The sequence below is a fragment of the Caulobacter zeae genome (assembly GCF_002858925.1).
Taxonomy (GTDB): Bacteria; Pseudomonadota; Alphaproteobacteria; order Caulobacterales; family Caulobacteraceae; genus Caulobacter; species Caulobacter zeae.
On sequence record NZ_PJRS01000019.1, the window covers coordinates 56,571 to 101,390 of the forward strand.

The 44,820-nt window shown below is 68.2% G+C and carries 30 protein-coding genes (1 of these 30 cut by a window edge); 9 read left to right on the plus strand and 21 right to left on the minus strand.

The features are described 5' to 3' along the window. The 6 genes in view from mnhG to SGCZBJ_RS10635 are tightly spaced (each overlapping or abutting the next) and all read right to left on the minus strand, a layout consistent with a single transcriptional unit that may run on beyond the window. Positions 1-192, minus strand: the 5' portion of a protein-coding gene (mnhG, locus tag SGCZBJ_RS10610; protein ID WP_101717973.1) for a monovalent cation/H(+) antiporter subunit G. Its footprint begins 153 nt before the window's first position; only the first 192 of its 345 coding nucleotides appear in the window; it begins with the start codon at positions 190-192; the stop codon falls past the left edge of the window. Next, the gene (locus SGCZBJ_RS10615; protein WP_101717974.1) at positions 189-470 is read right to left on the minus strand and encodes a K+/H+ antiporter subunit F; all 282 of its coding nucleotides are present in this window, start codon (positions 468-470) and stop codon (positions 189-191) included. Before SGCZBJ_RS10615 ends, mnhG begins: the two co-directional genes overlap by 4 nt. Then, positions 467-958 carry a Na+/H+ antiporter subunit E gene (locus tag SGCZBJ_RS10620; protein WP_101717975.1) on the minus strand — a complete coding sequence of 164 codons (492 nt, stop codon included), beginning with the start codon at positions 956-958 and terminating at the stop codon, positions 467-469. The genes SGCZBJ_RS10615 and SGCZBJ_RS10620 overlap by 4 nt, the downstream gene beginning before the upstream one ends. Then, entirely contained in the window at positions 955-2,547 is a 1,593-nt protein-coding gene (locus SGCZBJ_RS10625; protein ID WP_101717976.1) for a monovalent cation/H+ antiporter subunit D, read from the minus strand. The genes SGCZBJ_RS10620 and SGCZBJ_RS10625 overlap by 4 nt, the downstream gene beginning before the upstream one ends. Then, the gene (locus SGCZBJ_RS10630; protein ID WP_101717977.1) at positions 2,544-2,888 is read right to left on the minus strand and encodes a Na+/H+ antiporter subunit C; all 345 of its coding nucleotides are present in this window, start codon (positions 2,886-2,888) and stop codon (positions 2,544-2,546) included. The genes SGCZBJ_RS10625 and SGCZBJ_RS10630 overlap by 4 nt, the downstream gene beginning before the upstream one ends. After that, positions 2,885-5,812 (minus strand): monovalent cation/H+ antiporter subunit A, encoded by a 2,928-nt coding sequence (locus SGCZBJ_RS10635; RefSeq protein ID WP_101717978.1) that lies wholly within the window; start codon positions 5,810-5,812, stop codon positions 2,885-2,887. The genes SGCZBJ_RS10630 and SGCZBJ_RS10635 overlap by 4 nt, the downstream gene beginning before the upstream one ends. Positions 5,813-6,007: 195 nt before the next feature. Between SGCZBJ_RS10635 and SGCZBJ_RS10640 the strand changes: the two genes are divergently transcribed. After that, positions 6,008-7,486 (plus strand): glycosyl hydrolase family 28 protein, encoded by a 1,479-nt coding sequence (locus SGCZBJ_RS10640; protein ID WP_101717979.1) that lies wholly within the window; start codon positions 6,008-6,010, stop codon positions 7,484-7,486. 61 nt (positions 7,487-7,547) lie between these two features. Here the strand turns inward: SGCZBJ_RS10640 and SGCZBJ_RS10645 are convergent, their stop codons facing one another. The 7 genes from SGCZBJ_RS10645 to SGCZBJ_RS10675 form a co-directional block, all read right to left on the minus strand. Continuing rightward, positions 7,548-10,445, minus strand: coding sequence for a TonB-dependent receptor (locus SGCZBJ_RS10645; RefSeq protein ID WP_101717980.1), 2,898 nt, complete (start codon positions 10,443-10,445; stop codon positions 7,548-7,550). Between the two features lie 225 nt (positions 10,446-10,670). Continuing rightward, on the minus strand, positions 10,671-12,983 hold the full coding sequence (locus tag SGCZBJ_RS10650; protein ID WP_133149229.1) for a heparinase II/III domain-containing protein: 2,313 nt from the start codon (positions 12,981-12,983) through the stop codon (positions 10,671-10,673). A gap of 85 nt (positions 12,984-13,068) precedes the next feature. Then, positions 13,069-13,731 (minus strand): putative 2OG-Fe(II) oxygenase, encoded by a 663-nt coding sequence (locus SGCZBJ_RS10655; protein ID WP_101717982.1) that lies wholly within the window; start codon positions 13,729-13,731, stop codon positions 13,069-13,071. 89 nt (positions 13,732-13,820) lie between these two features. Then, positions 13,821-16,163, minus strand: coding sequence for a hypothetical protein (locus SGCZBJ_RS10660; RefSeq protein WP_101717983.1), 2,343 nt, complete (start codon positions 16,161-16,163; stop codon positions 13,821-13,823). Between the two features lie 88 nt (positions 16,164-16,251). After that, positions 16,252-19,110 carry a TonB-dependent receptor plug domain-containing protein gene (locus SGCZBJ_RS10665; RefSeq protein WP_101717984.1) on the minus strand — a complete coding sequence of 953 codons (2,859 nt, stop codon included), beginning with the start codon at positions 19,108-19,110 and terminating at the stop codon, positions 16,252-16,254. A 340-nt stretch (positions 19,111-19,450) separates the two neighbouring features. Next, entirely contained in the window at positions 19,451-19,741 is a 291-nt protein-coding gene (locus tag SGCZBJ_RS10670) for a winged helix-turn-helix domain-containing protein (RefSeq protein WP_101717985.1), read from the minus strand. An 18-nt stretch (positions 19,742-19,759) separates the two neighbouring features. Then, on the minus strand, positions 19,760-21,163 hold the full coding sequence (locus SGCZBJ_RS10675; RefSeq protein WP_165799298.1) for a glycosyl hydrolase family 28 protein: 1,404 nt from the start codon (positions 21,161-21,163) through the stop codon (positions 19,760-19,762). A 293-nt stretch (positions 21,164-21,456) separates the two neighbouring features. Between SGCZBJ_RS10675 and SGCZBJ_RS10680 the strand changes: the two genes are divergently transcribed. From SGCZBJ_RS10680 to SGCZBJ_RS10690, 3 genes are read left to right on the plus strand one after another with little or no spacing between them, the layout of a single operon-like run. Then, entirely contained in the window at positions 21,457-22,734 is a 1,278-nt protein-coding gene (locus SGCZBJ_RS10680) for an oligosaccharide MFS transporter (protein WP_101717987.1), read from the plus strand. Between the two features lie 2 nt (positions 22,735-22,736). Then, positions 22,737-23,924, plus strand: coding sequence for a glycoside hydrolase family 88 protein (locus SGCZBJ_RS10685; RefSeq protein ID WP_101717988.1), 1,188 nt, complete (start codon positions 22,737-22,739; stop codon positions 23,922-23,924). Further along, the gene (locus tag SGCZBJ_RS10690) at positions 23,921-24,853 is read left to right on the plus strand and encodes an ROK family protein (RefSeq protein WP_101717989.1); all 933 of its coding nucleotides are present in this window, start codon (positions 23,921-23,923) and stop codon (positions 24,851-24,853) included. The genes SGCZBJ_RS10685 and SGCZBJ_RS10690 overlap by 4 nt, the downstream gene beginning before the upstream one ends. On the opposite strand, the gene SGCZBJ_RS10695 is transcribed toward SGCZBJ_RS10690, so the two are convergent. After that, the gene (locus SGCZBJ_RS10695; protein WP_240621473.1) at positions 24,850-25,950 is read right to left on the minus strand and encodes a LacI family DNA-binding transcriptional regulator; all 1,101 of its coding nucleotides are present in this window, start codon (positions 25,948-25,950) and stop codon (positions 24,850-24,852) included. The genes SGCZBJ_RS10690 and SGCZBJ_RS10695 overlap by 4 nt on opposite strands. A gap of 188 nt (positions 25,951-26,138) precedes the next feature. On the opposite strand from SGCZBJ_RS10695, the gene SGCZBJ_RS10700 reads away from it, so the two are divergent. Together SGCZBJ_RS10700 and SGCZBJ_RS10705 are read left to right on the plus strand one after the other, a co-directional pair. Continuing rightward, positions 26,139-27,161, plus strand: a complete 1,023-nt coding sequence (locus SGCZBJ_RS10700; protein WP_240621474.1) for a LacI family DNA-binding transcriptional regulator — start codon at positions 26,139-26,141, stop codon at positions 27,159-27,161. 102 nt (positions 27,162-27,263) lie between these two features. Then, positions 27,264-28,967 (plus strand): glycoside hydrolase family 43 protein, encoded by a 1,704-nt coding sequence (locus SGCZBJ_RS10705; RefSeq protein WP_240621475.1) that lies wholly within the window; start codon positions 27,264-27,266, stop codon positions 28,965-28,967. Between the two features lie 166 nt (positions 28,968-29,133). Here the strand turns inward: SGCZBJ_RS10705 and SGCZBJ_RS10710 are convergent, their stop codons facing one another. The 4 genes from SGCZBJ_RS10710 to SGCZBJ_RS10725 all read right to left on the minus strand — a co-directional run bounded on the left by SGCZBJ_RS10710 (position 29,134) and on the right by SGCZBJ_RS10725 (position 35,888). Further along, positions 29,134-31,083 (minus strand): glycoside hydrolase family 97 protein, encoded by a 1,950-nt coding sequence (locus SGCZBJ_RS10710; protein ID WP_101717991.1) that lies wholly within the window; start codon positions 31,081-31,083, stop codon positions 29,134-29,136. Positions 31,084-31,234: 151 nt separating this feature from the next. Then, on the minus strand, positions 31,235-34,174 hold the full coding sequence (locus SGCZBJ_RS10715; RefSeq protein WP_240621476.1) for a TonB-dependent receptor: 2,940 nt from the start codon (positions 34,172-34,174) through the stop codon (positions 31,235-31,237). A gap of 151 nt (positions 34,175-34,325) precedes the next feature. Continuing rightward, positions 34,326-35,318, minus strand: a complete 993-nt coding sequence (locus SGCZBJ_RS10720; RefSeq protein ID WP_101717993.1) for a FecR family protein — start codon at positions 35,316-35,318, stop codon at positions 34,326-34,328. Positions 35,319-35,393: 75 nt separating this feature from the next. Further along, on the minus strand, positions 35,394-35,888 hold the full coding sequence (locus tag SGCZBJ_RS10725; RefSeq protein WP_101717994.1) for a sigma-70 family RNA polymerase sigma factor: 495 nt from the start codon (positions 35,886-35,888) through the stop codon (positions 35,394-35,396). A gap of 296 nt (positions 35,889-36,184) precedes the next feature. Between SGCZBJ_RS10725 and SGCZBJ_RS10730 the strand changes: the two genes are divergently transcribed. Genes SGCZBJ_RS10730 through SGCZBJ_RS10740 form a run of 3 tightly spaced genes read left to right on the plus strand, consistent with a single transcriptional unit; the run spans position 36,185 to position 37,933 of the window. Then, the gene (locus tag SGCZBJ_RS10730; protein WP_101717995.1) at positions 36,185-36,781 is read left to right on the plus strand and encodes a biliverdin-producing heme oxygenase; all 597 of its coding nucleotides are present in this window, start codon (positions 36,185-36,187) and stop codon (positions 36,779-36,781) included. Beyond that, positions 36,765-37,175, plus strand: a complete 411-nt coding sequence (locus SGCZBJ_RS10735; protein WP_101717996.1) for a YbaN family protein — start codon at positions 36,765-36,767, stop codon at positions 37,173-37,175. The genes SGCZBJ_RS10730 and SGCZBJ_RS10735 overlap by 17 nt, the downstream gene beginning before the upstream one ends. Continuing rightward, entirely contained in the window at positions 37,172-37,933 is a 762-nt protein-coding gene (locus SGCZBJ_RS10740) for a TonB family protein (protein ID WP_205685365.1), read from the plus strand. Before SGCZBJ_RS10735 ends, SGCZBJ_RS10740 begins: the two co-directional genes overlap by 4 nt. Positions 37,934-37,945: 12 nt before the next feature. On the opposite strand, the gene SGCZBJ_RS10745 is transcribed toward SGCZBJ_RS10740, so the two are convergent. The 3 genes from SGCZBJ_RS10745 to SGCZBJ_RS10755 all read right to left on the minus strand — a co-directional run bounded on the left by SGCZBJ_RS10745 (position 37,946) and on the right by SGCZBJ_RS10755 (position 44,170). Further along, complete coding sequence (locus tag SGCZBJ_RS10745) at positions 37,946-39,061, minus strand: acyltransferase family protein (protein ID WP_101717997.1); 1,116 nt, start codon at positions 39,059-39,061, stop codon at positions 37,946-37,948. Positions 39,062-39,070: 9 nt separating this feature from the next. Continuing rightward, positions 39,071-41,380 carry an alpha-N-acetylglucosaminidase gene (locus tag SGCZBJ_RS10750; protein ID WP_101717998.1) on the minus strand — a complete coding sequence of 770 codons (2,310 nt, stop codon included), beginning with the start codon at positions 41,378-41,380 and terminating at the stop codon, positions 39,071-39,073. Between the two features lie 108 nt (positions 41,381-41,488). Beyond that, positions 41,489-44,170, minus strand: a complete 2,682-nt coding sequence (locus tag SGCZBJ_RS10755) for a TonB-dependent receptor (protein ID WP_101717999.1) — start codon at positions 44,168-44,170, stop codon at positions 41,489-41,491. Positions 44,171-44,820: the final 650 nt, after the last annotated feature.

Consider the following 44,820-nt stretch of genomic DNA (forward strand, 5'->3'; position numbering starts at 1 on the left):
GAAGAACAGGATCGAGGCGGCGACGATCAGCGCCATCCCCAGCGTCGCGCCCAGGGTCGGGGCGTGCACGCGCTCGTAGAAGGTCTTGAAGCGGCACAGGCCGACGGCGCCGAGGAAGGACAGCGCCGCCCCGGCGATCGCCAGCAGGCCCACGGTCACGCAGGCCCAGGCGGGGAGGTCCGCGACGCTCATTCGATCACCTCGCCGCGCATCAGGAACTTGGCCAGGGCGACCGTGGCGGCGAAGCCGAGCATGCCGATGATCAGCGCCGCGTAGAAATAGATCGCGCCACCGGTGCGCACCCCGAACACCAGCAGCAGGAGCATGCCGTTCAGATAGAAGGTGTCGAGGCCCAGCACCCGGTCCTGGGCGCGGGGTCCGCGGGCGGCGCGCCAGGCGGCCATCGCCATGGCCGCGACCAGCAGCGCCTGGGCCAGCGTCAGGCACCAGAACAGGATCGCCTGGCTCATTCGAAGATCTCCATCAGGCGGCGCTCGTAGCGGTCCTTGATAAGGCGGATCCACTCGTCCTCCTCGACCAGGTCCAGAACGTGCAGCAGCAGGCGGCCGGTGGCGCTGTCATACTCGACCCACAGCGTGCCGGGCGTGGCGGTCAGGATCACGGCCAGCACCGCCAGGGCGTAGCGGTCCTTCAGGTCGAGCGGCACGTGGATGAAGCCCGACCGGCGCTCATGCCGCCGCCGGCCCAGGATGATCGCCGACACCGCCCAGTTCGAGCGCAGCACGTCGATCACGACGCAGCCGGCCAGGGCGAGGATGGCCCGGGGCGAACGGATGCGGATGGTCTGGGCGTCCAGCGCCCGCATCACCTGGGGCGTGGCCAGCGCCAGCACCGCGGCAAGCGCGATCGCCGGCGGCTCGACCGAACCGCTCATCAGCAGCGAGGTCACGAACAGGCCCAGCGCCAGGAGCGGATGGGGAAGAAGCGCGCGGATCATGGCGTGGTCCCCAGCACCGCGCGGATGTAGGCGTCGGGACGGCCCAGCCACTCGGCGGTGTGCTCGGCGAACCCAAGTCCCGCGCCACCGAAGATCGCCAGCAGCACGCAGGCCGCCAGCAGACCGCCCATGCCGGCCAGCTCGGCCGCGCCGACCACCAGTTCGGGCGCGTCCTCGTCACGCGCCCAGAGCGCGCCGACGCCCAGGCGGGTCAGGCCGATCAAGCCGCCTAGGCTGGACAGCGACAGGCCGACGATCACCGCGATGCTGGCCGGTCCGACCGAGCGCGCCAGGGCGTCCAGCATGGCCAGCTTGCCGACGAAACCCGACAGCGGCGGCAGGCCGGCGATCATCAGGGTGCAGATCAGGAAGGCCCCGCCCAGCGCCGCGACGGCGGCGGGGATCACGAGGCCGGGCTCGTTGCGCTCGTCGTCGTCGAACGGGTCGCGGTACTCGTCGTCGAACACCGCCCGCTCGCGCTGGGCGCCGGAATCGACGCCGCGTTGCAGCACCTCGGCCAGCAGGAACATCGCCCCGCAGGCCAGGGTCGAGCCGATCAGGTAGAACAACGCCCCGCCCAGAACGGCCTGATCGCCCACGCCCGCCACAGCCAGGATCGTCCCGGACGAGACCATCACGGCATAGGCCCCGGCGCGCGACAGGTCGCGGGCGGCGATCAGGCCCAGGGTTCCGAAGGCCAGGGTCGCAAGGCCCATGACCAGCAGCCACGACTGGCCGAAATGGGCGGAAGCCCCCGCCTCGTCGCCGAAGGCCAGCAGGCTGAGGCGCAGCACCACATAGACGCCGACCTTGGACAGGATGGCGAAGGCCGCCGCCGAAGGCGCGCTGGCGGCGGTGTAGGTCGGGGCCAGCCAGAAGCCTAGCGGCCAGGCCGCGCACTTGATCAGGAAGGCCGTGCCCAGGATCGCCGCGCCGACGTGCAGCAGGCCGCGGTCGTCCGGCGCGATGGTCCGCACCTTCAGCGCGAACTCGGCCATGTTCAGCGTGCCGGTCACGCCATAGAGCAGCGACACGCCGATCAGGAACAGCAGCGAGGCCGTCAGGTTGATGGCGATGTAGGTCAGGCCCGCCCGGATCCGCGCGTCGCCCGAACCGTGCAGGGCCAGGCCGTACGAGGCCGCCAGCATGATCTCGAAGAAGACGAACAGGTTGAACAGGTCGCCGGTCAGGAAGGCCCCGTTGACGCCCATGATCAGGAACAGGAACAGGGCGTGGAAGCGCGGTCCTGCCCGGTCCCAGCGCGCCAGGGCGAAGGCCAGGACGCCGGCGCCGAGCACGCTGGTCAGCGCCACCATCATCGCCGACAGCCGGTCGGCCACCAGCACGATGCCGAACGGCGCGTGCCAGCCGCCCAGGCGATAGACGCGGGCGGTGTCGCCGCCGTCGGCCGCGCCGGTCATGCTCTCTTGCAGCAGGGCCAGGGCGACCAGCAGGATCGCGGCCATGGCGGTCAGGCTGATGACGCTCTTGAGCCGCCGGCGACGCTCGTCGAACAGCAGCATGGCCGAGGCCATGACCATCGGCAACAGGATCGGCAGCAGGATGAGGTGATGGTCCCAGAGGCTCATTCGGCCGGCTCCCGTCCATCGACGTGGTCGCTGCCGGTCGCGCCGCGCGAGGCCAGCAGCACCACCAGGAACAGGGCCGTCAAAGCAAAGCTGATGACGATCGCCGTCAGCACCAAGGCCTGGGGCGTCGGGTCGGCGTAGAGCTCCAGACGCTCGGCGCCCTTGGCCGTGATCGGCGGCATGCCCGAACGCAGGCGGCCCATGGAGAAGATGAAGAGGTTTACCGCGTAGGACAGCAGCGACAGACCCATGATCACCTGGAAGGTGCGGGGCCGCAGCAGCAGCCAGGTCCCGGCAGCGGACAGGACGCCGATGGCGGCCGCGAGCACGAACTCGGTCATGCGCCCTCCTCCGCTTGCTCGGTTTCGGCGTCGTCCTTGGCGCGGCGCAGGGACTGGTGGGCCAGGGCCACCAGCATCAGCACCGTGGCGCCGACCACCAACAGCACGACGCCCAGGTCGAAGATCACGGCGCTGGCCAGGGGCACGCGACCCAGCAGCGGCAGCTCGACATACTTGAAGGCCGAGGTCAGGAACGGCCGGTTGAAGCCGATCGCCACCAGGCCGCAGCCGGCGGCGATGGTCAGGCCCCAGCCGATCCAAAGGATGGGGCGTAGCAGCAGCCGCTCCTCCACCCAGCGCGCGCCGTTGGCCATGTATTGCAGCAGGACCGCGATCGACAGCGCCACCCCCGCCGCGAAGCCGCCGCCCGGCAGGTCGTGGCCGCGCAGGAAGAGGTGCACGGCCAGCACGATGACGAACGGGAACATCCAGCGCATGACGACGCGCGGGATCAGCATGGTGTCGCGCAGCGCGTCGACCGCCTTGCGGCCTTCGGCGACGGGGCCGGTGCGCTCGCGCGCCTGCTTCTGGTTGGGCGCGGGCAGGCTGTCGCTGGCAGGACGGAAGCGGCGCAGCAGGGCAAGGACGGTCAGGCCGACGATGCCCAGCACCGTGATCTCGCCGAAGGTGTCGAAAGCGCGGAAGTCGACCAGGATGACATTGACGACGTTGCGCCCGCCGCCCTCGCTGTAGGCCCGCTCGACGAAGAAGCGCGATATGCCCTCGACCATCGGCCGGGTCATGACCGCGTAGGAGACGAAGGCCAGGGCCAGGCCGACGACGGCGGCGACGACCAGGTCCACCCGACGGCGGCGGCGCGAACGCGTGAGCTCGGCCTGCGAGGCCTGGATATCCTCTCGCCGCTTGGGCAGCCAGCGCAGGCCCAGCAGCAGCAGAACGGTGGTGACCACCTCGACCAGCAGCTGGGTCAAGGCCAAGTCCGGCGCCGACAACCAGACGAAGGTGATGCAACTGACGAGGCCCGCCCCGCCCATCAGCACCACCGCGGCCAGGCGGTGATACTTGGCCTGCCAGGCGGCCGCGATGGCGCACGCGCCGCCGGTCAGCCAGAGGCCCGCGAACACGACCTCGGCGGCGCCGGGCGCCGACCACGACGGCCGGATCGCCACCCCGCCCGCGAAGCCCGCCGCCGCGCCGGCCGCCAGCGCGGCCAGGACGACGAGGCGCAGTTGCGGCTGCATCCGCTCGGTTCCCAGGCGGCTTTCGACCCAGCGCGCGCCCTTGACGATGCCCGTCATCGCCTTCTCGAAGAGATAGCCGCCGTTGAGGCGCTTGAGCCCCCAGGGGCCGCCGCGCGGATTGTTGTTCAGCTTCTGGCCGAAGACCGCGTAGGCGGCCACGCCGCCGGCCAGGGCCAGCACGCTGAGCAGCAAGGGCATGTTGAACCCGTGCCAGAGCGCCAGGCTGTAATAGGGCAGATCATCGAAGCCCAGCACGGCGACGGCGGCGCTGCGCAGGAACGGTCCGACGGTCAGGGCCGGCAGCACGCCGACCAGCAGGCACAGCGCCACCAGGATCTCGACCGGACGGCGCATCCAGGCCGGCGGCTCGTGCGGAACCTTGTCCAGGGCCGTGGGCGGCGGGCCGAAGAAGGTCGCCAGGATGAAGCGCAGCGAATAGAGCACGCCGAACGCGCTGGCCAAGGTCGCCAGCAAAGGCAGAGCCTTGTTCAGGGCGTGGCCGTCGCTGCCGGCCACCACCTCGGCCAGGAACATCTCCTTGGAGAGGAAGCCGTTCAGCAGCGGCACGCCCGCCATGGCGGCCGCCGCGACGATGGCCAGCGTGCCGGTAATGGGCATGAACCTGTACAGGCCGCTCAGCTTGCGCATGTCGCGCGTGCCGGCCTCGTGGTCGATGATGCCGGCGGCCATGAACAGCGACGCCTTGAAGGTGGCGTGGTTGACCGTGTGGAAGATCGCCGCGATCGCCCCCAGCGGCGAGCCCAGGCCCAGCAGCAGTACGATCAGACCCAGGTGGCTGATGGTCGAGTAGGCCAGCAAGCCCTTGAGGTCGTGCTGGAAGATGGCGCACCAGGCGCCGATCAGCAGCGTGGCCACCCCCGCCCCGGCCACCACGAAATACCAGAGCTCGGTCTGGCCGAAGATCGGCCACATGCGCAGCAGCAGGAAGATCCCGGCCTTCACCATCGTCGCCGAGTGAAGATAGGCGCTGACCGGCGTCGGCGCGGCCATGGCGCGCGGCAGCCAGAAGTGGAACGGGAACTGGGCGCTCTTGGTCAGGGCCCCCATCAGCACCAGCGCGAGGGCCACCACGGACCGAGGATCGGCCAGGATGACGCTCTTGGCCGCCAGCACGTCGTCGAGATCGTAACTGCCCGCGATTGACCCGATCAGGATCATGCCGACCAGCAGGCACAGCCCGCCCAGCGCCGTGACCGTCAGGGCCATGCGCGAGCCTTCGCGAGCCGAGGGGTTCTGGTGCCAATAGCCGATCAACAGGAAGGAGAAGAGGCTGGTCAGCTCCCAGAAGACCGCCAGCTGGATCAGGTTGCCCGACAGAACCACGCCCTGCATCGCGCCCATGAAGGCCAGCAGGAACGAGAAGAACCGCGGCACCGGATCCTTCGGCGACATGTAGTAGCGGGCGTAGAGCACGACGAGCGCGCCGATCCCGAGGATCAGGGCGGCGAAGATCCACGACAGCCCGTCCAGCCGCAGGATCAGGCTGACGCCCAGCGACGGCAGCCAGGGAATCGCCAGCCGCAGCACCTCTCCATCCGCGAACCTCGGCCAGAGCGCGGCCAGGCTCACCAGGGAGACCAGCGACACCAGCCAGGAGAGAATCGCCGCCGCCGTACGCGCATGTCGCGGAAGGCCGGCCGCCACGGCCGCGCCGAGGAACGGCGCCGCCAGGATAACGAGAAGGAGCAGGTTGGAAGACAAAACGGTTGGGGGCCTCCTGCCACGGAACGGGTCTAGCCGGGGTCCGACGCCTAACAGGCCTCGATGACCACCATAGGAAGACCGTTCCCATGCGTCAAAGCGACGGTTCCCTCCCGTCACGCTTCGTCACATATGCCGGCGTTATTGATATCGATATCATAATGACCGAGGCTGCTGCGATCCTAGGGAGGAAACATGAGCCGACAGAAGAACCCGGCCCGCCGCGCCGCCACGGCCCTCGTCGCCATGCTGCTGGGAGGCACGGCCGGCCCAGCCCTGGCCGACACGCTGCTGACCTATCCGGTCCCGCCGCAGCTGATGTACGTGGCGCACAATGACGACTTCACCGTGCGGGTGCGCACGCCCGGCGGCGAATGGCGCGACCTCTATGAGTACCGGGTGCAGGTCGACACCGACACCAAGCAGAACGCCTCGCTGGTCTATTTCGACTTCGACGGAACGGTCGAGCTGGAGGTGATGAAGAACAACGGCCGCTTTTCCGAGGTCTCGGTCGCGCCGCTGTCGAGCGTAGTGAAGCCCCAGCGCCAGGGCTCGATCCTGCACATGACCCTGACCAGGCCCGAGCGCTTCTCGCTGCAGTTCGACGACGACCGCCTGCGCAACCTGCACATCGTGGCCGGCGCCCCGCCCCCTGCCCGCCCGACCGGCGCCGACGTCGTCTACTTCGGGCCCGGCTTCCACACGCCGCCGGCGGGTCTCGACCACTTTCCGGTAAAGTCGGGCCAACGGGTCTACATGGACGGCGGCGCGGTGCTGAAGGGCGCCTTCGACCTGAATGGGATCAGCGACGTGAAGATCTCGGGACGCGGCCTGCTGTGGGACCCCGGCCGCGCCATCGACCTGGAGAAGGCCCGCGATGTCGAGGTCTCGGACCTGATCATCGTCAACAGCGACCGCAAGGACGCGGCCCGGGTGATGAACATCCGCAATTCGGAGAACGTCACGTTCAGCCAGCTAACGGGCTTCACTTCGGGCAAGTGGTCGGACGGCATCAACATCTCGACCTCGCGCCACGTGAAGGTGCGCGACGGCTACCTGCGGGTCTCGGACGACGCCGTGGTGGTCTACGCCGTGGCCGACTGCCCGATCTGCCGCCAGAAGGCCGCCCAGACCGGGATCCCCGATCCGAACCCGCCGGGCGACACCTTCGACATCCAGGTCTCGAACATGCGCCTGTGGGTCGACGTCGCCCACGCCCTCTATATCGGCCACTTCGGCGACAACGCCGATCCGCGCACCATCCGCGACGTGACCTTCGACAACATCGACGTCGCCAATCTGGACGAGGACGATCCGGACTGGGAGGGCGTGATCGCCGCCTATTCCGGCGACAGCACGCTGATCCGCGACATCACCTTCAGCAACGTGCGGGTCGACCGCATCGAGGAGGGCAAGCTGATCAACATCGTGGCCGGGAACAACCCGCGCTACAACAAGGCGCCCGGGCGCGGGATCGACGGCCTGAGGATCCGCAATGTCGCCTATACCGGCCAGGGCATGCCCAGCCTGTCGATCATCCGGGGCCTGTCGCCGCAGACGGCGGTCAAGAACGTGACGATCGAGAACCTCAGCATCGGCGGCAAGCCGGTGAAGTCGGCCAAGGACGGCGACATCGCCGTCAGCGGCGAGGTTTCGGGCCTCTCCTTCCGCTGAACGAAAAAAAGAAGGGCGCCGTCGTCGACGGCGCCCCAAGGCGGGACTTATGCGGCGACGGTCAGCCGCCGAACTTGTAGCGCAGGCTGATCCCGTAGACCCGGCCGTTCATGAAATACTGACGCAGGATGTCGGTGTCGTAGCCGCCGTCCGGCTCGCCGACGTAGCGGATCGGCGCCTTGTTGGTCAGGTTCGAGGCCGTCAGCGACAGGGTCAGGTCGTCGCGCAGGTTCAGGTTCACCGAGGCGTCGAGCAGGCCGTAGCCCTTCAGGTAGCGGCCATCGATCGGATTGGGCGAGATCCCGAACAGCACGTAGTCCGAGCGGTAGGTGTAGACGAGGCGCGCCGAGACCTTCTTGTTCTCGTAGAGGCCCGCCAGGCTCCAGTTCTGGTCGGACTGGAACGGCTGGCGCACCTTCATCGCCCCGAGCGGCAACTCGGTCTTGACCCAGGTGTACGAGCCCTGGACGCCGAAATCGTGCAGAACCTCAGGCAGGAAATCGTAGTCGAAGAAGGTCTGGGCCGCGAGTTCGACGCCCTTGGCGAAGCCGGGGTCGGCGTTCTGGGTCTGGGTGATGCGGAACTGGCCGGTGGGGCAGTTGTTGGGCGTCACGCCGCTGTAGGGCTGCGAGGTGGCCACCGTCTGGCAGCTCTCGATCCCGATCGGGAAGCCGTCGACCTTCTTGTAGAAGGCCGCGGCCGAGACGTAGCTGGTCGGGCCAAAATACTTTTCCAGCGACAGGTCGTAGCTGTAGGCCCGCAGCGGCTGAAGATTGGCGTTGCCCTGGCTGCCCGTGCCGCTGGTCAGGTTGACCGTCACGGTCGGGTTGATGTCGCCGACGCTGGGCCGAGTCATGCCCTTGCCGAAGCCGAAGCGCAGCAGCAGGTCGTCCTGGATGTAGCCGGTCAGGTTCAGGGTCGGCAGCACGTCGGTGTAGCTGTTGCCCTGGCTGTTGGGGACGATCACCGAGGTTCCACCGCTGGTGTCGGTGACCCGGGCCTCGGCGTCGAGATTGGTGCGCACCACCCGCACGCCGGCGTTGCCGCGGATGCGGTCGTTCAGGAAGGCGAAGTCGACCACCCCATAGCCGGCCAGCGTCTCTTCCACCGCCTTGCGGCGCGACAGCAGCACTTCGGGCAGCGAGTCCTCGGCGGGAATGCCGGCCAGGGCGAAGCGGTTGCGGACATTGTCGCCCAGCAGCGCATCGGGCGAAAAGGTCAGGAAGCCCCCTGAATAGCCCGCCTCGCCGTCGAACCAGTTGGTGTGCGAGCCGGCGACCAGATCCTGCACGGTCGAGGCGAGGATCCCGTTCGACTGGCTGGCCGTCAGGGCCAGGCCGTCGGTCGTCAGGTTCTTGCCGCTGAAGGAGTAGTTGTAGAACTTCGACTTCTTTCGGTAGTAGCGCGCCCCGAACTTCACGGCCTTGATGAAGCTGTCGTTGATGCGCAGCTTTCCATCGAACTGGGCGGCGAGCCCTGCGTCGTCATAGACGTTGTTCGTGCCGTTGGCGTAGTTCAGCAGCACCCAGTTGGCGGGGTTCGACAGGTCCGGCCCGCTGATCGACAGGGTCTGGGGCGTTCCGACCTGGCGCGTCACGTTCCAGCCCAGGCCCGCGCGCGGGGTCATGGTCACCGAGCGGTTGTCCTGGTGCTGGTCAGCCTTGACGTAGGAAAGGTCGGCCTTGAGGTCGAGGTCGTCGGTCGGCGACCACTTGGCGCCGCCGGCCAGGATCCAGGTCTTGTAGAGGCGATGCTCGTCGCCGCCGATCGACGAGAAGCTCGAGCCCAGGAACGTGCCGCTGTTGAATCGCTGGCCGGCCAGCACCGCGTCCTCGCCGCCATTGGCGTTGCGGTTGGCCAGGCCCTCGGTGGTGCTGAACGGCGTGGTCGCCAAGCCCTGGACATAGCGGCTGTCGGACCCGTTCAGGAAGCGATAGCCCTGGTGGTAGAGGTAGGCGTTGTAGTTGCCGTCGACATAGAACTCGAGGCCCGGGCGGACCTTCCACTGGAAGGCGCCGGCGAAGCCCTTGCGGGTGCGCTGGATGTCCTCCTCGTTCACGTTGATCTGCACGCCGGCCATGTTGACCAGGTTGGCGCGCTCGGCCGAGGTCAGGGCCAGCGGGTTGGCCACGTCGGCCAGGAAGGCGACGTCGCTGCGGCCGGCATAGGCCTGATTGTAGGCGCTGTTGCCGACGTACTCGGCGCTGTCGGCGCGCACCACGCGGCGCAGGTTGGTCCCGCCGGGACCGGGCGCGTTGTCGGACCGGTTCCAGCTCTTCTGGTAGTTGGCGCCCAGCAGCAGGCCCATCTCGCCGTCGCCGACATCCCACTTGTGCGAGACCAGGCCGAAGTATTCGGGCTGCATCTGCTTGACCATGTCGTTGTAGCGACCGGAGATCGCCACGCTGCCCGACATCTTCGGCAGGTCGAGCGGACGGCGGGTCTTGATGTCGACGAGGCCGCCGATGCCGCCCTCGATGTGCTCGGCCGAAGGGTTCTTGTAGACGTCCAGGCCCGCGATCATGCCGGGGATAGCGGCCTCGATATTGAACTCGCTGCCGCCGGCGGTGAAGTACGAACGGCCGTCGACCTGCGAGGCGGTCTGGCCCGACAGGCCCCGGATCGTCAGGCCCGAGCCGGCCCCGACCGGCGAGGCGCCCTCCCCGCCATAGCGATAGCCCTGCACGCCCGGGATGCGGGTCAGGGTCTCGGCGACGTTGGGATCCGGCAGCTTGCCGATGTCCTCGGCGCGGATGGAGTCGACGACCTCCATGGTGTTCTTCTTGACCTGCACGGCCGATTGCAGGCTCTGGCGGATGCCGGTGACGACCACCTCCTCGACGGCTTCTTCGGCGGCCGGCGCCGGCGCGGTCTGGGCGTGGGCGGCGCCGAACGCCCCCAGCGCGACGGCCAGCGTCGAGGCGGTCAGGAACAGACGCGATTGAACTTCGGACTTCATGGCTTCCCCTCCTGCGGAGCCTACGCCCGATAAGCCGGCGCGGCCCGTCAGATCCCGCGCGAGGCGGGCTTTCCCTGTTGGCTCGGGCGCTTGGCGCGCCCTCTCTGTTTCACTCCCGGATTGGGGCGTCGCCTGAGCGGCGATCTTCTCCAACCACATATACTTGTTATCGATATCATATATCGCTGACAAGAGCTTTTGTCAGACAAATGCGATGATTGCGTTTCAGTTGGACGGCGGAGACCGACGCGCCAGCGCCACGTCGCCTGAACAGGCCCTGGCGACGCCGTCGACCTTGATCGCCCGCGCGCCGTCGCAGGCCAGACGGATGGCGTAGGTCGGCTGTCCCTGGATGCTGGCCTCGACGCCCTGCCCCGCCTTGCTCTTGACCACGAAGGCCTTCGACAGGCTGTCCAGCTCCACCCGCCCCTCGCGCCGCAGATAGCTGCCGTCGGCGACGAACCAGCGACGCGGCTTGGCCGCGCTGCCGCCCTCCGGATAGGTCAGCGCCAGGATGTAGGCGTCGGTCTGCCAGCCGCCGAGATCGGCGTTGGCGTTGCGGTGGCGGATCCGGCCGTCGGCCAGCAGGTTGAAATAGACCTCGGTGACCTCGCCCTTCTGGTGCACGCGCACCATCAGCCAGTCCTTGGTCTCGACCTTCTCGATCCTGGGCGCGGGATTAGGCCCGTTGGGCGTCAGGGCCACCACGAACTTGGTCCGGTCGGTCACGCCCGGCGCCTGCAGGCGCAGATAGGGCTGGGCCTCGTCGGGCGCATGATCCTTCAGGCCCTTTCCCTCGGCCATCCGCATCAGCTCGGGATAGTCGGTGAACAGGCCCGCGTCCGGCAGGGCCTCAGGGAACAGCGGCCGCACCGCCACCTCGGCTTCGCCGTTCCGGACGGTAATCACCTGCCCCTGGCGCTTGGCCTCGCCCTCGTAGTGCATCAGCCACTCGAATTGGCCCGGCGCCCAGCCCTTGAGGTCGTCGATGACCAGGATCACGTCGCCGATCCACATGAAGCTGCGGTACTTGCGCTCGAAAGTCCGGGCGTTTGGACCCGTGGCGTCGGCCCAGACGAAGCGCAGGTCGCCGGCGTCGACCAGGTGGTCGACCCGCCCCACGAAGTGCGAGCCGTTGTAGGTGTTGCTCTCCGGCTCGGCCTTGCCGTCCAGGGTGACGACGTTGTGGGCCACGCTCTGTCGATAGTAGCCGTCGTATTCGGGCCGGGCGTAGCTGCTGTTGCCGGAGTCGATCAGCAGCTGCTTGCCCTTGTGCCAGAGGATGAAGCTGCCGGCGTCGGCGTGGTTGTGGTTCCAGGTGAAGCCCGAGCGCAGAGCCAGGAAGGTGGCGTCCGGCGCCCAGGACGAGCGCAGCGTCGCCGCGCCCAGGTCGCTGTCAATCCAGCTGGTCGGCAGGCCCGGCCCCTTGCCTACCGAAGCGCGAGCCTTGGCCGAGGGCCATTGCACCATATTCTCGGGCTCGGCGAACACGTCCTGCTTGGGGTCGGGCCGCACGGTGTTCAGGTACCAGAGATAGCGCGATTGCTGGTCGCCGCTGGCCCACAGATTGGCGATGGCGCTGGCCCCGCTGGAGGTCGGGTTGCCGTCGCCGAAGTTGGTCGACAGAAAGCCGCCGGTGGTCGGGTAGAGGTTCTGGATGAAGTAGTCGCCCAGGCCCGCCAGGCGCGGCGTCGCCGCGGGCTTTTCCTTGAAGGCGTCGAGCCACGCGCGCTTGAAGCGCAGATAGCCCTCGGCGGCGAAGTCAGCGTAGTTGATGCTCTCGACGAAGGCCCCGTTGGACGCGAAGTGCGCCGGCTTGGTCTCGATGGCGCTGCCGTCGTAGTTGGCCCACTCCTCGGCGGCCTCGTCGATGCGGCGGATCCAGGCGTCGGCCTGGGGCTCTTCGGTCTTGATGGCGATCGCCGCCACGCCGACGCCGAAGACGATATGGCTGAACCAGTTGTGCCCCATGGTGTCGAGGCTGTGGATCCGCTCCTTGCCGTCGATCCAGTCGTTCAGGGTCGGGCGGATCGCGCCCTTGACCAGGGCCTTGGCCAGGCGGTCGCGCTCGGCGGGACTGAGGGCATCGTGGATGGCGTCGAACGTAAGCCCGTAGGTGTAGGCGCTGGTCCCCATGCCGAGGTCGGAGTTCCAGACCGGATTGCGGGCCAGGAGCGGCTTGTCGGTCACCCAGTTGGCGCGACCGGCATAGATGTAGAGCAGGGCCTTGGCGCGATCCGCGTACTTGCGCTCGCCGGTCATGCGGTAGGTCAGCGACAGGCCCATCAGCGCCGCGTTCAGCTCGCGGTCGTTGGCCGGCTTGCGGGTGAGGGCCGCATCGGCTTCGGCGCGGGCCTTGGTCCAGGCGGCCTTGGCGTCGGGATCCTCGGCTACGCGGGCTTTGAACTGCGAGACGTGGGCGTCGCTGAAGGTCAGGTAGGGATGGGCCGCCTTCAGGGTCTGGGCCGAAGCCGTCCCGGCCAGGAGACAGGTCGCCAGGGCCAGGCCCGAAACCATCCGCTTTGCTCGGCTCTTCACGCGCTGCTCCCCATACGCTTTTTCTGACTTCAGATTATGATATCGATATCATTCTTGGGTGCAAGCGGCTCTGCGCTGGCCCCGCTCAGGCCAGGGCGAGATTGATCGCCATGGACCGCCGCACACCCGGACTGCGGAACGGGTAGACGCAGTGCAGCATCCACGAGGGCCACAGGTAGAAGTCGCCGACCACCGGCTTGACGGTGAAGAGGTTCTTGACGCCCACGGCGCTGCGGCTGTCGATGAACTGGAGGCACCCGGCGGTGTTCTGCCTTGCCTTGTCGGACGCGAACTCGGCTTCGTAACCGGGCGGAACGCGCAGGAAGCCGACGCTGGAATAGAGGCAGCCCTGGTGGAAATGGGCGGGATTGTAGTCGCCGGCGACCATGTCGTTGATCCAGCCTTCCTTGATCTCGATCCGCAGCTTTTTCGCCTCGAGCTCCTCGGTGCGCTCGTAGTCGGAGAAATGCATCAGGGCGTTCTCGCACCGGTAGGTGTAGGTGCGGGCCACGTCGAACAGGAAATCGCTCAGCTCGACCGTCTCGCGGATCACGTCGGTGAAGCGGATCTCGGTGCTGACCGCGCCCGCCAGATGGGCCGACCAGTCGCGGGCGGCGACCTCGTCCTGGCGCGCGACGATCTCGTCGATACGGGCGTTCAGGCGCTCGACCACGCCCGGCGGCATGGTCGCCTTGATGATCGTCGGGCTGAACGGCGCGACCAGCCGCAGGTCGTGATCGCGGGTCATGGCCGCTCCCCCCGAAATCCGACCCGATCCCTTTTCTCGTCGTCCTGGGCGAAGGAACGCGCGCTCTTGGTCTTCATCACGCCCAAGCCCTAGCGCCCCGGCGACCAGATCACCGCCGTCGCGCCCGGCGCCAGGGTCAGGCTGGTCGCGTCCGGCGCCAACTTGCGGCGAGTGACCAGATCGGTCCGCTCGCTCGCCGCCTTGGGCAGGTCGACGAGCACCGCCTTGCTCCCGGCGTTCATGGCGATCAGGTACGGGCCGTAGGTCGCTTCGTAGTAGTAGCCGCGGCCAGCATAGGGGTTGTCCTGGTCCTTGTAGCGGGCCTCGGGCGGTCCCTTGGCCACCGGCAGGACCTCGCCCTCCAGCGCCGCCGGCGCCTCGCCCGGATAGCGGACGATCGGGATCGAGCCGGCCGAGATGTGCGGCGTCGCCCGCCGCACACAGGTCTTGCCGCTGGGTTCGAAGTCGACCCGAGCAGCAATAGTGGCGATGCGATCGACGGTCGGGGTCTGGTAGTGGAAGCGCGCCAGACGGTTCACCCCGCAGTTGGCCCGCCAGTAGAGCGAGGCGTAGAGCACGTCGTCGCCGTTCTTGATCGCCACCACCCCGCCCTCGGGATCGGCGAAGACGAAGTCGGGCTGCCCCGCCGTCATCGGCAGCTTCACTTCCGATTTCGGCCAGGCCTTGACCGCCAGCCACTCGTCATAGGCGTCGAGCAGGCCGATCGTCGTGCGCTGGTTCTTGTCCTTCAGGCGATCGCGCAGCACGGCGTAGTACTGGCCGTCATCCAGGGCCTGGCGGGCGATCGCCATCAGCTGCGGGTCGCGCGTGGCGACGGCCACGTTGAAGGGCGTGTTGTCCCAGCCGGACTTCTGCACGTAGGTCGTCGCACCCGGATAGACAGGGTCGCGCCAGCCGATCGGCGCCTCCAGCAGCATGGTGCGCGCGCCCTCGGCGTCGATCCCCGGATAGCGGAAGGCCATCCGCGCCCTGGCCATCTTCAAGAGCTGGTCGCGCAGGAGCGGATCGCCCTGCCCGCCCGACGTCGCGGCCGTGGCCTGGTAGATGCTGGTCGCCCAGTCGAGGATCTCGCCGTAGCTGCCGACGAAGCCCAGCTCCTTTGAAAGCCCGGCCTGGGTGAAGAGCCTGTAGTCGTCGGCCGAGCGGAAGCTGCCGGTGTCGGCGGCGGCGCTGGAATAGGTCGGCTTGCCGGCCTCGTCGAGGCTGCCGGTCCAGGGCGCAAGACCCATGGACTCGTAGAAGAACCGCCGCATCGCCGGTTCGGGCCGGGCCAGCGGGCTGTCCAGCGACCGCAGGCCCTCGTTGCTCCAGTAGATGCCCAGGTCCACGATCATCGACTGGTTGGTGTAGAGCCGGCGATGGGTCTGGATGTAGCCGAGCCCTGCGTCGAGCATCCGGGCATAGGCCTCGCGACGCGTCGAAGCGCCCTCCACGCCCGTGACCGGCGTATCCAGATAGGGCGCGACATCGGCTTGCAGCAGGCGCAGCGCCTTGCCGAACGGCCCCATGGCGTCCCAGTCGGCGTTGGTGCGGCTGGCGTCGACATAGACGCTCTTCGGATCGGCCAGGAAGCGGGCGTAGAAGGCGTCGCCGCTCTCGATCACCTTGCGGGCCACGGCCGGATTGGCGTGGGCCTTGGTCCAGGACAGGGCGGCGGCGCGCGCCAGGAATTGCACCTCCAGCAGGTTCAGCGGGCCGGTCTGGGCCAGCTTGCGGTCGATCTCGCGGTTCACCCGGACCTTGAGGTCGTCGAGCACCTCGGGACCGGCCGAAGGCGCGGCCGCCAGCGGCGGTGCGACGCCGGCCTGATCGCCGCTGTCCAGGAACGGGTCGGCGTGAACATAGAGCGCATAGACCGGCCGCGAGGCCTGGCTCATGGGCTTCTGGAAGCTCTCGAACTGCTGGGTGTAGACGGCGTAGGGCCCGCTGGCGCGGATCGCGCAGTCCAGCGCCTTCTTCCCCCAGGTCAGGGTGATCGGCAGCGGGAAGGTGCGGTAGGTGAAGCGACCGGCGAAGGGCGGCTCCTGGGTTCCGATGTCGAGGATCTCGACGTCGCCCAGGTGGCGATAACCGACCTGCCTGCCCTCGCAGAACAGGGTCAGCTTGCCGTCATTGACGTCGCCGCCCCATAGGCGGATCGAGGCGTAGTTCTGGATCGCCGGATCGACGGCCAGGCGGAACTTCAGGTCGCCGCTGAACCGCGCGCCGGCCTCGCTTGGAGGCAAGCGCCGCGCGGCGAGACCCAGGCCGCCTTCGACACGCTCTGACGCCGAAGCGTCCACCGCGTGCGCGGCCTCGGAAACCGCGTCGCCGAACACCACCTTGTCGATGAGCGGCGTGGCCGCGCTGGCCTGCGTCGCCAGAAGGCCGAGCAGAGCGCTCGCGCCGAGGATCAGCCGATGGCGGGTCATGCGCCCCTCGTTCGTGATGCTTGGGATAGGCCCGGCGAGCGAGGGCGCGACACCCTCGCCCGCCGGGCATTTGGGTTCCGGCCGCGGCCTAGAACTCCTTGCGCACGGTCAGCCACACCGACCGCGGCGCGTTGCGCTTCACCAGGTAACCGGACTCCGGCAGTTGCTCGACAACGTCGTAGACCTGCACGCCGGTGGGAAGGTTGGTGCTGATCATCGGGTCGTAGGCCGAGATGTAGGCCTTATCGAGCACGTTGCGGACATCCAGCGTGACCATCGTCTTCTTCAGGCCGCTGTACTGGACCGAGACATCCAGGTTGTCCTGCGCCGGCAGGAACCGGTGGTCGAGCGAATTGGTGTTCAGCTTGCGCTCATCCATCCAACGATGGCGGACGTTGAGGCGGAAGTCCTTGTAGCGATAGGACACCGTGTTGCTCAGCGTCCATTTCGGCGAGCGCGCCAGCAGACCTGCGTCAATGCGCAGCACGTCGTCGTCCGCGCCGTTGCCGTTCGCTCCGGTGTTCAGCCAGACATAGGCCTCGGTGGTCTTGCCATTCAGGAAGGTCACCGACGGATTCCACTCAAGGTTCTTGGTGACCCGCCACTTGGCCCAGGTCTCGATGCCTCGAGTGAAATACTTGTTGAAGTTGTCCGGCAGCAGATAGGTCGAGACGTTGTCCTTGTCGATGCCGGTCGGATAATCGTTCACTGCGAAGTTCTGGTAGAAATAGGTGACCTGGCCGTTGAAGCGACGATCGCCGAACGTATAGGCGAACTCGTGGCCCTTGATGTAGGCCGTGGGCCCTAGCGGGCGCACCAGGGTGGCGGCGGTCGAATAGCGATTGATCACGCCCGACGACGGCTGCTTGGCGTCGGTATAGCGATAATAGATCTTGTGCTTGTCGTTGAAGTTGTAGCCCAGCGCCACGCTGTAATCGACCAGGCCGAGATCCTTGTCGGCGCCGATCACCTTGGCCGGCGTCTTGGTCATGTAGACGTTGTCGTAGACGGTCAGCGGATCGCCATCGAGGCCGCCGTTGGTCAGCGACGCCGCGCCGGAGTTGCGGGTGTCCCACGTCTCCGAATAGGTCCGGGCGTGGAAATACTGGTACTTGATGCTGGCGTTGAAGTCCCAGTGCCTGGTCGGCGACCAGGCGAAGCCCGCATAGGGCGACAGCTCCATGATCCGCGCGCGCTGCGAGACTGTAGTGAACAGGCCGCTGCCGTATGAGCCCCAGCCGCCGGCGTCGGTCAGCTGATAGTTCGTACCGTTCTGGGTGACGTACTTGACGTTCAGGTTCTGCACCTGGCCGTCGGCCCAGGCCGAAACGCCCAGGCCGTTGGCCCAGTTGTCGTTCACCTGCTCGGAGCGCGACAGGTAGAGGCCGCCGTTCACGCTCCAGGTCTCGCCGCGGTAGGTGGCCGTGAAGTTGCCCATGTAGTCGACGGATTCACGGTAGTTGTCCTCGGCGCGGGTGAGCAGCACGAGGTCCTGCGTGGCGCTTTCCGCCGGCAGGTTGACGCCATTGACCACGCCGCCTCGCATGTCGATGTTGCGGTTGGGCAAGGTGTTGCCGACGATGCAGAGGCTGTTGCTCTGCCAGGTGGCCAAGGTCACCCGCGGACAGGCCGCGCCGGTGCGGTAGTTGGTCCCCAGCTGCGAGCCGGCGACGTTGTTGGCGACGCGGGCCACTTCCTGGCCGGCGGCGTTGGTGAAAACGTAGTAGCCCGGCGTGCGGTCCAGGTTGTTGATGTTGAGGCCGAAGCGCTCGCGCGTCGCCGCCGCCGAGGCCAGAGAGGCCAGTTGCTGGGGCTTGTAGGACTGGCCGCGATAGGTCGACTTCTGGATCCGCGCCGCGCCGGTGAAGGTCAGGCGCTCGCCGATGTCGTGGTTCCAGCGCAGCGACAGGGCGTCCTGCTTGTAGCGGTAGCCGTCCGACGGATCGAGCGTGTGGCTGCCCGGCTTGAAGTAGTTCGGGACGGTCTGCTTGCCGCCGTTCATGAACAGGTTCACGTCGCGGCCGAAGCCCGGGATCTCCTCGGGGTTCTGGTAGCCGTAGGTCGGCTGCTGGAACGTCGTCAGTTCGGCGTTGGTGTCGTCCAGGTGCTTGTAGACGAGGTTGAGCGAGCCGCCGCCGTTGTCGGTGTTGTAGTCCTTGTAGAGGTTCACCCGGAACTGGCCGCCGTGGTTCAGGTCGAAGCCCGGATCCACCTGGCCGCTGGAGCGGCGATAGAAGCCGCTGACGCCCACGCCCAGGTCGCCGGCCTCGTTGACCCAGCCATAGGCGCCGTCGACCTGCTTCCACGACAGGTGCAGGTCCTCGCCCTCGAAACCGACCCGGGTCTGGATCACCGCGCCCGGCTTCACCTTGCCGGTGATGTAGTTGAAGGTGGCGCCCACCGAGGTGGTGACGCCGGTGGCCGACGAGCCGCCGCGCACCGACTCCACCCGGCTGGTCGAGATGTCGGCGCGGTAGAAATAGCCGTCCTGGAAGCCGCTGAACTTGAACGGCACGACCGGCAGGCCGTCCTCCAGGATCGTGGTCCAGAAATAGCCCGAGGTGTTGGCCCCGGTGCCGATGGTCATGCCGCGCGTGAAGACCTCGTTGCGGGCCACGCCGTCATTGGACTCGACCACCACGCCGGGCATGTCGCGCAGCATGTCGTCGGCGCTGATCGGCGTGAACTTGCTCATGTCGTCCTCGTTCAGCACCGAGAACGAGACATTGGCCTTCTTGGCGGCGGTGCCGACCATCACGCCGGTGACGATCACTTCGTCGACGGCCGTGCTCTCGACGGTGACCGGCTTGTCGGCGGCCGGCGTCGTGGTCGCCTGGGCGTACGCGGCGTTCGCCGACAGCGCGCCGGCGCCCGCGGCCAGAGCCAGCACCATGTGAGAAACTTGCAGGGCGCGGCCACGGCCGCGCTGAGGGTTGAGACCACCCATCCTATCCTCCCCTTTCGGACTTTGGTCCGATCTCGTTCTGCGCCGAAACCTCGTCCCGGCTGGCCGATCGCATTGTCGTTCTCGAGCGCGCTGCGCAGCGCCCCCGACCGGCTTGTTGTTATCGATACCAGTGCATTTCGAAGCCTGTCAACGAGATTCGCGACATTGATTTTTGAAGCATTCGATCCGGCCTTTACTGGCAATGCGCCGCCTCGCATCGCGTAGAGCAGCTCCAAGCCTGAACAGCGGAGATTTGAGATCACCCCAAAGCACGAACCATAGACACGACTACCCATGGATGCATTTCACGATGACGGCGCAGCTGGATTCTCAGAACCGATTACACGGGCAAGACGGACTTCACACCCACTTCGACCACGCCATCCCGCACGACCGTGCCATGTCGTCGGCGACGGGAGATCAGCTCTTCGGCAGCCAGCAGATCCAGGGCCGCCCTGACGGTGATCCGCGCCACCGCGAAGCCGCTGGCCAGCTCGCGCTCGGTCGGCAGGCGACGCTCGCCGTCGAGGATCGCCGCCCGCAGCCGGTCGGCGAGTTGGCGGTAGAGCGCCACGCGCCCGGTGCGCTTCAGCGGCGCCCAGCAGACGCCCGAGACGGAGGGGTGAACCATGCCGCGTCGCCCTCCCCGCTATTTGAAGCTCACGCCTTCGACATTGGGCCCGATCTCGATCACCGCAGGATCGGCCGCTTTGAGGCGCTTGCCCCCGACAATCACGCTCTCGAAGCTGATATTGCGGACCGGCCGATCAGGGCCGAAGCCCGAGATCGTCGACGGGCTGGGCCAGCCGGCGCCGGAAAAGCGGATGTTCCTGAACCGCACGCCGTCGACCAGCAGGCCCGGGCTCGTGCCGTACTTGGCGTTGAACACCGTGCGCACATTGAACAGCTTGCCCTCCTCGATCTGCTCGACGCGGATGTCATCGAACAGGACGTCGCGGACGGTGTTGTCGTCGCCGGCGCTGATCGCCAGCGCGCCCTGGTACTCTGGGTCATCCTCGTCAAGGCCGAGGATGTCGATGTTCTCGAAGCGCAGGTCCTCCAGCACGTTGCGAGCCTTGGTGTCGCCGTGCAGGCCGATGAACACCGCGTGCGCCACGTCCGGCCAGAAGATCGAGTCGCGCACCCTCACCCGCCGGGTGTCGCCGACGCCCGACTTTCGGGTGGCGTAGACCGCGACGCTGTCGTCGGAGGTGCGGATGAAGGCCCGCTCTACGGTCACGTCGCTGCAGGCGAAGACGTTGACGCCGTCCGACCATGAACCATTGCTCAAGGTCTTGATATCCTTGAAGGTCACGCTGCTGGACGAGGCGCAGGCGATGGTGCCGTGCTTGGGCGTCAGGAACGTCAAGCCTTCGACGGTGACGTTCCTGGAGTCCTGAACGACCAGCTGGTCAGCGGGCCGGTCAATGATCCCCCGACCGATGATGCGGACGTTTTCGACCTTCTCGGGCTTGAACACGCCCTGCAGAATGGCCCCGCCGGCGACATAGATCGTCTGACCCGACTTCACCGGAAATACCCCGCCAGGCGGCGCGTGCAGCCCCGGCTCATAGAAGACGACGTCGGGCCCCGGCGCGGGCCTGGCGATCGGCGCGCCGGCGAAGATGTGCAGGTTGTGCAGCCGGTCGCCGTCGAACTCGACCGACAGGTTCTGCGGCCGGTCGATGGTGAACAGCACGACGCCGTTCTCGACCTTTTGCTTGATCGCCTTGCTGGCGGGCCGCACCTCGACCCGCTGGAAGTCGCCGTTGTTCTTGCGCACCCCGATCTCGACGGCGCCCTCGAAGTCGAATTGCACGACCGAGACGTCGCTGGGCCCATCGGAATCGACCTTGGCGGTGTATTCGTAGAGATCGCGCCAGGCCCCGCCCGGCTTGCGCACCCGCACGGTGAAGGTGTCGTTGTGCATGCTGTAGAACAGGCCGCCCGGCGGCAGCGGGTAGATATGCAGGCCCGAGGCGTCAGCCTGGTCGGCCGCATGGGCCGACCCTGCCAGCCCAGCCAGCGCCGCGGCGCCGGCAAGTCCTGCCAAGGACGCTTTTCGCACTGTGAACCCCATCGTGAACTCCTCCCCAGGCGACGCTCTGCCCGAACGGCGGCGTCGTTGTTTTCGGCATCGAGCGCCGGATCGACGCCGGGGCGTCGAAAAGCCTTGCGGATCGCTCGAACACGAATATTGATATCGATATCATATCACTCGCACAAGCCCCGGCCCAGCGAGCGAGAACGACGCCGAAAGAACTTGGTATCGTTATCAGATCAGTCTATGACCGAAGGGTCGGACCAGTCGCGCCACGCAGCGCGGCCGGCGCGGGAGGGTGTCGCATGGCCATCAGGAAGAACTACGCGCTGCTGAGCGCCTTCCTCTTCTTCTATTTCTTCGCCCAGGCCATGAGCATCTCGCTGCTGGCCCTGTGGCTGAAGCGGACCCTGGGCCTTTCCGGCGCCGAGACCGGCGTGGTGTTCGCCGCCAACTTCATCTTCGCAATGATCTCCCAGCCCCTGTACGGCTTCGTTTCCGACAAGGTGGGGCTGCGCAAGACCATCCTGTGGCTGATCAGCGGGCTGGTCGTGCTGTCGGGCGCCTTCTTCGCCTTCGTCTACGGCCCGCTGCTGAAGACCAACCTGCTGCTGGGCGCGATCGCCGGCGGGGCCTATCTGGGCGTCACCTTCATCGCCGGCAGCTACGCCCTGGAGTCGTTCGTCGACCGCGTGGGACGCAAGTACGGCTTCGAATATAGCCGCGCCCGGCTGTGGGGCTCGCTGGGCTTCGCCGCGGCCGCCTTCTTCTCGGGCCGGCTGTTCAACCTCGACCCGCTCTACAACTTCGCCCTGGCCTCGTGCGCGGGTCTGATCCTGCTGCCGCTGCTGGCCTTCGCCAGGATCGAGCCCAGCGCCGACGAGCGCGAAAGCTCCAGCGCCCTCAAGCCCGCCGACGCCATGGCGATCTTCAAGCTGCCGAAGTTCTGGGGCTTCATGGTGCTGATCCTGGGCGTGACGAACCTCTATCTGGTCTACGACCAGCAGTTCCCGGCCTTCTACGCCTCGCATTTCGCAGACCCGAAGCAGGGCGCGGCGATGTTCGGCTACCTGAACTCGGCCCAGATCTTCCTCGAGGCCGGGATGCTGTTCGTGGCGCCGTTCGTCGTGAACAAGATCGGGGCCAAGAACGGCCTGCTGCTGGCCGCGGCGATCATGATCGTGCGTATCGCCGGCTCTGGCCTGGTGCACGGCCCTGTGCCGATCTCGGCGATGAAGATGCTGCACTCGCTGGAGCTGCCGATCCTGGTGGTGTCGATCTTCCGCTACATCGCCTTCCACTTCGAAAGCCGCCTGGCCTCGACGCTCTATCTGGTCGGCGTCAGTTTCGGCCACTCGCTGGGCCTTGCGGTCCTGTCGCCGATCGTCGGCAAGAGCTACGACCTGATCGGCTTCCCCAGCACCTACCTGCTGATCGCCCTGTTCGCCGCCGCCTTCTGGGTCGCGTCGGTGTTCGCCCTCTCCCCCACCCCGCGTGAAATCCCGCCCGCCAAGGACGCCGAGCCCGATCCGGCCCTGGCGCAAGCCGACCTGGGCGGCGCCGACGTGGCCAAGGTCAACTGACGATGTCCCAATCTGCTTCCCCGCGTGAGCCGCTGCTTCGCGCCGACGAGATCCTGGCGCGCCCGCGCCCTGACCGAACCAAGCTCGACGCCATACTGGCGGCCGTCCTGGCCCGCATCGACGCCGGCCTGGACCTCTTCACCGACGCCTTCCCCAAGCCCTCCAGCGAGGGCGGGGTCTATGCGCCGATGGACAACACCGAGTGGACCAACGGCTTCTGGACCGGGATGCTGTGGCTGGCCTTCGAGGCCAGTGGCGAGACCCGCTACCGCCGCGCCGCCGAGCGCCAGGTCGAAAGCTTCCGCGACCGGATCGAGCGCGAGGTCAATGTCGACCACCACGACCTGGGCTTCCTCTATTCGCTGTCGTGCGCGGCGGCCTGGAAGCTGACGGGCAGCATGAGCGGCCGCGAGGCGGCCCTGGCCGCCGCCCGGCGGCTGATGACCCGCTACCTGCCGACCGCCGGCATCATCCAGGCCTGGGGCGATCTTTCCGATCCCGAGCAGGCCGGGCGGATGATCATCGACTGCAACCTCAACCTCCCCCTGCTCTACTGGGCCAGCGAAGAGACTGGGGACCCGACCTTCAGGATCGCGGCCGACAGCCACATCGCCCAGGCCGCCAGGCACATCGTGCGGCCCGACGCCTCGACCTTCCACACCTTCTACATGGACCCCAGTACGGGCGAGCCGGTCGGCGGCAAGACCCACCAGGGCTTCAGCGACACCTCCTGCTGGGCGCGGGGCCAGGCCTGGGGTGTTTCGGGCTTCCCGCTGGTGCACCGCTACAAGGCCGATCCCGGCCTGATCGACCTGTCGGCAAGGCTGGCCAACTACTTCCTCAACCGGCTGCCGGACGATCTGGTCTGCTGCTGGGACCTGGTGTTCACCGACGCCGAGCGCGACAGCTCGGCCGCGGCCATCGCCGCCTGCGGCCTGCTGGAACTGGCGCGCGCCCTGCCGCTGGCCGACCCCGATCGCGAAACCTACGAAGCCGCAGCCCTGGCCATGGTCGAGACCCTGGGTGAGCGCTACCTGCTGCCGCTGGGCCAGCCGGGGACCGGGATCCTCGCCCACGGCGTCTATCACATGCCCAACCGCGTCGGCGTCGATGAGGCCTGCATCTGGGGCGACTACTTCTTCCTTGAGGCGCTGGTCCGCCTCACCCGGGTTTGGGAGCCCTACTGGTGATTCAGATCGGCGTGGATTTCGGCGGCACCAAGGTGGAGGCCGCCGCCCTGGACGCCAGCGGCAAGCTGCTGGCCAAGGCCCGGGTTCCCAACCCGGGCGATTACGAAAAGGCGCTGATCACCGTCCGTGAGCTGGTGACGGGTCTGGAACAGCAGGTGGGGGCGCGCGGCACCCTGGGCGTCGGCGCGCCGGGTTCGATCTCGCCGGCTGCCGGCGTGATGCGCAACGCCAACTCGCTGTACCTGAACGGCCGGCGCTTTCGCGAAGACCTGTCCGAGGCCCTGCAGCGGCCGGTGCGGCTGGCCAACGACGCCAACTGCCTGGCCCTGTCCGAAGCTGTCGACGGCGCCGGCGCTGGAGCCAGAGTGGTGTTCGCCATCATCCTGGGCACGGGCTGCGGCGGCGGTCTCGTCGTCGACGGCAGGCTGATCGAGGGCGAGAACGGCATCGCCGGCGAATGGGGCCACATGCCCCTGCCCTGGCCGACGGCCGAGGAGCGCGAGGGTCCGCGCTGCTGGTGCGGCCAGAACGGCTGCCTGGAGATGTGGGTCTCGGGCACAGGCCTGCGGCGCGACTTCGAGGCGACGACGGGCAAGGCCCTGAGCGGCGAAGAGATCATCGCCGCCTGGCGGGCCGGCGATCCGGCGGCGACCATCGCCTTCGACCAGCTGATGGACCGCCTGGGCCGCTCGGTGGCGGTGCTGTGCAACATCCTCGACCCGGACGCCATCGTCGTCGGCGGCGGCCTGTCGAACGTGCCCGAGGTCTGCCAGCGCCTGCCCGGCCTTGTTTCGCGCCATGTCTTCGCCGACCGCTGGAGCACGCGCATCAAGCCGGCCGTCTGGGGCGACGCCTCGGGCGTGCGCGGCGCCGCGCGGCTATGGAGCCTGGACGAGGCCCGCCAGCTCCTGGCCGAACCGGCCGCCTAAGGCGGCGCGGGACCCGACGAGTCCCGGTCCATCAGCGTGAACGGCAGCAGATGGTGGACCGGGGCCGGATCGCTTCCGCTCTTCCTGGCGCGGATCTCCTCGACAATCAGCCGCACGGCGGCGCGGCCCATCTCGGCGATGGGTTGATGGATCGTCGTCACCTCGGGCCAGACCGTGGTGGCGACGGCGGTGTCGTCGAAGCCGCAGATCGTCAGGTCGCGCGGCACGGCGATCTGGCGGCCGTGGGCCACGGCCAGGGCGGCGGCGGCCATGTCGTCGTTGCTGGCGAAGATGGCGCTGGGCCGCAGCCGCGCCTCGAACAGCTTCTCCGCCGCCGCCAGGCCCGAGCGGTAGGTGAAGAGGCCCTGCGCCACCCACTCCGGCCGCACCGTCAGCCCGGCCTCGGACATGCCCGCCAGGAAGCCCTCGTAGCGCAGCTCGGTCGGGGTGTGCTGGGGGTCGCCCTTGATGAAGGCGATGTCGCGATGGCCCAGGGCGATCAAGTGGCGGGTCATGGCCAGCGCGCCCTCGAAGTCGTCGATGCGCACGCTGGAGACGTCGATCATTGGCCGAGCCGTGGCCAGGGCCAGCACGGTAACGCCCTCGGCCCGCAGCATGTTGATGGTCTGGCGGGAGTCGCACAGCGGCGGCGGCAGGATCACCCCGTCGACGCCGGCCGCCAGCAGCCGCTTGACCGCCTGCTTCTGCCCGGCCAGGCCCTCGCAGCGCTCCAGGATCAGGTGGCTGGCCAGCCGCGAGCTCTGCTCCAGCCCGCCGACCATGATCTCGCTGAGATAGGAGGCGCTGGGGTTGCTGTAGAGGATCCCGACCCGCGCGGCGGCCGAGCGCGAGCGCGTGGCGCGGGCGGCGACATTGACCTGGTAGTTCAGCGCGCGGACCGAAGCCTCGACCTTCTCGCGCATGCCAACGCTGACATTGCCCGCCCCTCGGATTACCCGCGACACGGTCATCGAGCCGACGCCGGCGTGGCGGGCCACGTCATGGATGGTGATCGTCTTGGGGCCAGGCCTTGCGGCCGGCACCGGGCCACGCGCGGAAGACGGCTCGGCCGCCTTGGCTTTGCGGGGACTTTTCAACGACGCACCACCATTGTTTACGATACCAACACATCCTAGCGGCGCTCACGCTCCACGCCAGCGCAAAAACAGATGTTTGGCCTGCAACCGCATATCGAGCGCCGGCGCGCTCTCGCTTGGACTTATCCGGCCGGTCTTCGCTAGACTGCGCGCCGACCCGTAGAGAGTCGTATTGAGGCGAGGACTCCTTGAGCACGCAGAGGCGACAGGCGCCGACCATCCATGACGTGGCGCAGCACGCCGGCGTGTCCTCGATGACCGCCTCTCGCGTGGTCAACGGCTATCCGCACGTGCGTCCCGCCGTGCGCGAAAAGGTCGAGGAAGCCATCAAGGCGCTGGGCTATCGGCCCAACTCGCTGGCCCGGGCCACCCGCACCGGCGTCTCGCAGATCGGCATGCTCTATTCGAACGCCAGCTCGTCGAACCTGTCGAACTACCTGATGGGCGCTTTCCGGCAAGCGAGCCTCAGCGGCTGCCAACTGCTGATCGAGCCCAGCCAGGCCCATCCGACGCCCGCCCAAGCGGTGCAGAAGCTGGTCGACGCCGGCGTCGGCGCGGTGATCCTGCCGCCGCCCCTGTGCGACGACGTCGCGATCCTGGAGTCGCTCGAAAAGGCCGGCGTCGGCGCGGTCAGCTTCGCCACGGCGCGTCCCCGTGAAGGCGCGCCGGCCGTATTCATCGACGACTTCGAGGGCGCCCGGATGATGACCCAGCACCTGCTGGACCTGGGCCACGTGGACATCGCCTTCGTACGCGGCGATCCGGCCCACTCCACGGCCCAGCTGCGCGAGAAGGGTTTCCGGGAAACCATGGCGGCCGCCGGCCTGGTCGTGGACGAGACCTATGTGGCCGACGGCGGCTTCAGCTATCGCGGCGGCCTGGACGCGGCTCGCCACCTGCTGGGCCTGCGCCGCCGCCCGTCGGCGATCTTCGCGGCCAATGACGACATGGCCGCCGCCATCAGCGCTGTCGCTCACGGCCTTGGCCTGTCGATCCCGGCCGACCTCAGCATCGCCGGCTTCGACGACACCTCGGTGGCGACGACGGTCTGGCCCGAGCTGACCACCATCCGCCAGCCGATCGCCGACATGGCCGCCTCGGCCGTGCTGCTGGCCATGGACCTGGCCCGTCCGAGCGCCGAGCCCGGCGGGCATGTGCAGGCGCAGCTGCAACTGATCGAGCGCGCCTCGACCGCCCCTCCCCCGGCCTGAGCGCCCTTGCCAAAGCCCCGCCCCATGTTACTGGTAACGATATCATAACAAGGGACGGAAACGCGGATGGCTGGCTTTGGGCGTGGACCTCTGGGGCTTGGATTGGTCGCGGCCGCGGCCTTGCTGGCGGCGTCCGCCTCGGCGGCTGACGCTCCGAAAACCGAGCGGGCCTGGCTGCCCGACCTAGGCGACGGAACCTACAGGAACCCCGTCCTGGCCGGCGACTATTCCGACCCCGACGCCATCCGGGTGGGCGACGCCTATTACCTGGTCTCGTCCTCGTTCACCAACGTTCCGGGTCTGCCGATCCTGAAATCGACCGACCTGGTCAACTGGACGATCATCGGCCACGCCCTGACCGCGATCACGCCGCAGGCCCACCACGCCACGCCCCGTCGCGGCGGCGGCGTCTGGGCGCCGGCCATCCGGCATCGCAACGGCGAGTTCCTGATCTACTACCCCGACCCCGACTTCGGCGTATTCCTGGTCAAGGCCAAGGATCCGGCGGGCCCATGGTCCAAGCCCGTGCTGGTCGACGACCGCCGCGGCGTCATCGACCCCGCGCCCTTCTGGGACGACGACGGCCGGGGCTGGCTGGTCACCGCCTTCGCCCGCAGCCGGGCCGGCTTCGCCAACGTCATCACCGCCCGCCGCCTGAACAAGGCCGGCGATCAGGCGATCGGCGAGGCGATCACCCTGGTCGAGGGCGACAAGCAGCCCAAGGTCGCCACCTCGCGCGGGCCGTTCCCATGGATGACCACCGAGGGCCCCAAGCTCTACAAGCGCGACGGCTGGTACTACCTCTTCGTGCCCAGCGGCAGCGTGAAGGGCGGCTGGCAGGGTGTGTTCCGCTCGCGCAGGCTGGAAGGCCCCTATGAGGGCCGCAACGTGCTCGACCAGGGGGCCACCGAGGTCAACGGCCCCCACCAGGGCGCCTGGGTGACCACCCCGACCGGCGAGGACTGGTTCCTGCACTTCCAGGACGCCGACTCCTATGGCCGCCGGGTCTGGCTGCAGCCGATGGCCTGGAAGGACGGCTGGCCGATCATCGGCGAGGACAAGGACGGCGACGGCATCGGCCAGCCGGTGCTGGTCCATCGCAAGCCGGCGTCCAAGTCCTCCTCCCCGCGCCTCGCGCCGCAGGACAGCGACGATTTCGACGGCGCGCTGTCCCTGGCCTGGCAGTGGAACGCCAACCCGGCCAACGACTGGGCCGACCTGAAGGCCGCGCCGGGCAAGCTGCGCCTGAAGTCGATCTCCTCGCCTGAAAACCTTTGGGAGACCGGCGCCCTGCTGACCCAGAAGCTGCCCGCCGAACGGTTCACGGCGACCACCAAGCTCGATTTCGCGCCCAAGGCCGTGGGCGAGCGCGCGGGGCTGGTGGTGTTCGGCGCCGACTACGCCTGGATCGGCTTGCAGAACACGGCGAACGGACCGGCTCTGGTGCGCGTCGATCGCACCGGCGCCGACAAGTTCCAGCCCGAACGCGTCGAAGTGATCGAGGCCAAGGCCCCGACCGCCGTCTGGCTGCGCATGACCGCCGAGCCGGTCGTCGTGGCCGATCCGCCGCCGGACTTCTCGCCCTACTGGCCCTCGATGCTGCGCTCGATGCACGCCAAGGTGACGCTGAGCTACAGCACCGACGGCAAGACCTTCACCAGTGTCGGCGCGCCCTTCGTCAGCCGCCCGGGCCGTTGGGTGGGCAGCCAGGTCGGCATCTTCGCCCAGGCCCCGGCCGGCACGGCGTCGAACAGCTCGACCCGCATCGGCTGGACCGACTTCGACGGCTTCTGGGTGACCCCCTAGAAGCCGTCGAAAAGACGCCTCGACGAACACCGATCGCTTGACTTTGACCTCATTTTTGATATCGATATCAAGCCTTCGGTAGCGTCCTGCGACGCCGCTCTCTTGGATCTACTTCCTCCAACACTCCCAAGGCGGGCGCCCTCTGCAGGCGCCCTTTTTTTTCGCCTCAGGCCGGCTCGAACCGGATGGCCTGGCCGCCGGCGGCGTTGAGCTGGAGGCGCAGGCGGGTCCTGGCGTCGACGGCCTGGCGCTCGATCACCACGCGGGTCCGGTTGGCGGGGCGGGCCAGGTCGCCGTCCTTGTAGCGCACCGCCGTCCAGCGCCCCCGCCCCAGAAAGCCCAGGTCGAGATCCAGGCGCCGCTCCATCTCGTTGGTCAGCGCGCCCAGATACCAGGCGCGCCCCTTGCGACGGGCGATGATCACGTACTCGCCGAGCTCACCGGCGATCGCCCGGGTCTCGTCCCAGGTCGTCGGGCAGGCGTCGAACCATTCCAGTTCGGGCCAGGCCTTGTCCTCGTACTTCTCGGGCTTGTCGTACCAGTAGAGCAGCGTCAGCGGGCTGTAGCAGGTCACCGCCAGGGCCAGCTGGTGGGCGTTGGTGGTCTGGTTGCGCTCCTGGGCGTAGCAGATCGTGTAGTCGATCGGCCCGGCGATCGGCCGGGTGAAGGCCAGGTTCACGTGATGACGCGCGGCCGGGAACTGCTCATTGCCCTTCACGCCCTCGAGGGTGAGGTAGTTGGGCAGGGTCCGCTCCAGGCCGGCGGGCCGCAGGTTGTCGTGCAGGTTCACGACCATGCCGTGCTCGCCGAAAGCCCGCACCACCCTGGTGATGAAGTCGACGTCGGACTGGCGGCCTTCCCACATGAAGCCAAGCTTCACGCCGGCCAGCCCCCAGCGCTGGTAAAGGCGGCACATCTCGGCCAGCGCCTTGGTCACGGCCACCCGGTCGATATAGACCAGCACGCCGATTTTGCGGGCCTTGGCGTAGTCGATCACCCGTTGCAGGTCCAAGGCGGCGATCGGCGCGGTGGGGTCCGAGGCGTCGGTCCCGTCGCCGTACCAGTGGGCGTCGAACAGCACGTAGGCGATGTTGCGCTTCTGGGCGAAGTCCACCGCCCTCAGCGAAGCCTCCGTCGAATAGGGCTTCATGATCCGGAAGGCGTGGCCGGGCCTGACCCACGAGACGTCGCCCAGCTGGTTCGGGGTCGCCAGGGTCGGAACCACGTGGTGCAGCTCGATCAGGCCCTTGGCGCTGTCGGCCGCCAGCAGGATGCGCCAGGGCGTCTTCTGGCCGACCTCGATCGCGAAGGTCGCTTCTTCCGGCGTATCGTCCTCACCGCCCCAGCCGGTGGCCCGCCCGGGATAGCGCATCAGGTAGGACACGAGCCCGCCCTGCTCGTGGGCGCGGACCATGCAGCGCGGATAATGCAGTCGATCGGACTCGGCCATGAAGCCGAAGACGCCGTTGCCCAGATCGACGGTGATCGGCAGGTCGGCAAAGTGACCCTTGTCGGACGAGCCCGTCAGGTCCGGGTGCTCCAGCGGCGCCAGGCCCGCCTGGGTAGAGACGTGGATGTCGCCCTCGTCGCGGCTGGCGTAGAGGCGCGCGGTGTCGGGAAAGCGATAGCGGGTCCGCTCGCCCATCAGGGCCAGCCTGGCGCCCTTGAGCAGGCCGGTCAGGACGTAGCGCACGGCCGCCGCGCCGTTCAGCACCCGCAGGACGATGTCGAACCGGATGCCGGCCTTGGGATCGAGCATGTGCAGGGTGACCTGCCGGCCGGACTGGTCGTAGCGCTCGGACTGGCCGAAGGTCGGCCGCCAATCGCCCTCGAAGCTTTCGGGCGTCGATCCCGTGAGCTTGGCCCCCTCGCCCAGCAGCCGCCCCTCGGCCAGCCAGAGGCCGAGCTCGGACGGCAGCAGCAGCGGCTTGCCGTCATAGGTCGCGCTCCATTTCGGCGCTGCGCCTGAAACGTCGATCGTCGCCTTCAGGCGACCGTCGGGCGAGGTGACGGCATGGACCCCGGCGCCCTTGGCGGTCGCCGCCTTGGCCCCGGCGCCGGTCGCGGCGCTCGACATCACCGCCAGCGCGACCATGTCTCGACGTGTGGGCTTCATGGCGTCGCCTCCCCTTTGGATCGCCTTATCGATTTCGGGGCAGGCTACACAAAATGATATCGATATCAAGACGTGACCGTATCACTCGGAACAGGCAAAGCAGCCGGCGAAGCGCGCGCGAGGGCCTGGCAGCGCCCTCGCGCGTATGGCCTCAATAGCGCCAGGTCAGGGCCAGGCGCAGGGTGCGTCCCGGCGCAGGAACCACCGCCAGCGACAGCGGGTCGAGGTAGTATTCGTCCCCGACGTTGTCGAGATTGGCGTCCAGGGTCACCTGGTCGGTCACCTTGTAGGTGGCGAAGAGGTCGTAGACCGTCGCCTTGCGATAGAGCTGCTGGATCGCCGACAGGCCGACGTTCCACTCCTTGTCGAGCTTGCTGATGGGGCCTGAGTTGGCGACCATCCGCCCGCCGACGATCAGCCGCTCCTGGAACAGTCGCGTCCCGACCGTCAGGTTGACGTTGTACTTCGGCGGGTTCTGGGTGTTGGTGTACGAGCCCTCGAAGCCGCCGGCCACGCAGTCGGGCGTGTTGATCAGCTCGTCGATGCCGCGCTGCTGGCCATAGGCCCGGCGCTCGGCGGCGATGTCGGGCGCGCAGGTCTCGGCCTTGAAGTAGCGGTGGGCCGACAGGTCGGCGAACACCCGGCCCATGTCGTACGAACCCTGAAGCTCCACGCCCTCGACATTGAAGCTGTCGACGTTGCGGATCAGGCCGGCCGACAGGGTGCGGTAGTCGCGGGTGATCAGGTCGCGGATGCGGGTGTCGAAATAGGCGACCTTCAGCGCGCCGCGGTCGCCCGTCTTCCAGAGATCACGCTGCAGGATGCTGGCGCCGACTTCCCAGCTCTTGCTGCGCTCGGGCTTGAGATCATCGGTCGGCTTGGCGGCGGTGAACAGGCCCAGGGTCGACTCGAACAGGCTCGGCAGCTTCACGCCCTCGGCGTACTTCACGTAGATCAGGCTGTTCTCGGTCGGCTTGTAGCTGGCGCTGACCGTGGGCATGAACGCGTCGGCCTTGCGGCGGATCGGCTTGGACCACGTCCAGAACGTCGGCCCCTCCAGGTCCTCGGCCGCGTTGGCGCGGTAGGTCGTCCAGCCCTTGATGTCGCCCACCGTGCCCTTCTCGTAGGGCGAGGCGAACAGCGAGGCCTCGGTGAAGTTGCCCTGCGCATCCGGGAACCAGTAGACGCGCGCCACGCTGGTCAGGGCGCCCGGCCGGGTCGCGTTGGGCATGTAGAAGGTGGTGTCGCGATAGCGGCCGATCACCTCGTAGGGCCCTTCGGTGGCCGTGCGATTGCGGTCGCGGATGTCGATGCGGTTGAAGCGGCCGCCGGCCGTCAGCTCCCACTGGTCGTTCGGGGCCCAGGTGACCGAACCGACGAGGCTGTATTCCTTGCGCTCGGCGTTGCGCAGATAGCGGTTGTTGCGCAGGTCCTCTTGCAGGATCGGCGAGTTGGGGCCGGGCTTGATGTCCTCGCTGGTGAACGAGCCGCCGTAGGTGAAGTCCAGCCGGCCAAGGCCGGTGAACACCCGCGAGGTGTTGGTCACGTCGCCGCCGAAGCGCTCGATGGACAGCTCGTTCCAGTAGGCGTCGCGATAGCCGTCCTCGGTGTTGAAGGTCGGGCCGTCGTACCATTGGGTCGGCCGGTCGAGGAACCAGGGCGTGACGCCGGTCAGGCCGTTGTAGGCCAGGCTCTCGGCCTTGGTGCGCCAGAGGTTGGCCTTCAGGTCGATCAGGTCGTTGGCCGGCCGGTAGCGGTAGCGCAGGTTATAGGCGTCCAGGTCCATGTGGCCCAGCGCCCACTGCGGCACGCGCTCGCGGTTCACGCGGATGATCTGCGAGGCCATGATCTCGCCCTGGCGACCGTCGAAGTGGCGATAGCCGGCCTCAAGCACCTGGTCGTCGCTGATCTTCCAGGTTCCCTTCAGCAGGAAGGATTCCGAGCTGTTGGAGGTGTTGAAGACCTCGGTCTTTGCCGGATTCAGCGTCGCCAGCAGGCCGCGGCCGGTCGGGAAATCCCCATAGCCCTCGGAGCCCGAGAAGTAGTTGCCGTTCTCGCGCTTGGCATAGGCGGCCACCACGTCGAACCGATCCCAGCTCTTGGCCACGGCGAGGTTGTGGAAGTGGCTGCCCGGACGGGTGATGTCGTTGCGGCTGGGGTTCTGGAAGGCGCTCCAGGCCGGCAGGTCCTTGGTGCTGGCGTTCGAGATCCCGGCCCGCACGCGCACGCCGAAGTCCTTGCCGGCGCGCAGGATGTCGGCCGCCTTCAAGGTGTCCATGACCACCACGCCGCCGATGCCGCCCGAGGCGTTGGCCTCCAGGCTGGGGCCCTTGTTGATGCTGACGCTGCTGATCAGGTCGGGGTCGAGATAGTTGCGCTGCGACTGGCCGGCGTAGCCGCGATAGGTGTCGATCGTCGACTGGCCGCCGTCGATGACGACGGGGATGCGCCCCTGCCCCTGCACGCCGCGAATGTTGAGGTCCAGCGCGTTGGCCGAGCGCGGATCGCCGGCCGTCACACCCGCAACGCCCTTGACCATGTCGGCCACCGACGCGCCGCGAAATCGCTCCAGCGTCTCGCGGGCGATGTAGGCCGACGAGCGGGCCTTGGAATAGACGGCGTGGGCGCGCGCCTGGTCGCTTTCCTCGTCGGCGAACGGCGCGCCGGGCGTTCCACCCTGCCCCACGCCGGCCACGTCGCCCTGCACCCGCAGCGCGCCCAGCTGCGTCGCGCCCTCGGCGGTCGGCGCCGGCGACAGGGTCAGCACGTCGCCCTGGATACGGTAGGTCAGGCCCGTGCCCGACAGCAGGCGGCTGACGGCTTCGCTCGCCGACAGGCGGCCCGAGACCACGCCGGAGGTGCGTCCCTTCGCCAAGGCGGCCGGTACGCTGACCTGCAGGCCGGACTGGCGGCCGAAAGCGGTCAGGGCCGAGGGCAGCGGCTGGGCGGGAATGTCATAGGCGCGCTGAGCGCTTTCCTGGGCGAAGGCGGGCATGGCCGCGCCCGTCCCGGCCAGCGCCGTCGTCAGCATCAGCGCCGCCGCCAAAGCCGCCTGCCGGCGGCCCGTACGCACTCGATTGGAAAACCCCACGACCGTCTCCGAACTTGCGAAAAACTAAAGATTGCGACGCATGTGCAATCTGTTCTTCCCAATCGACGACGCAGGCCCGGCTTTTTCCGAAAAAACTTCGCGGCGTTCGGCGATGAGAGATTTCCCTCGCCGAAACAGCCCCTTGCGAGCGTCAGCGCTCGGAGATCACCAGGACCCAGGGCGTCACCCGTATGACGTCCAGGTCGTAGGCCTGGGCCAGGGCGTTGGTCACCGCCTCGGGGTCCCGCAGATTGTAGACGCCGGTCACCCGGCGCTCGGAAAGCGCCCTGCCCCGCACCAGGACGATGTCGTGGGTCCAGGGGCGCAAGGCCCGCACCACGTCGCCGATGGCGCCGTTCTCGACCACCATCTGGCCGTCGCGCCAGGCCGCCACGGCGTTCGGATCGGCGGCCGCGCGCAGGAACCGCCCGTCGGAGGCCATGGCCACGCCGTAACCGGCCGGCACGCGCTCCATGCCCTGGAATCGCCGCGAGGTCACGCCCACCAGCCCCCGCTGCACCACCACGCCCGGCGCCTCGGCGTCGACCTCAAAGGCCGTGCCCAGCACCTCGGCGGCGACGTCGCGCGAGGCGACCTTGAACGGTCGCGAGGGATCGTGGCGGACATCGAACCAGGCCCGTCCCTTGACCAGCTTCAGGTCGCGTCGGCCGGCCGAATAGTCCACCGCCAGGGCCGACTCCGGCGCCAGGCTGACCAGGCTGCCGTCCTCCAGGCGCATCTGCCGCACCTCGCCGACGCCGGTGACATAGTCCGACTGCAACCGAACCAGCGCCCCGGGGGCCAGCACGGCGACGACCAGCGCCGCGGCCGAGGCCGCCAGGTTCGCGACCAGCCGGCGTCGGCCGGAATCTCGGCTCGCCGCCCGTCGCTCGCGACGCGCGCCGGCGACCACCGGCCTCTCCCCGCCAGCCATCTGCTCCCACCGCCCGGCATGGAGCGGCAGAACCTCGCCGAGGGCGGCATAGACGCCGGAGGCCTCGTCCCAGGCTCGCGCCCTGTCGGAATGGCCGGCGCGCCAGGCCTCGAACCGCGCGAGAAGCTCAGCGTTCTCCGGCTCTTCATGCAGGGCCAGCAGCCACTCCAGGGCTTCGGCGTCCGCGCGCGCGACATCCAGCTCGGCCATTCGGTCAGGTTCCTCCGGCCCGCGCGGCCGTTCGTTGCAATAGACGTTCGAGCATAGGGTTTTTCCGAAATCGGTTCAGCGCCGCCGAAGCCGGTCGCGGCAATGGGCCACGCCGTCGACCACCAGCTGGTGCGCCGCCGAGGTCGAGATCCCCAGCTCGGCGGCGATCTCGCGCAGCTTGGCGCCGCCCAGGCGGTGCATCTCGACGGCGATCCGCGTCCGTTCAGGCAGTTCGGCCATGGCCGCCAGCAGGCGCTCGTAGTCGTCGCGCGCCAGGGCGGCGGCCTCGGGCGAGGGCTGCTCGTCGCGCGCGCCCTCGATCAGAGGCTCCGGATCCTCGACATAACGGCGGCCGTCGCGCCGCCCCTGCCGGCGGCCGTCGAGCGCCAGGTTACGGACGATGCGGAAGAGGTAGCGGCCGGGATCCTCGAGCAGCCGCCGGGTCAGGGCCTGGCCCAGGCGCAGATAGGCTTCCTGCACCACGTCCTCGGCCTGGTCGCGGTCGCCGGTGATGGTCTGGACGTAGCGAACCAGCCCGTCGCGATGGGCCAGGTAGTGAGAGCGGATCATCTTCTTCTGCGTCACGCGCCCGCCAGACAGACGAAAACGCCCGGACCGCGGGCGCGCCGCCGGCGTCCGCCGCCGGAGCGCGGCCCATAACACTTGAGAATAAGTCGCAACAAGACTTGTCTTGCGATCCGATCCCTGGCACGCAGGCCCGCGAAGCCGACGAAAACGAAAAGATCGGAGCGCTCGTGCGATTTTCTTTCGGAAAGCGGCGGGCCTGAACCGTCATTTCCTCGTGAGGCGCGAATGCGATGCGATCGCCGGCGCGCCCCGAAGCTCCCGACGCTCCGGAAGGCCCCATGAACGCACACGTCTCGATCCACGACCCGTCCCGCGCCAAGCGGCTCAAGGCCCGCACCCACAGCACTCACGAGGCGCTCGACAGCCGCATCATGTCGCTGGAGCCCTTCCGCGACCGCGATCGCTATGGCCGGTTCCTGAAGGCGCAGTGGGGCTTCCACCGCGAAATCGACGCGCTCTACACGCACCCGGATCTCGTGGCCCTAGTGCCGGACCTGCCCGAGCGTCGCCGGCTGGACCTGATCGCCCAGGACATCCAGGACCTGGGCCAGCCCGCGCCCAGCGCCGACACCCCGCCGGTCTTCGGCCAAGGCCCCGTCGACGCCGCCGAGGCCTTCGGCTGGCTGTACGTGGCCGAGGGCTCGAACCTCGGCGCGGCCTTCCTGCTCAAGGCCGCCGCCGCCCTGGATCTCGACGAGACCTTCGGCGCCCGCCACCTCGCCCCTCATCCGGAAGGTCGCGGTCGTCACTGGCGCGGCTTCGTCGCGGCCCTCGACGGCCTGCCCTTCGGCGATGTCGAGGAGACCCGCGCCGTCGACGGCGCCGCCGCCGCCTTCCGCCGGGTGCGGGGACTGGTCGATGACGCCTTCGCCTGAGGACTCGCCCGCCCGGCCGCGCCTGGCCCGCTGGATCTGGCTGGTCCTGGGCCTCGTCTGCGTCGCCCTGGGCTTCATCGGCGCCGTCGTGCCGCTGATGCCGACGACGGTGTTCCTGATCATGGCCGCGGGCTGCTTCGCCAAGTCCTCGCCCAGGCTGGAGACCTGGCTGCTGGACCATCCGCGCTTCGGGCCGACCTTGCGCGCCTGGCGTCGGGACCGCGCCATTCCGCCGGCCGCCAAGCTGATGGCCTGCGGCGGCATGGCCTTCGGGCTCGCGATCTTCTGGTGGGGCGCCAATCCCAAGTGGCCGCTGCTGCTGGTCGTGGCGACGATCATCGGAGCCTGCGCGGCCTATGTGGTCTCGCGTCCGTCGCGGGGCGCGCAGGGGTGAAGCCGATCGCCCTGGCCAGACAGGATCCGACGTCGTTCCAGGGCGCGCCCATCTCCGCGCCGCTCGCGCTGGACCGCGGCTCGGCCCGGCGCGGGTCGCGAACCGCGACCGGCGTTGCACTGTCGATCGCCCTGCATGGCGCGCTGGCCGGCGCGATCCTATTCGGCGGGTTCGCCCCCGTCCTGATCACCCCGCCGCCCGCAGCGCCGATGATCGTGGCGCTGGAGACCACCTCGCCGCCCGTTCCGCAGCTTGAGGTCCCGCCCGGCCCACAGCAGCAGGAACGCCAGGCCGCGCGGCCGACGCCGCCCAAGCCGCCGCCCGTCAAGACCGCCCAGGCCGCGCCGGATCCGGTGTTCTTCACGCCGCCCCGCCCCAGCGCGCCCGTCGATCCGGGGCCGTCCGCTCCGCAGACGACCGCCCCGCCGGTGCAGCCCGCGCCGGTGGCTGTCCGGGCGGCCAGCAACGCCGTCGCCACCTGGGAGGGCCAGGTGCTGGCCGCGCTGGAAAAGACACGCCGCTATCCGCCCGCCGCCCAGGCCCGCCGCCAGCAGGGCGTCGCCCACGTGCGCTTCCGGATGAACCGCGCCGGCAAGGTGCTGTGGTCGCGCCTCGAGCGCTCGTCCGGCTTCGGCGAACTCGACCGCGCCGCGGTGGACGCGCCCAAGCGCGCCCAGCCCCTGCCCCAGATCCCGGCGGAGCGCCCCGACGAAGTCGAACTGGTCGTGCCGGTGGAGTTCTTCCTGGCGCGGCCTTGAGGCCTCCGTCGCCTACAGCTTCACCACCACGCCCCGGCGATACATCACCCACCCCAGCAGCCAGCAGACCAGCATGTAGGCGAGCGCGCACAGCAGCGAGCCCAGCCCGCCCGGCGCGATCGCCTGGAAGACATGGACGCCCACCCACTCATAGGGGTCCTGGCCCGGGGCGACGTCGAACTGGCGCAAGGTGATCACGAACAGCTCCGAGAACAGGTAGATCACCAGCGGATTGAGGCCGAACACCTGGAAGAAGCGGGTGGCGGCGTTCGGCTCGCGGCCTTCCAGCAGCGCCGCCAGGGCGGCCAGCAGGATCAGGTCCAGCCCCACGGTCAGCAGCACGAAGCTGCCGGTCCAGAGCTTCTTGGCGATCGGGAACCACGGGTTCCAGGCCAGGGCGGCCAGGACCAGCACCCCGCCAAGGCCCGCCATGCGGAACAGGGTCTTGCGGGTGTCGCTCGCCTGGCGCAGGGCGCGGGCCGCCAGATAGCCGGCCAGCACGTTCACCGTCGCTGGCAAGGTCCCCAAGAGCCCCTCGGGATCGAAGCCGCCATCCTTGCGATAGAGGTGGTCACGGCCGACGACCAGCAGGTCGAGCCTGGTCCCCGCATTGCCGAGCTTGGAATAGGGATCGCCGTCGCCAAGCCCCAGCAGGATCGCCCAGTAGCCCAGCAGCAGGCCGCCGCAGAGCGCCAGGATCCAGCGCGGCGACAGGAACCGCGCGGCGAAGGCGGCGATGGCGTAGCACAGGGCGATCCGCTGCATCACGCCCATCACGCGGGTCTGCGAGAACGGCGCCAGAGCCCAATGCCCGTCCACCTGATGCACGAACGGGTACCAATACATCAGGAAGCCGAGCAGAAAGATCAGCGCGGCGCGCTTCAACACCTTTGCGCTGAAGGCCCGCAACGGGACCGGCCGCGAGAAGGCGAAGGCCATCGAGCAGCCGACGGCGAACAGGAACGACGGAAACACCGCGTCCGCCGCCGTGAAACCGAACCACTTGGCGTGGACCAGCTGTTCGAACGGACGCGCGCCCGGCCCGGCCGTATTGACCACGATCATCAGGCAGACGGTCAGGCCGCGGAAGACGTCGAGCGACAGGAAGCGAGGAGTCGGCTTGGTCATGGCCCTCTCCTAAGCCCGGTCGATGCGAGCGATCAGCGCCGTGACCCCGGCGACGGGATCGGCCGGCGGGGTCCGGCGGTAGGCGACATCGGCGGCGACCCAGGCCTTCTCCCAGGCGACGCTGGCCTTGACCACGGCCGCCTCGTCGAACACCCCCGTCCCCGCCGCCTTCAGGGCGTCGAGGAACCGGCCCCAGCGCGGCAGGTAGAAGTCGCGATAGAGCCCCTGCCAGGCCTTGGAGGCGTAGTCGTTGAGGTTGCCCTCCCCGCCCCAGATCGTGACCTGGGCCTTGGCGTTGCTGACATAGGCGGCCTTGTCGGCCGGCGTGTCGCCATAGGCGCGGGCGTCGTCGATCCAGGTCGCCAGGGTCTCGGGCTGCACGCCCAGCAGGGCGTCTACCGCCAGGGCCAGGTCCTCGACCTTGCGGCGGGCTAGGTCGCCAGCAGTTGCGTCGCCCTTGCGATAGGCGGCCACGGCGGCCTGTAGCCGGACGTCGATCTCCAGGCTGGCCAGTTGCCTCGTCGCATCGACCAGATCGAGCACGAACAGCGGCTCGTTCGCATAGGACGGCGCCAACGCCGCCAGGGCGCGGACGGCGGCGTCGAGCTTGACGCGGTCGCCCGGATGGCCCGGAAACTCGCCGATGGTCGCCGTCGGTCGCTTGAAGAAGAGATAGGCGCCGGCCTTGCTCTTCCACCAGCGCGAGCTCCAGTAGCGCGTCGAATAGGCGCCCTGGACCAGCAGCGCCATCGCCGCATCGAGCTGAGGACTGGTCTTGCCGTAGCGCGCCTTCGAGCGGCTAGACAGCCAGGCCGCGGTGGAGGCCCCGCCCCCGTTCCAGGCCAGGTCGTAGGTCGCCTCGTAGACGATCGAGTTGTTGTGCAGCCCTTCGGGAAACATCCCGAAACCCGACAGCTTGCCGGTGTCGGGATTGGCGACCAGGGCCGCGATATCGGTCCGGTAGTAGTCCAGGTCGCCATAGACCGGGTTGCTGCCCCCGTAGTTATGGACGTAGCCGTAGATCCACGGCTTGCCGCCGAAGGCCTTGGCGTTCTTCCAGACGGCCGGATAGCGGTCGTTGCCGATGTCGAGGATCATAAGCCTGTCGTCGGGCACGCGGCTGAGATAGGCGCTGATCGCCGCCGGATCCCAGAAGTGGCTGTCGGCGCCGAACAGCCAGCCCTGCATCACCCACACCGCGTCGGGCCGGCTCTGGCGGATGGAATCGTAGATCGCCTTGCCGTAGGCGGCCAGGCGCTCGGCCTTCAGGGCCGGATCGACCTCGATCTTGGTCTTGGTCGCCGCCGTGTTGGCCGCGCCGTCGCCATAGGCCGCGTCGCGCGCATCGGCGCCGTCGGCGTTGATCGGCGGCAACATCTCGTTGAAGGAATCGGCGAGATAGTAGGTCCCCCCGCCGTAGGTCTTTGTGTAGAGCGCCAGGAACCGGCCGGCGATCTTCGAAAACAGCGGGTCGGCCGGGTCCAGCCAGTAGGTCTCGTGGAACCCCTCCCAAGGCCGCATGCGATAGATCTTCGCTTTCGGATGCTTGGCCGCGAAGGCCTTGGGCACGTAACCGCCGAAGGCCGGCAGGATCGGCGTCATGCCCAGGTCCCGCATCCGCCCGAGGATCCTGACCTGCAGGTCCTTCTTCTTGTCGATCCAGGCGGTCGGCAGCGGGGCGGCGTAACCTTCGATGTTGCCCATGCGGTGCCAGGGCGTGAAGGCCGCGCCGGAGAAGTAGTCGGCCAGTTCGGCCTCGCTCAGCCCGAACTCGCGCCACAGGGCCCGCCAGACATATTCCTGGCCTTCCATGGCCAGCGGCATGTCGACGCCGTGCACCGCCATCCAGTCGATCTCGCGGCTCCAGCGCTCCCAGCCCCACCAGGGCGTGGTGTAGCCGTAGGTGCAGGTGTTGAGATAGGCGCGGTGGGCGAAGGGGCTCTCCACCCGGCCCGTGTCGGCGTCGGGCAGCCGGGCCGGCAGGGCGACACGGTCGCCTTCCCAGCTGACATGCGCCGCACCGGCCTCCTTCAGATAGGCGTAGGCGCCGCGCACCAGCGCCACCGGCGTATCGCCGCTGATCGCCAGTTCGCCGCCTGTGGCCCGCACGGCGTACCAGGGCTTCTCGCTCGCGGTCGAGGCCAGCGCCAGGTTGATCTTGTCGGCGCGCGGCCCGAACCGCCGCTTCAGGACCGCCCGCGCCGCCTCCAGCCCGCCGCCGCCGCGCGGCGCCGCGCTCGCCAGCGAAGGCATGGCGGTCAGGGCGACGGCGGCGAAGGCCTGCTTCAGGGTCTGGCGGCGCGAGGGTCGAAACGACATCGAGACAACTCTTCTTCTGAAACGAAAATCTGGTCGCCGCCCAGGAGTCAGGCGGCGACCAGCAGTTGCGCCGCACGGACGGCGTCTCCGGGGAGGGAGATCGGAGGGCTACATCTTGTACTGGAACGACAGGTAGTAGCTGGGGCCGGTGACCGAGGTCATCTGCCAGCGGCTCTTGTCGAGCAGGTAGGCTTTCTCCTGGGCGTTGTTGATGTTCATCGCCGCGAAGGAGAGGCTGAGGCGTTCGTTGATGTTGTAGCCGAGGTTCAGGTCGAACTGGGTGCGCGAGGCGACCGTGTGACCCAGCGGACCGGAGAAGAAGCTCTCCACCGAGGTCTGGTCGTAGGCGCTGCGGTAGTTGGCCGACAGGCGCGCGCTGAAGGTCTGGTTTTCCCAGTAGACCGTGCCGTTGGCGGTGTGCTCCGACAGGTTGGCCAGCTTGAAGCCTGTCACCGAGGTCGCCGGATTGACGTGGGTGTAGTTGGCGATCAGGCCGAAGCCCTCGATCGGCAGCCAGGCGTCGAGCGACTGCTGCCAGTTCACCTCGTAGCCGTGGATGTCGACCGTGCGGCCGTCATTGAAGCTCTGGGTGATGTTGTAGGTGTCGCCGGCGCTCGACAGGCAAACGCCGCCGCTGTCCTTGGTCAGCGCCGTGCTCTCGTACGAGGTCGGGCAGGTGAGAGAGGTGTAGACGCCGTTCTTGACCTTCTTGGAGAAGAAGCCGGCCGACAGGCCGTTGCCCGCCCCGTAGTACCACTCCAGCGTCACGTCGATCTGGTTGGCCGTCATCGGGTTCAGGTCCCCCTGGCCGATGGCGATCGTGTAGACGCGGTGGCCGGTGGTGTCGACGGCGCTGGTCATGGTGGTGGCCAGCTGGTTGCTGGAGTCGATGATCGGACGCACCAGCACCTTGGCGGCGGCGAAGCGCAGCAGCAGGTTGTCGGTCAGGTCGACGCTGATGTTCGCCGACGGCAGCACGTTGTCGTACGACTTCTTGGTCGTGTAGGTCCCTGCGACCAGCTTGACCTCGGTGTTGCGCGGGTTGGCCGCGCCGCCGATGTAGCCTTCCACCGTCTGGTCGGTGCTCTCGCTGCGAACGCCGAAATTGCCGCGGAAGGTGCGCGAGAAGATCTCGCCCTTCAGGTTGGCCATGGCGTAGAACGAGGTCAGGTCGCGCTCGACACGATAGGTGCCGGCCGGGTCGAAGGCCTCGTAGACGCTGATCCCCTGCGCCTTCAGCGCGTCGCGATAGGCGTCGAGGTTCGGCGACACCCAGATCGACGGCAGGGTCATCTCGCCGTCGAGGAAGTTGCTGACGGTGATTCCGGTGGCGGCCATGGTCGGCGACCACGAGGCCGGAATGCTGTCCGAACCATCCCTGCGCACCACGTAGCGCTTGAGCACTTCGTGACGGATCTTGGCCCCGGCCTGCACCGACTCCAGGATGCCGAAGTTCAGGAACCGCTTGGCGTCGAACTGGCCGGCGTCCTCATAGGAGTCGATCGTGCGGTAGGCGCCGTTCGGATAGGTGTTCCGCACCAGGGTCGCCGGGTTGTACTGGGCGGTGTCGCTCAGCGCGGTCGAGGTCGTGAAGACGATGTTCTTCGGGTTGCTGATGTCGACCGTCGCACTCGGGATGTTGATCCCGAGGATCGCCGCCTCCTCGTTGAAGATGGCGTGGCCGCGCGAATAGTGGGCGACGGCCTTCAGGTCCCAGTCCTCGAAGCCGGTCCAGCGGGCGCTGGTGGTGAAGGCGCCGGTCGATTGCGGACGCGTCTCGTGCTGGTGGTTGTTCTCCAGGCGGAAGTTGGCGACTCGCACCTGGGTGGCGGTGTTGTTGGCCGTGGCCAGGGTGGTGACGTTCGAGGCCGACGGCGTCGTGAACAGGAAGACCTGTTGATGCAGCTCCTGCGTCGTCTCGTCCTTGGCGTAGGTGGCGATGGCGTCGATCTGCAGGCCGTCGATCGGCTTGAACTGGATCGCGCCGTTGATCATGCTGCGCTTGGTCTCGCGGTCGATCCGGCGATAGCGCAGGCGCGCGGGCGTGTAGACGCCGCTGTTGACGGTCCACCGGTCCATCCAGAGATAGTCGCCGCGGTCCTTCAACTCCTGATAACCGGCGCCGAGGAACACCCCGATCTTGTCGTCGAGGAAGTGGTCGACATAGGTCGCGCCGTACTTGCCCGTCGGGCTGCCGCCGATCAGCTCCTGCTGCTGCAGCTTGCCGGCGAAGATCAGCTGGCGGCCTTTCACGTTGAACGGGTGGACGGTGTCGATGTTGACCGTGCCCGCCAGGCCGCCGGCGTCCATGTCGGCGGTGGGCGACTTGTAGACCTGGATGCCCGAGGCCAGCTCGGTCTGGATCACGTCGTAGCGGAAGCCGTCGGTGAAGTTCGAGCTCTTGAAGGCCTGGCCGTTGACCGTGGTCAGCGCGTACTGGGGCCCCAGGCCCCGGATGCTGATCGTCGAGCCGCGGCCGTTGATGTTGGAGATCTGCACGCCCGGAATGCGCTGGATGGCCTCGGCGATGTTCTCCGACGGGAACTTGCCGATGTCCTCGGCCGAGATGCCGTCCGACACGCGCACGTCGTTGCGCTTGGTGTCGAGCGCCGTGGCTAGGCTGCGGCGGAAGGCGGTGACCACCACCTCGTCGACGGCCTCGCTGGGCGCCGGTTCGGGCGTGGTCTGGGCGAGCGCAGAACCCGCGAAGCTGGCGCCGGCCAGCAGGGCCAGCACGAAGGCCTTGCGCAGCGCGTCGGGCCGGGAAGTCGTAAGCTTGTGACCGATCATGATGCTATCCCCTCAAGCGGACGCGGCGCGCGCGCCCAGTGAGCGCCGCTCCCCCGCGGCGCCGTTTTGGGCAGACCATTTGAAGACCTTTTTTCGCTGCCCACTGGAACCGTAGGCGCCGCCCGGAAGGCGGTCAAAGCTTGCAACCCGCTCTAATGCTTGAATTTAACAGCCGATCGCCGGATAGGCGCCGGTGGTTTCGGGCTCAACCGCTCGACACCCACTGCAAAGCCAACAAAAGTTAGCATTATCAACGCAATAACTGCCTAGCACACGTGCATTCGCGCACGAGGCATAATACCAATTTAATGCCTTTTTTGCGACCATTCGCGCATAGCGAGCGCGTCCCGCGCAGCCGTGGCGCGCAATTGGCCGACCGGTGCTCGCCCAGCTTGCAACCAAGCCCCAAAAAGCAAGACGCCCGCGCCCCGATCCGATCGGAACGCGGGCGTCGATGCCCCGAGTCGCGGCGCCGTGGCTAGCGGGCGCCGCCCTTCTCCATCGCCAGGGCCACGGCCTCGGCATCGGGCCCAAGCACCAGGTGGACGACAGGTCCGTCGAGGCGGACGAGGGCGCGCACGCCGGCGGCCTTGAGGGCGGGTTCGTCGAGCTTGGCGGGGTCGGCCAGTTCCAGGCGCAGGCGGCTGGAG

What these genes read in the sequence shown, in the direction of transcription:
- SGCZBJ_RS10625 (WP_101717976.1), bottom strand. Translation starts at nt 2,547, where the DNA reads ATGAGCCTCTGGGACCATCACCTCATCCTGCTGCCGATCCTGTTGCCG.
- SGCZBJ_RS10680 (WP_101717987.1), top strand. Translation starts at nt 21,457, where the DNA reads ATGGCCATCAGGAAGAACTACGCGCTGCTGAGCGCCTTCCTCTTCTTC.
- SGCZBJ_RS10750 (WP_101717998.1), bottom strand. Translation starts at nt 41,380, where the DNA reads ATGTCGTTTCGACCCTCGCGCCGCCAGACCCTGAAGCAGGCCTTCGCC.
- SGCZBJ_RS10655 (WP_101717982.1), bottom strand. Translation starts at nt 13,731, where the DNA reads ATGACCCGCGATCACGACCTGCGGCTGGTCGCGCCGTTCAGCCCGACG.
- SGCZBJ_RS10620 (WP_101717975.1), bottom strand. Translation starts at nt 958, where the DNA reads ATGATCCGCGCGCTTCTTCCCCATCCGCTCCTGGCGCTGGGCCTGTTC.
- SGCZBJ_RS10660 (WP_101717983.1), bottom strand. Translation starts at nt 16,163, where the DNA reads ATGACCCGCCATCGGCTGATCCTCGGCGCGAGCGCTCTGCTCGGCCTT.
- SGCZBJ_RS10645 (WP_101717980.1), bottom strand. Translation starts at nt 10,445, where the DNA reads ATGAAGTCCGAAGTTCAATCGCGTCTGTTCCTGACCGCCTCGACGCTG.
- SGCZBJ_RS10755 (WP_101717999.1), bottom strand. Translation starts at nt 44,170, where the DNA reads ATGATCGGTCACAAGCTTACGACTTCCCGGCCCGACGCGCTGCGCAAG.
- SGCZBJ_RS10725 (WP_101717994.1), bottom strand. Translation starts at nt 35,888, where the DNA reads ATGATCCGCTCTCACTACCTGGCCCATCGCGACGGGCTGGTTCGCTAC.
- SGCZBJ_RS10720 (WP_101717993.1), bottom strand. Translation starts at nt 35,318, where the DNA reads ATGGCCGAGCTGGATGTCGCGCGCGCGGACGCCGAAGCCCTGGAGTGG.
- SGCZBJ_RS10665 (WP_101717984.1), bottom strand. Translation starts at nt 19,110, where the DNA reads ATGGGTGGTCTCAACCCTCAGCGCGGCCGTGGCCGCGCCCTGCAAGTT.
- SGCZBJ_RS10670 (WP_101717985.1), bottom strand. Translation starts at nt 19,741, where the DNA reads ATGGTTCACCCCTCCGTCTCGGGCGTCTGCTGGGCGCCGCTGAAGCGC.
- SGCZBJ_RS10615 (WP_101717974.1), bottom strand. Translation starts at nt 470, where the DNA reads ATGAGCCAGGCGATCCTGTTCTGGTGCCTGACGCTGGCCCAGGCGCTG.
- SGCZBJ_RS10730 (WP_101717995.1), top strand. Translation starts at nt 36,185, where the DNA reads ATGAACGCACACGTCTCGATCCACGACCCGTCCCGCGCCAAGCGGCTC.
- SGCZBJ_RS10745 (WP_101717997.1), bottom strand. Translation starts at nt 39,061, where the DNA reads ATGACCAAGCCGACTCCTCGCTTCCTGTCGCTCGACGTCTTCCGCGGC.
- SGCZBJ_RS10685 (WP_101717988.1), top strand. Translation starts at nt 22,737, where the DNA reads ATGTCCCAATCTGCTTCCCCGCGTGAGCCGCTGCTTCGCGCCGACGAG.
- SGCZBJ_RS10640 (WP_101717979.1), top strand. Translation starts at nt 6,008, where the DNA reads ATGAGCCGACAGAAGAACCCGGCCCGCCGCGCCGCCACGGCCCTCGTC.
- SGCZBJ_RS10710 (WP_101717991.1), bottom strand. Translation starts at nt 31,083, where the DNA reads ATGAAGCCCACACGTCGAGACATGGTCGCGCTGGCGGTGATGTCGAGC.
- SGCZBJ_RS10735 (WP_101717996.1), top strand. Translation starts at nt 36,765, where the DNA reads ATGACGCCTTCGCCTGAGGACTCGCCCGCCCGGCCGCGCCTGGCCCGC.
- SGCZBJ_RS10630 (WP_101717977.1), bottom strand. Translation starts at nt 2,888, where the DNA reads ATGACCGAGTTCGTGCTCGCGGCCGCCATCGGCGTCCTGTCCGCTGCC.